The sequence below is a fragment of the Arthrobacter sp. UYCu723 genome (genome assembly GCF_054059215.1).
On record NZ_JBSSBW010000004.1, the window covers coordinates 224,173 to 281,843 of the forward strand.

Annotated in this window: 46 protein-coding genes and 5 pseudogenes (2 of these 51 only partly in view); 18 read left to right on the plus strand and 33 right to left on the minus strand. The window is 61.3% G+C overall.

Annotated elements, in window-relative coordinates:
* Positions 1–1,615: pseudogene (locus ACVWZ8_RS24895) on the minus strand (relaxase/mobilization nuclease domain-containing protein) (it extends 18 nt beyond the left edge of the window).
* Between the two features lie 2 nt (positions 1,616–1,617).
* Entirely contained in the window at positions 1,618–1,923 is a 306-nt protein-coding gene (locus ACVWZ8_RS24900; protein ID WP_456506454.1) for a MobC family plasmid mobilization relaxosome protein, read from the minus strand.
* Between the two features lie 321 nt (positions 1,924–2,244).
* On the opposite strand from ACVWZ8_RS24900, the gene ACVWZ8_RS24905 reads away from it, so the two are divergent.
* The 4 genes from ACVWZ8_RS24905 (at position 2,245) to ACVWZ8_RS24920 (ending at position 4,579) form a co-directional block, all read left to right on the plus strand.
* Entirely contained in the window at positions 2,245–2,931 is a 687-nt protein-coding gene (locus ACVWZ8_RS24905; RefSeq protein ID WP_456506455.1) for a hypothetical protein, read from the plus strand.
* A gap of 27 nt (positions 2,932–2,958) precedes the next feature.
* A complete protein-coding gene (locus ACVWZ8_RS24910) occupies positions 2,959–3,252 on the plus strand; it encodes a transposase (protein WP_456506456.1) in 294 nt (97 codons plus the stop codon).
* Positions 3,207–4,166, plus strand: coding sequence for an IS3 family transposase (locus ACVWZ8_RS24915; RefSeq protein WP_456506509.1), 960 nt, complete (start codon positions 3,207–3,209; stop codon positions 4,164–4,166). Before ACVWZ8_RS24910 ends, ACVWZ8_RS24915 begins: the two co-directional genes overlap by 46 nt.
* A 107-nt stretch (positions 4,167–4,273) precedes the next feature.
* Entirely contained in the window at positions 4,274–4,579 is a 306-nt protein-coding gene (locus tag ACVWZ8_RS24920; RefSeq protein WP_456506457.1) for a hypothetical protein, read from the plus strand.
* Positions 4,580–4,918: 339 nt separating this feature from the next.
* On the opposite strand, the gene ACVWZ8_RS24925 is transcribed toward ACVWZ8_RS24920, so the two are convergent.
* From ACVWZ8_RS24925 to ACVWZ8_RS24945, 5 genes are all read right to left on the minus strand, one after another.
* Entirely contained in the window at positions 4,919–5,143 is a 225-nt protein-coding gene (locus ACVWZ8_RS24925; RefSeq protein WP_456506458.1) for a helix-turn-helix domain-containing protein, read from the minus strand.
* A gap of 78 nt (positions 5,144–5,221) precedes the next feature.
* Positions 5,222–5,386, minus strand: a complete 165-nt coding sequence (locus tag ACVWZ8_RS24930; protein WP_456506459.1) for a ParB family protein — start codon at positions 5,384–5,386, stop codon at positions 5,222–5,224.
* A 146-nt stretch (positions 5,387–5,532) separates the two neighbouring features.
* Positions 5,533–10,434, minus strand: a complete 4,902-nt coding sequence (locus tag ACVWZ8_RS24935) for a helicase (protein ID WP_456506460.1) — start codon at positions 10,432–10,434, stop codon at positions 5,533–5,535.
* A gap of 209 nt (positions 10,435–10,643) precedes the next feature.
* Positions 10,644–10,955 (minus strand): hypothetical protein, encoded by a 312-nt coding sequence (locus tag ACVWZ8_RS24940; RefSeq protein ID WP_456506461.1) that lies wholly within the window; start codon positions 10,953–10,955, stop codon positions 10,644–10,646.
* 145 nt (positions 10,956–11,100) lie between these two features.
* On the minus strand, positions 11,101–11,706 hold the full coding sequence (locus ACVWZ8_RS24945; RefSeq protein ID WP_456506462.1) for a recombinase family protein: 606 nt from the start codon (positions 11,704–11,706) through the stop codon (positions 11,101–11,103).
* Positions 11,707–13,207: 1,501 nt separating this feature from the next.
* On the opposite strand from ACVWZ8_RS24945, the gene ACVWZ8_RS24950 reads away from it, so the two are divergent.
* The 3 genes from ACVWZ8_RS24950 to ACVWZ8_RS24960 all read left to right on the plus strand — a co-directional run bounded on the left by ACVWZ8_RS24950 (position 13,208) and on the right by ACVWZ8_RS24960 (position 16,287).
* Complete coding sequence (locus ACVWZ8_RS24950; protein WP_456506463.1) at positions 13,208–13,789, plus strand: recombinase family protein; 582 nt, start codon at positions 13,208–13,210, stop codon at positions 13,787–13,789.
* 425 nt (positions 13,790–14,214) lie between these two features.
* On the plus strand, positions 14,215–15,081 hold the full coding sequence (locus ACVWZ8_RS24955; protein ID WP_456506464.1) for a hypothetical protein: 867 nt from the start codon (positions 14,215–14,217) through the stop codon (positions 15,079–15,081).
* A gap of 594 nt (positions 15,082–15,675) precedes the next feature.
* On the plus strand, positions 15,676–16,287 hold the full coding sequence (locus ACVWZ8_RS24960; protein WP_456506465.1) for a recombinase family protein: 612 nt from the start codon (positions 15,676–15,678) through the stop codon (positions 16,285–16,287).
* Positions 16,288–16,623: 336 nt separating this feature from the next.
* On the opposite strand, the gene istB is transcribed toward ACVWZ8_RS24960, so the two are convergent.
* The 4 genes and pseudogenes from istB to ACVWZ8_RS24980 all read right to left on the minus strand — a co-directional run.
* Positions 16,624–17,403 carry an IS21-like element helper ATPase IstB gene (gene istB, locus ACVWZ8_RS24965; RefSeq protein WP_456506466.1) on the minus strand — a complete coding sequence of 260 codons (780 nt, stop codon included), beginning with the start codon at positions 17,401–17,403 and terminating at the stop codon, positions 16,624–16,626.
* A pseudogene (istA, locus tag ACVWZ8_RS24970) lies at positions 17,400–18,933 on the minus strand (IS21 family transposase). The gene istB and the pseudogene istA overlap by 4 nt, the downstream one beginning before the upstream one ends.
* Before the next feature lie 7 nt (positions 18,934–18,940).
* Positions 18,941–19,312 (minus strand): annotated as a pseudogene (locus tag ACVWZ8_RS24975) (ISL3 family transposase); the annotation flags it as partial.
* Positions 19,313–19,546 (minus strand): annotated as a pseudogene (locus tag ACVWZ8_RS24980) (IS21 family transposase); the annotation flags it as partial.
* A gap of 1,346 nt (positions 19,547–20,892) precedes the next feature.
* Between ACVWZ8_RS24980 and ACVWZ8_RS24985 the strand changes: the two are divergent.
* A complete protein-coding gene (locus ACVWZ8_RS24985; protein ID WP_456506467.1) occupies positions 20,893–21,516 on the plus strand; it encodes a hypothetical protein in 624 nt (207 codons plus the stop codon).
* Between the two features lie 154 nt (positions 21,517–21,670).
* Here ACVWZ8_RS24985 and ACVWZ8_RS24990 read toward each other — a convergent pair whose 3' ends face one another.
* Positions 21,671–22,342 (minus strand): Abi family protein, encoded by a 672-nt coding sequence (locus ACVWZ8_RS24990; protein WP_456506468.1) that lies wholly within the window; start codon positions 22,340–22,342, stop codon positions 21,671–21,673.
* A gap of 346 nt (positions 22,343–22,688) precedes the next feature.
* On the opposite strand from ACVWZ8_RS24990, the gene ACVWZ8_RS24995 reads away from it, so the two are divergent.
* From ACVWZ8_RS24995 to ACVWZ8_RS25010, 4 genes are all read left to right on the plus strand, one after another.
* The gene (locus tag ACVWZ8_RS24995) at positions 22,689–23,639 is read left to right on the plus strand and encodes a GIY-YIG nuclease family protein (RefSeq protein WP_456506469.1); all 951 of its coding nucleotides are present in this window, start codon (positions 22,689–22,691) and stop codon (positions 23,637–23,639) included.
* 365 nt (positions 23,640–24,004) lie between these two features.
* On the plus strand, positions 24,005–24,529 hold the full coding sequence (locus ACVWZ8_RS25000; RefSeq protein ID WP_456506470.1) for a hypothetical protein: 525 nt from the start codon (positions 24,005–24,007) through the stop codon (positions 24,527–24,529).
* Between the two features lie 44 nt (positions 24,530–24,573).
* On the plus strand, positions 24,574–25,182 hold the full coding sequence (locus tag ACVWZ8_RS25005; RefSeq protein WP_456506471.1) for a hypothetical protein: 609 nt from the start codon (positions 24,574–24,576) through the stop codon (positions 25,180–25,182).
* Between the two features lie 116 nt (positions 25,183–25,298).
* Positions 25,299–26,240 (plus strand): DUF5655 domain-containing protein, encoded by a 942-nt coding sequence (locus tag ACVWZ8_RS25010; RefSeq protein WP_456506472.1) that lies wholly within the window; start codon positions 25,299–25,301, stop codon positions 26,238–26,240.
* A 53-nt stretch (positions 26,241–26,293) separates the two neighbouring features.
* Here ACVWZ8_RS25010 and ACVWZ8_RS25015 read toward each other — a convergent pair whose 3' ends face one another.
* From ACVWZ8_RS25015 to ACVWZ8_RS25030, 4 genes are all read right to left on the minus strand, one after another.
* Complete coding sequence (locus ACVWZ8_RS25015) at positions 26,294–27,721, minus strand: type ISP restriction/modification enzyme (protein WP_456506473.1); 1,428 nt, start codon at positions 27,719–27,721, stop codon at positions 26,294–26,296.
* Positions 27,722–27,847: 126 nt separating this feature from the next.
* A complete protein-coding gene (locus ACVWZ8_RS25020; RefSeq protein WP_456506474.1) occupies positions 27,848–29,092 on the minus strand; it encodes an ISL3 family transposase in 1,245 nt (414 codons plus the stop codon).
* A gap of 48 nt (positions 29,093–29,140) precedes the next feature.
* Positions 29,141–29,611: an Eco57I restriction-modification methylase domain-containing protein gene (locus ACVWZ8_RS25025; protein ID WP_456506475.1), complete on the minus strand. Its 471-nt coding sequence runs from the start codon at positions 29,609–29,611 to the stop codon at positions 29,141–29,143.
* Complete coding sequence (locus ACVWZ8_RS25030; RefSeq protein WP_456506476.1) at positions 29,587–32,667, minus strand: restriction endonuclease; 3,081 nt, start codon at positions 32,665–32,667, stop codon at positions 29,587–29,589. The genes ACVWZ8_RS25025 and ACVWZ8_RS25030 overlap by 25 nt, the downstream gene beginning before the upstream one ends.
* A gap of 143 nt (positions 32,668–32,810) precedes the next feature.
* On the opposite strand from ACVWZ8_RS25030, the gene ACVWZ8_RS25035 reads away from it, so the two are divergent.
* Positions 32,811–33,542 (plus strand): YfbU family protein, encoded by a 732-nt coding sequence (locus tag ACVWZ8_RS25035; protein WP_456506477.1) that lies wholly within the window; start codon positions 32,811–32,813, stop codon positions 33,540–33,542.
* Positions 33,543–33,553: 11 nt separating this feature from the next.
* Here the strand turns inward: ACVWZ8_RS25035 and ACVWZ8_RS25040 are convergent, their stop codons facing one another.
* From ACVWZ8_RS25040 to ACVWZ8_RS25055, 4 genes are all read right to left on the minus strand, one after another.
* Entirely contained in the window at positions 33,554–34,159 is a 606-nt protein-coding gene (locus ACVWZ8_RS25040; RefSeq protein ID WP_456506478.1) for a hypothetical protein, read from the minus strand.
* A 48-nt stretch (positions 34,160–34,207) separates the two neighbouring features.
* Complete coding sequence (locus tag ACVWZ8_RS25045) at positions 34,208–35,503, minus strand: hypothetical protein (protein WP_456506479.1); 1,296 nt, start codon at positions 35,501–35,503, stop codon at positions 34,208–34,210.
* A 779-nt stretch (positions 35,504–36,282) separates the two neighbouring features.
* Positions 36,283–37,626 carry a ParB/RepB/Spo0J family partition protein gene (locus ACVWZ8_RS25050; protein ID WP_456506480.1) on the minus strand — a complete coding sequence of 448 codons (1,344 nt, stop codon included), beginning with the start codon at positions 37,624–37,626 and terminating at the stop codon, positions 36,283–36,285.
* 259 nt (positions 37,627–37,885) lie between these two features.
* Positions 37,886–38,050, minus strand: coding sequence for a hypothetical protein (locus ACVWZ8_RS25055; RefSeq protein WP_456506481.1), 165 nt, complete (start codon positions 38,048–38,050; stop codon positions 37,886–37,888).
* Positions 38,051–38,076: 26 nt separating this feature from the next.
* Between ACVWZ8_RS25055 and ACVWZ8_RS25060 the strand changes: the two genes are divergently transcribed.
* A complete protein-coding gene (locus ACVWZ8_RS25060) occupies positions 38,077–38,907 on the plus strand; it encodes a hypothetical protein (RefSeq protein ID WP_456506482.1) in 831 nt (276 codons plus the stop codon).
* A 320-nt stretch (positions 38,908–39,227) separates the two neighbouring features.
* Here the strand turns inward: ACVWZ8_RS25060 and ACVWZ8_RS25065 are convergent, their stop codons facing one another.
* Positions 39,228–39,656: a hypothetical protein gene (locus ACVWZ8_RS25065; RefSeq protein ID WP_456506483.1), complete on the minus strand. Its 429-nt coding sequence runs from the start codon at positions 39,654–39,656 to the stop codon at positions 39,228–39,230.
* A 427-nt stretch (positions 39,657–40,083) separates the two neighbouring features.
* Here ACVWZ8_RS25065 and ACVWZ8_RS25070 point away from each other — a divergent pair, with 427 nt between their 5' ends.
* Positions 40,084–40,329 (plus strand): hypothetical protein, encoded by a 246-nt coding sequence (locus ACVWZ8_RS25070; protein WP_456506484.1) that lies wholly within the window; start codon positions 40,084–40,086, stop codon positions 40,327–40,329.
* A gap of 87 nt (positions 40,330–40,416) precedes the next feature.
* Here ACVWZ8_RS25070 and ACVWZ8_RS25075 read toward each other — a convergent pair whose 3' ends face one another.
* Together ACVWZ8_RS25075 and ACVWZ8_RS25080 are read right to left on the minus strand one after the other, a co-directional pair.
* Entirely contained in the window at positions 40,417–40,566 is a 150-nt protein-coding gene (locus tag ACVWZ8_RS25075) for a hypothetical protein (RefSeq protein WP_456506485.1), read from the minus strand.
* Positions 40,567–40,757: 191 nt separating this feature from the next.
* Positions 40,758–41,735 (minus strand): DUF4192 domain-containing protein, encoded by a 978-nt coding sequence (locus tag ACVWZ8_RS25080; RefSeq protein WP_456506486.1) that lies wholly within the window; start codon positions 41,733–41,735, stop codon positions 40,758–40,760.
* 558 nt (positions 41,736–42,293) lie between these two features.
* Here ACVWZ8_RS25080 and ACVWZ8_RS25085 point away from each other — a divergent pair.
* Positions 42,294–42,440: pseudogene (locus ACVWZ8_RS25085) on the plus strand (LexA family transcriptional regulator); the annotation flags it as partial.
* Positions 42,441–42,454: 14 nt separating this feature from the next.
* Here ACVWZ8_RS25085 and ACVWZ8_RS25090 read toward each other — a convergent pair.
* From ACVWZ8_RS25090 to ACVWZ8_RS25135, 10 genes are all read right to left on the minus strand, one after another.
* Positions 42,455–42,895 carry a hypothetical protein gene (locus tag ACVWZ8_RS25090; protein ID WP_456506487.1) on the minus strand — a complete coding sequence of 147 codons (441 nt, stop codon included), beginning with the start codon at positions 42,893–42,895 and terminating at the stop codon, positions 42,455–42,457.
* An 80-nt stretch (positions 42,896–42,975) separates the two neighbouring features.
* Positions 42,976–45,156 carry a hypothetical protein gene (locus tag ACVWZ8_RS25095; RefSeq protein WP_456506488.1) on the minus strand — a complete coding sequence of 727 codons (2,181 nt, stop codon included), beginning with the start codon at positions 45,154–45,156 and terminating at the stop codon, positions 42,976–42,978.
* Positions 45,153–46,877 (minus strand): hypothetical protein, encoded by a 1,725-nt coding sequence (locus tag ACVWZ8_RS25100; RefSeq protein ID WP_456506489.1) that lies wholly within the window; start codon positions 46,875–46,877, stop codon positions 45,153–45,155. The genes ACVWZ8_RS25095 and ACVWZ8_RS25100 overlap by 4 nt, the downstream gene beginning before the upstream one ends.
* Positions 46,874–48,364, minus strand: a complete 1,491-nt coding sequence (locus tag ACVWZ8_RS25105; protein ID WP_456506490.1) for a site-specific integrase — start codon at positions 48,362–48,364, stop codon at positions 46,874–46,876. Before ACVWZ8_RS25105 ends, ACVWZ8_RS25100 begins: the two co-directional genes overlap by 4 nt.
* A gap of 505 nt (positions 48,365–48,869) precedes the next feature.
* Complete coding sequence (locus ACVWZ8_RS25110; protein ID WP_456506491.1) at positions 48,870–50,348, minus strand: mannitol dehydrogenase family protein; 1,479 nt, start codon at positions 50,346–50,348, stop codon at positions 48,870–48,872.
* A gap of 184 nt (positions 50,349–50,532) precedes the next feature.
* Positions 50,533–51,189: a nucleoside/nucleotide kinase family protein gene (locus tag ACVWZ8_RS25115; RefSeq protein WP_456506492.1), complete on the minus strand. Its 657-nt coding sequence runs from the start codon at positions 51,187–51,189 to the stop codon at positions 50,533–50,535.
* Positions 51,189–52,250, minus strand: a complete 1,062-nt coding sequence (locus tag ACVWZ8_RS25120; RefSeq protein ID WP_456506493.1) for an NAD(P)-dependent alcohol dehydrogenase — start codon at positions 52,248–52,250, stop codon at positions 51,189–51,191. Before ACVWZ8_RS25120 ends, ACVWZ8_RS25115 begins: the two co-directional genes overlap by 1 nt.
* Positions 52,251–52,288: 38 nt before the next feature.
* Complete coding sequence (locus ACVWZ8_RS25125) at positions 52,289–53,227, minus strand: carbohydrate ABC transporter permease (protein ID WP_456506494.1); 939 nt, start codon at positions 53,225–53,227, stop codon at positions 52,289–52,291.
* Positions 53,224–54,192 carry a carbohydrate ABC transporter permease gene (locus ACVWZ8_RS25130; RefSeq protein WP_456506495.1) on the minus strand — a complete coding sequence of 323 codons (969 nt, stop codon included), beginning with the start codon at positions 54,190–54,192 and terminating at the stop codon, positions 53,224–53,226. Before ACVWZ8_RS25130 ends, ACVWZ8_RS25125 begins: the two co-directional genes overlap by 4 nt.
* A gap of 65 nt (positions 54,193–54,257) precedes the next feature.
* On the minus strand, positions 54,258–55,610 hold the full coding sequence (locus ACVWZ8_RS25135; protein WP_456506496.1) for an ABC transporter substrate-binding protein: 1,353 nt from the start codon (positions 55,608–55,610) through the stop codon (positions 54,258–54,260).
* Between the two features lie 361 nt (positions 55,611–55,971).
* On the opposite strand from ACVWZ8_RS25135, the gene ACVWZ8_RS25140 reads away from it, so the two are divergent.
* Both ACVWZ8_RS25140 and xylB read left to right on the plus strand, forming a co-directional pair.
* Entirely contained in the window at positions 55,972–56,916 is a 945-nt protein-coding gene (locus ACVWZ8_RS25140; protein WP_456506497.1) for a sugar-binding transcriptional regulator, read from the plus strand.
* Positions 56,917–56,918: 2 nt separating this feature from the next.
* On the plus strand, positions 56,919–57,671 hold the 5' portion of the coding sequence (gene xylB, locus ACVWZ8_RS25145) for a xylulokinase (protein ID WP_456506498.1). It continues 648 nt past the right edge of the window; the window shows 753 of its 1,401 coding nt (coding positions 1–753); its start codon is at positions 56,919–56,921; its stop codon lies beyond the right edge, outside the window.

A 57,671-nucleotide genomic window follows, 5' to 3' on the forward strand; every position in this document is an offset into this window, starting at 1 on the left:
CCCGGAGTCGCGTCGGGCAGGCTGGTAGGTCTTCGTCGGCGTCGGCGTGGTGGGCACGGCTGATCCCGGGCGGATGGGCGCCATGCCGCGTCGGGCAATATCGATAGACCTGGGCGGCACTCCTGCCTCCGCAGCCGGCTGGTGCCCGGCACCGACCAGGACGGCTTTCGGCATGGTCCCGGTGAACGGGGCCAGCTGCTCCTCGACGACGGACCGGATGCGCTGGGCCTCACGGGTCCGCCCGGACTGGGCGTGCATTTCATACACGGCGAAGGCGGTGTTGATCAGCTGCACCATGAGCGCCGTCTGGGCAGCAGTCTTGTTCTTGCTCGACGCGGCCATGAACAACATGGCAGTACCGGCAATCGACGGAAGGGGCACGGGCTTGCCGTGTTGCCGGGGTGCGCGGAGCTGGGCGGTGCGGGACAGTTCGGCGGCGGTGGCCGCCAACGGCCCGGGTGTCGGTTCGAGCCGGTAGGACCATGCCGCGAACGCCCCGGATACGTCCCGTGCAGCCTTCGCCCAGGTCGCGTGATCATCCCGCGGGATGCTGCGCAGCTGGTCCGCCAGTGCGGTCGCGTTGCGGGTGTATTCCACCCAGGCATCCGATGGTGGCGTTGCGTTCTCGGGTCCGGTCGTGGAGACCTTGCGTTTGTTGCGTGCCGCTGCGTTCCATTCCGCTGCAGCTTCCGTTGCCAGGTGCGGGGTGTCGAGCCATTCTTCCCGGAGGGCACCGAGTTTCAGGTCCGAGGCGAGGGTCCCCGCCGCCGAACCAGATAGGACGCTCCCCCCGTCCCGGTCGTTCGGCAACGGAGTACCCGACAATGACGTCCGTGGTGTTCTTCGCATACCGGGGACGGACGAACAGGCCGGTGTCCCGGGCGCGGCGAACAAACTCCGCTTCGGTTGCCGAGGCGCTGGCGCTGGCGCGGACTTTCCGTGCGAGGGACGCCCGGTGCATTTCGCGGTCATCCCTGACCGCGGTGGCCTTCTCGGCTCGGTCGTATCCACGGGTGGCATGCACAGATGAGAGTTCTTCCAGGCCGTATTTGGTTTCCAATTCCCGGCAGGTGTTCTGGGCGAGCTTATAGTCGCCATGGGTGGAGGCTTTCGTGCCGTCTTCCCGGACCAGGGACACGGCGATGTGGATGTGGTGGTTGCCGTTCTCACTCGTGCCGTGGTTGATCGCCACCCACCGGCACTGGGCCTTACCGCTGGCCTCGGTGAAACCCATCGCGTCGACGAAGTCGTTCGCGATATCGCCCCACTGCTGGTCCGTCAAAGCCCCTTCCTCGGCGCGGAGGCTCAGCGAGCAATGCCACACATCAGCCTGTTTGTGACCGTTCGGCACCCGTTCCTTCTTCACGGGGTCCCAGCGGAAATCCTTCTGCAGAACCTCAACACCGAAGCCCTTGCGGGGCTGGTCCAAATGCCTGGCAATAGCCATCGCGTCGTCGCGGTCCAGGACCCCGTCGTCATACCACGCCATGATCGCCGCGTCGCCGGCAACCAGGTGCGGGTCGGTGTGCGCGTTCTTCGTCTTATCCGTGTCGGTGGAGGCCAGGTACAGCAGCAGCCCCGACATCCGGGACCCGCGGGTGATGTTCGGAATCATCCCTACATCAGCCCCTCGATCGTACGGTCGATCCGCATCGCGACTTCGCGCACATACGCCAACGCGGCCTTCGCATCCCGGGGGAACTCATCCCCTGCGTTTGCGTGCCGGGCGATCTGGTTCACGTTGTTCGACACCCGCGCCAACAACGTGTGAATCGCCATCAGTTCAGCCATCGCCGCCTTCCGCTGCGTCGGCGTCTCCGATCCCTCGGACAAAGCAGCGGTAAGAAGCAGGTTCGGTACGGTGACCTTCTCCCTGGCAGCCCGGACCACCAGGGCCGCTTCTTCCTCGGCCGTGACCCACACATCCCTGCGCTTCTTCGTCCCCGCTGGAGAGTTCGCACGGCGCCGCCTGCTGATCGGGGAACGCGACTCATTCGACTCCGTCACCACTCCCCCTCCCCTCAAACGGCCCAGCGCAGCGACCCCAAAACCGGGGACCACACAAGCCAGTGTGCCAAGTGAAGCAGCCGGAGGCTGTGAGCGACACGCCCATTTACACCCGTGTAAATGTATAGCTTGCTACGCGTCAACGGGTTTTTCGACCCGCCGACCGGAAGTCCCGGACCGGGAACTGCCCGGGAGGTAGGGTGGCCATGTCTACACGGGCCAAACCTGGGGGTAACCATGCTGGAAGATGACAACGACCATGCGGTGAGTTTCGAAGCCGCCCACTACTTCGCGCCGGCCTACAACCGGCCGGGACGGGTCACCGTGGACTTCCACGTCGACCGAGAACCCAACGCGGGGCAGTATGTCGCGGGCGAGGCAGCAAAGCTCCTCCACGGTGACCTCGACCGGGTGGCCGGCATCGTGGAGTCCCTCGCCACCGATCACCTTCGGGAAGTGACCGGGACCTCCGCCCGGATCCACGACGACGGGTACACCATCAGCATCGAAGCCGACCTCCCGGCTGCCGCCGGCCACGCCACAGAAAGCGTCCACTCTCCCAACGCAGAGACGGAGAGACAGCTGTCCGCCGCGCACACAGGAGACCTCGTCGAACTCGAACTAGCCATCGGCAGCGTCCTGCCCGCCCACGAAAGGCACCACGCCGAAACCCTGGCCCAGCTGATCGCCCGTGAACTCCCCTCACAGGCAGAGGTCGTCCAGGCCTACTACCGACCGACACTGAACGAGGTCCTCACTGACCACGAACGCCGATTCGATCCCTCCCCCGAACCGGACCTTCCGCCATCACTGAAAGCCGCCCGACTTTCCTTTCCCCAGCACCCCTCCGCCGCCCTCATCCATCCCCCGCTCTCCGCCGTCGCAACAGCGACGTCCTACGCGTGCGGCCGTATGGTTTTGTGAGACAGCTTGTTAGGAGCACTTTCTCGCATGACCGAACGTAAGAAGTACACGCAGAAGTACAAGGACGATGCCGTCGAGCTGGTCATCTCCTCCGGCCGGCCGATCGCCCAGGTCTGTACTGATATCGGCGTTAACGAGGGCACGCTGGGGAATTGGGTGCGGCTGTACCGTGCCGATCATCCGGAGCGGTTCGGCGCCGAGGAGAAGGCGCCGGTGCCCTGGGAAGAACACCAGAAACTGGTGGCCGAGAACGCGAAGCTGAAGCAGGACGTCGAATTTCTGGGAAAAGTCAGCGCCTTCTTTGCAGCGAAGCAACGGTAGAAAATTTCTACGAGTTCATCGAAGCGGAGAAGGCGAACCATCCGATTGCCCGACTGTGCCGTGTCCTGAAAGTGTCCCGGGCTTCGTTCTACCGGTGGCGTAACCCCAAGGGCCCGTCCCCGCGCCAGGTGCGGCACGACAAGCTCGTCGGGGAGGTCACCGGCCTGTTCAACAAGGAACAAGGCCGGGCCGGCCGGGACCAGCTGACCCTGATGCTCAATAACAACAGTGTGGACGTCTCCGCACCCACGGTCGGGACCATCATGCGCGAGCACGGCCTGAAGGCCGTGCGGACCCGGGCCTGGAAGAAGACCACGGAGCAGGACCCACAGGCGAAGACCGCCCATATCAAGAACCACATGCTCGATGAGGACGGCAAACGCGACTTCACCTCCACGGTCCCCGGGACCCGGCTGTGCGGGGACATCACGTACCTGCGCACCGGTGAGGGATGGCTGTACTTGGCCACCGTGATCGACCTGTGCACCGGCATGGTCATCGGCTGGTCCATGGCTGATCACATGCGCGCCGAGCTGTGCACCGAGGCCCTGGTGATGGCCCGCGACCACGGCCGTCTTGCCTGCGACGGGGCCATTTTCAATTCCGACCGCGGATCGCAGTACACCTCCGGCGAATTCCAGCAATGGTGCGCCGGCAACAGCATCACCCAGTCCATGGGTAAGGTCGGCGTCTGCTGGGACAATGCCGTCGCGGAAAATTTCTTCTCTCACCTGAAGACGGAGTTCTACCACCACCAGACCTTCGCCAGCAGGCTTGCCGCCAGGACCGCCGTCATGGACTACATCGAAGCCTGGTACAACCGCCGCCGACCCAACCGCAGGGCCGGCGGCATACCCCCGGCAACGGCCTTAGCCAACCACCAATCCCGCGACCGCGAACCCGTGGCCGCGTAACCGAAATCAACTACGAAACTGTCTCAAAAACTTGACGTGCGCAGCGATCTCCCCGGGCACCCGAGTCGAACTCGAACGCTAACCAAAGAAGGACACCCAAGAGACCCATGGCCATCAATATTGAACAGACAAAAGCACAGGCGCGCGCCCTCCTCGACTCACGCATCGAGTCCGTCACGAACCTGGTCAGGACCCGCCAGAAAATCACCGACCTACGCGAACAGCTCGCCGCCGCCGAACGCGATGACAAACGGGCCTACGTCCGCGCCACCAAGGACGGATGGAGCCCCGACGAACTCAAGAAACTAGGGCTCGAGTCCGGCGCCGCGGCACGCCGACGAAAACCGGCAACCACCCGTACTGTCGCGGACGGTTCCCCGTCCTCTGCCGCCGGGGCTTCCGGGGCGGAGTAGCGTTGCCCCTCGCCCACATGGGCACGGCAAAAGCTAAACTCCTACGGGCTTTTCCCGCACACATGTGGACGACGGGATCCACCTGACCGGCTGAACACAATCGCCAGGTCACCATGCGACCGAAACTAACCAGCAGTGGCCGGCGATCATGCACAGCCTGAACACGCTGTTGGTCACCAGCGGCAACCTCTCCCATGGTCCAAGCCTCCACGCACCCGGCCACCGCACTGAGCGGTGGCCGGGTATTTTCAGCCGTGACGACAGCGAGCGACAGGTCGCGGACGCAGCGAAGGCCGGCACCTTTTCGAGGTGCCGGCCTTCGGGATTTCAGCAGGTGGTTCAGTCTTCGGCGGCGGCGTCGTCTTCCGGGATCTGACCCGAAGCAATGCGTTCAGCTGTTCTTGCGAACGCCGCGTCGATGTACGCCATCAGATCACTTTCCCGCACCCGCCAAATGCCGCGGCCACCAAATTGCCCGGCAGGCAGCTCGCCACTGCGGACGAGCGAGTACACGAGCGAACTCTTCACGTTCAGGATCTCCTGGACCTGCTCCAGCGTCAGCATCCTCGGGAACACTGGTCCCGTCGCGGCCGGGGGCAACTTCTTCATGTCCTCTGTCCATTGCGGCATTCTCAATCGCTCTCATTCCGGTGTTGGAGTTCGTTCCTGGTGCGTTGCCCGCGCCGGAGTGAACCCGGCGCGGCCGGTGCCCATATTCTGCCCTAGTTGTGTTTGCGCATGCAGACGTTTCACTTCACGCATGGTCGCACGGACGATGAAGTCCGACACGCTCGCATCGCCTTCCACGTGACCTGCGGCCAGGAACGCCGCGCGGACCTGGCCAGCCTCGTCCTCCGCAAAGTAGGAAGTGAACGCTGGCGATCTTTTTAGATGGCACGCAGGTCTCCCCAGGAGCGCAAACGCGGTGCCACGGACGTCATCGAAGGTTTGGACTATCTCTCGAAGCTGCTGTCGCGTGAATGTCCGGGGGCGGGTCCGCTGTGCCCTTGCGGCGTCGGGTGCGTCTGTGTCGGGCGGGTGTTCCTGGGTACTGCAGGGAAGCTAGCCGCGTGCAGTTTGCGGAACCGCGCCAGCGCCGGATCAACCTCCGCATCCGATGTTGAAGCCTCTTCCGCTGGGGCTGGTTTGGGAGGTTCGATGGATGCCTTTAGCTTTTCGTCCAGTTCCGCACACTTCGCACGGGCGCTGATGAGTTTGTCTTCGTATTTGAACGGTTTGCCGGCCTGGCTTTCGACGTCGGAAAGCACTGCCCGTTTTTCGGCGATGCTCTGACGTAGTTGGGCCTCGTATTCGGGGAGCCCTGACACTTTGTTTTCCAGCCGTGTGATGATGCCGGCGCTTCCTTCCAGCAGCTCCATCCGGGTGAAGACCAGGGGCGGTGCCGGCACGTCCTTGATGGTGAGGGCCAGGTCCTGGTAGGAACCGAGGCGGGAGTCGCCGGCTGCGTTGCGGACTTGCAGCTCGTGGCCGCCGAGGGTGGCCATCGTGCCGTGGTCTTGTTTTTGGCGGTAGTAGTTTCCGTACTCGGGTGTGTGGGTACGGACCCATTCAGAGATGGCGGCCACGGCCTCCGGGCGTTTGGTGTAGCTCTTGCCGTCGATGCTGGCGGTGAAGGCCTCCCCTGCGGTCGGGGTGATGCGCGGGAGTGCCGCCTGCAGCGCGGGCAGCTTGCTTTCGGCGTTGGTGATGCTGGTTTCGGCCGCGGCCCTGGTCCAGGAGAGGGTGCTCTGTCCTTTCTCGTGGGCGCGTTTGAGTCGTTCGAGTTTGGTCCGGGCGGCGTCGGCCTCGATCTTGTCCATCACCAGCGGGTTGCCGCTGGTCGCTGCCTTGATCTGCGCGGCGTTCAGGGCCAGGTCTCCGACGTCTTCGATCTCGCGGATATCGAGGCGGCCGCGGAGAACCTGCTGGATCATGGTGGCCTTGCGCTGGATCCCGTCCCAGGCGGCACTGTCGTAGCTGCCGACGGTGGCGTACTGGAAGTTGTGGACCTCGGCGTTGGCGTTGCCTTGGCGGATGATGCGTCCGTCGCGCTGGGTCAGGTCAGCGGGCCGCCAGGGGCAGGTGACGTGGTGGATCGCTTTGGCGCGGAGCTGGACGTTGGTGCCGGTTCCCATCATGGCGGTGGAGCCGATCAGTACGGCTACTTCCCCGGTGCGGCATTGGGCGAAGAGTTGGGCTTTCTGCTCGGGTTTGGGCGCGTCCTGGATGAACCGGATCTGTTCTGCTTGGATGCCTCCGGCGACGAGCTGGTCCTTGATCTGCTGGTAGGCGGTCCAGACCGGTTTGCCGTCGGGTCCGGTGTTCTTGGAGGGGGTGCTGAGGTCACAGAAGATGATCTGCAGCGCACCCTTGTTCGCCGAGGGGATGCCGGAGCGGAAGCTGGTTTCGTATTCGTTCTCCCGGTTCTCTTCCCAGACCTTCAGGGTCTTGGCGACGACCTGGTCCAGTTTCGTCCCGGATTCGGGTTCGATGCCGACCATGCGCAGGTCCAGTGCGGCTTTGCGGCCGTCGTTGTAGACACTGAGAGCGTTGTCCGCGCCTTTCTCTGCCCAGCCGGAGAGGGAGTCCAGCCGTTCGGCGAGGCCTTTCATGTACTCGGCCAGTTCGGGCGGCTGTGGGATCAGCACCAGTTCCGGCTGCCGTTCCCCGTCGCCGGGGCGGCGGGCAAGATCCGGGGTTTTCAGATTCAGGTCTTCGGAGAGCTTCACGTCCGCGAAGACGTGGAAGGACCGCAGCATCTCGGGGACGTTCTTGAATTTGGCGAAGCGCGGCTTGTTCTTCAGCCGGCCTCCGGCGTCCATCTCGATGGCGGTAACGGTCTCCCCGAACGTGGCCCCCCAGACGTCGAAGTTCTCCACGCCTGCGGCCTGGAGCAGGTCCGGGCGCAGGTAGCGCTGCATGACGTGGGCTTCGGTGATGGAGTTGGCGATCGGTGTGCCGGTCGCCATCGTGACGACGCGTTCCCCATGGGTGCTGCGCAGGTATTCGAGCTTCAGATGCATGTCGGTGGCCCGGATTGACCCCGCAATTTCTGCGCCCTTGATATTGGTGACCGTGCGCAGGTTCTTATAGTCGTGCGCTTCGTCCACGAACAGGTAGTCCACCCCGGTGTCCTCGAAAGTCAGTCCAAGGTCCGGTGCGGTGTCCATGAGCTTCTTCATGCGCTCTTCTTCGGCCTGAAGCTTCGTTTCAAGCTTCTTCACCGTGGTCCGGTCTTCACCTTCGGCCTGGGCGTTGACGATGGTCTGCCGAACGTCCGCGATGATCGACTCCTGGTAGGCCTCAATGGTTTCGGCTTTCACGCCGATGCTCTTGAAGGCCTGCTGGGTCATGATGATGCCGTCCCAGTCGTTCGCCGCGGCGCGGGCGACGAACTGCCGGCGCGCGGCCAGGTCCCCGCTCTTGGTCTTGATGTCATCGGACCCTGCCGAGAGCAGGCGGGCCTGCGGGTACAGTTCCAGCCACTCGCGGGTGAACTGCTCCAGCATGTGGTTCGGGACGACAACCATGGGCTTGGAGGCCATGCCCAGCCGTTTGAGTTCCATTGCGCCCATCACCATTTCGGCGGTCTTGCCGGCCCCGACTTCGTGGAAGAGGCCCACGGCCGGTTCGGAGATGATGCGAGCGACGGCGGTGCGCTGGTGCGGGTGCGGGGTGAAGGTTTTCGCCAGCCCCGGCAGGGTCAGACGGCCGCCTTCCTTGGTGTAGTCGCGCAGGGCCAGTGAGTTGAAGCGGCGGTTGTATTCGTCAATGAGCCGGCTGGCGCGTTCGGGGTCTTCCCAGACCCACTCGGCGAAGCGTTCCTGCAGGGCCTCGGCCTTTTCCTGGGCCGCTTCGGTTTCTTCGAGATTGGCGACGGGTTTTCCGTCCTCGTTCTTGTCCTCGACCTGAATGCTCTTTTGTTCCAGGATGCTTTGCAGCAGGTCCGGGGCGGGCCGGCGGCCCGTCCCCCACTCGTTTGTGGAACGGACTGTCCCCCGGTTGGCTTTGACCCGCCAGATGCCGCTGCCGACGCTGGTCACGCTGGCGTTGGGATCGGCCAGGATGTCCTGGACGAACCGTTGGTGTTCCTCGGGGGAAATCCAGACCGCACCGATGCGCGCCTCGACGTCCTCCATGCCGACCCGGGGCGGCTGGACTTCCTCCAGGGCGGTGACGTTCACGCTCAAGCGTTCATCCTCGGCCGCCGCAGCCCGTGCGGCGTCGAGCTTGGTCCGGACGTTCCCGGACAGGTATTCCGGTGCGGTAACGAGCTTGCCGGTTTCCGGGTCATCGAACACGAGCGTGCCGAGCTGATCGCGGGCTTCCTCTTCCGTGACGCCCAACAGGTCCGCGATCTGTTCCAGCTCGGGGACGCCGTAGGTGTCCAGTGCGATGGCAAGGGCTTCGTCAACGGTGTCCGCGCCCATGAGCGGTTTGCGGGCCACCACCTGCCGGTGCTGAAGCAGAGCCGCGGGTGTCGCGGTCTGCGTCTCCTCGTTGAACCTCTCCAGGGCCGGCGGCAGAGTGCCGAAAGGGTCCGTCTGGCGCAGGATCCGCACGGCGGGTGCTGCACGGCGGGTGATGATGTCTTCGCCCGTTTCTTTGTCCGTGCGGACAGACTCCGTGAAGCGGTTCAGTGGCCCATATTTGGCGGCATATGCCGTGTACTGGTCAGCCAGGGCGGTTCGGTGAGCCGACATCGCAGGGGTGTCTTCGCTGTCGGAAGCTTCCATCTCCAACAGGGCGCGTGCGCCGTCGCGCATCCCCAGCAGGTCGCTTAGCTCCGCTGCATGCGCTTTGGGTACGGGGAACGGAACCTGTTCCCCTGCACGGGCAACGGTGAAGGTTCCGTCTTGTTGGGCGGTGATGGTGCCGTCCCATTCCTGCCCGGGGGACGGCAGGAGTGCCGCCGGGGTTTTTCCCGGGGCCGGCTCGGCAGGGGCGTGGTTCAGGCCGCGGTCCAGCGCTTCCTGCACAACGGCGTCGAGCCGCTGGGCGAGCAGCTGCGGGACGGCGGCGAGGTCCTCGGCTTTCACGCTGACGGTTTCCTCGCCGTACATGCCGTTCCCGACGGTGATCTGCCCGAGGACGTTTTGCGGGTTCAGGTCAAAGTAGTTGTTGATCTTCACGTTGCGGCCGTCGATGATGACGGGGCCGACCTTTTCCCAGTCCGTGTTGGCAGGCTCCCGGCCCGGCTCGCGCTTGCGCAGCAGCAGCAGGTCAGTGAGTGCTTCGGTGCCGGCGGCGCGCCGGTGGACGCCGGTGGGCAGGCGCACGGCTCCCACCAGGTCCGCCATAGCACTCATCTCCCGCCTCGAGGTGGGGTTGGTTGCGTCCATGGTGAAGCTGGAGGTCAGCACGGCGACGTATCCGCCGGGTTTCACGGCGGCCAGGCTCTTGAGGATGAAGTGGTTGTGCATGGAGTGCCGGGAGTCGGCGTTGTGGGTCTTGTCGTAGAGCGTGTTCTTGCTGAACGGGACGTTGCCGACGGCGAGGTCAAAGGAATTGGTCTTGATCGGGGTGTCCGCGAAGGACTCACTGCGGATAGTCGCGTCGGGATATAGTCCCCGGGAAATTGAGGCGGTCAGCGGATCAAGCTCCACGCCGGTCATCCGGGCGCCTTCCGGGGCGAAGCCGATGAATGTTCCGGCGCCGGATCCGGGTTCCAGCACCTCTCCCCCGGTGAAGCCGAGCCGGTCGACGGCGGACCAGATTTCCTTTACCAGGGCGGCGTCGGTGTAATAGGCGTTCGTCGTGGTCCGCGACGCGGCGGCGTACTCGCGCTCGCTCAGGACTTCCTGCAGCTGGGCGCGCTCGGCCGCCCATTCGGTCTTGTCGAACAGCTGGGGCACCGCTCCCCAGCTGGACCACCGCGCCAGGGAACGCTGCTCTACCTCGGTGGCCGGCCTCTGCTGGTCCTCCAGCTCCCGGACGATGCGGATTGCTTCAACGTTTGCTGCGAAGCGGGACTTCTGTCCCGATGGCGCAAGGTCCGTCTGGGATGCTGGGCGGAACCGTCCGGCCGTCGAAACCGCTGCCGGCTCCTGCTGGGGTTCGGCTCCTAGCTCTCCTCGTCCTCCTGGGCCCCGTAGGTCGGCTCCATCTCCTCTGGCTCCGCGGGAAGGCTGGCGTAGATCATCTCCTGGTACACCATCTCGCGTGCCCGGAGCTTGGCCATGTTCGCCAGCCCGATGTACTCCAGCGGCGGTTCCGAGCCCCTGGTTGGTGTCAGCTGTTCGCTGAGGTCCCAGATTGCCTGCTGGATCTCCTCCCCCAAGGTCGAAAAGTGTGTCTCGGGGTCCGCTATCTGCGAGAAGCTCTCCGGGTCGTGACTCTTCATGGTTTCCATGGCGTGTCTGCCGTGCTCGTTCATTGATTACCTCTTCCGGTTCGGCCCACAAGGACTCCAGACTCATCTGGCCCTCAATGTGGTTCTTAGATTTCCTCGGTGCCATGTGCGCCGTCCCCCTCCGTTTGCCTCCACGCTAGCGAAGGCACCGGAGGATTAACAGCCGCACCTACTCTTGCGGTGCCTGCAGGCTCTTCCGCTGCCGTGCGAGCTCACGCACCACGGTGGCTTCACTGACCTCGATGGTCTTGGCAATGTCGCGGATCGTGCGCTTCTGGCCACGCATCCGGTGGGCAGTGTCAGACTTGTCCGGCGTCATTTTGGTCGGGCGCCCGCCCACGCGGCCGCGGGCTTTCGCCGCTGCAAGGCCGGCCATGGTCCGTTCACGCAGCCGGTTCCGCTCGTACTCGGCGATAGCGGAGAAAAAGTGGAACATCAGCAACCCCTGTGAGTTGGTGGTGTCCAGCCAGGTCTCCGTCAGTGACCGGAGGCCAACTTGACGGTCAGCCAGCGTCTTCACGATGCCGGCCAGGTCGGCGGTGTTCCTCCCGAGCCGGGACAAATCGTTGACCACCAAGATGTTCCCCGGCTGGAGATGATCCAAGCAGTCTTGCCAATGCGGCCGTTCCGCCGTCGCACCCGACGCAAAATCTGTCCAGATCCGGAAGCACCCGGCAGCGTTCAAAGCATCCAGCTGCAGGTCCACCGACTGCTCCGTAGTGCTTACTCGGGCGTAACCCATCAACGTAGCCACATCAGTTCCCCTCTCCTTCATTCAAAAACCGTCGTCCTCGGAGTTTTGACTAAGTTTGTCTCCGTAGATTTCGCAGTCGAGTTCTGGCACAGCTTAGCATCGGAGAGGACGATTTCTGAGAGGTGTCATTTTCAGAAGGCGTCTACACGAAATGTCAGAAGTCGTCTGCACAACCACGGCCACTGTCATCCAGTGCGACTGTTCGGGAAGAAGCCGGGCGCCGGCATCATGCCGAGTCCCGGCCCGCCTGAATGCAACAGGAGGGGCCGGAAGACCTGCATGCAGAGGTGGGGCAAAGGTCAACGTAATCGAAGGGGCTACTTCCATAGATCCTTTGCTTCCAGCCAACCTCGCTGAAGCTCACCGCTAAGACGCCTCGTCCAGGTCGTTCCTAAGTCGTCGGTGAACACCAGCCCAAATCTCCGGGGGGAAAAGCCGCGTCCACGGGGAGAAAATACAGGCCGCCATTCGCGAGAAGTACCTTGGGAGATATGCAGCTTTACGTACAGTACCCCTGGAGGAAATTCATGTTTCCGAAACCAAATTTCCCAAGAATTATCCCACTCTCGTCTCCCATATGACGTACTGGGGACGATCCCGTGGGCTAGCACATCGGCAGAAATCAGGCGTCGAAGAAAGATTCTGTCGTCGCTACGATTGGCGATCTCAATCAACAGAACCCTGGTATCGGGCGGCACAACCTTGAGATACTCAAAGTACCGGCCAGGCGGATCCGGGTGATGAGGCTCCATCAGGTAGCCATGGCTTGTACTATCCCTAATTATCCGAATTGTGACCAAGTCAGCCTGTTTTCGGAGCTTCTCCAGCTGGCTTTCCCTAGCTAGGCGAAGTGACAGTCCATACTGCCTTGCAGCGTTTAGCAGCGCCAGCGTGCCCATGAACGCCGCCGTTACGGTCCCAACAGCCCCGAATGAAGCCGGGTTCCATCCCCAATCAGACATGTGACTGACAGTACTCCAGCCTCCGGCAGGAAAAGAGAAGGGACAGCGACTCTTTCGTTCACCGGAGGATCAATGCGTGCGACCAGTTTCAGCCAGGACCAGCACCAGCCGCTTATCGCCTGGCTTGTCGTTGTGTATGCGCTAGCCGCCGGCCTGGAACAGGCCTTGCACTTGAGTCAGCTCCAACTGGGGACCGGGGCGCTAAACATAACCGCCAGCACGAATCAGGCTTGGGGCGAAGTCGGCGCCTCTTTTGCTCGCCCTCACGGCTATGTCCTAAGCCTCTGTTCGACTCGCAATTATGGATCCCTTGTCAGGACGGCACGATCTCGATGGGTGGGGCAGTCTCTCAAAGGTTTATCGGAAACGAAGGATTTCAAGAACAGCTTGAATCGAGAATCCCGGGGCCGGTCGCTCATCGAAGTGGCCTAACGTCCTGCCCCGGAAAATTGGGGCGACGACGAAAAGAGGCAACCCTGGCCCCGGTTCTCACAAATAGTTCTCGAAACGGTACAGTCGAACTAAGACCCCCAACCGAGTTTTGAGAAGAGCACACCCCTATGGCCACGCACCGCATCGGCTACGCCCGGGTTTCGACCCGGGACCAGAACCTGGACCTGCAGATGGAAGCCCTGAAGAAGGCCGGATGCGACAAGATTTACAAAGACACGATCAGCGGCACCAAGTCCCAACGCCCCGGCCTCGACCAGGCTCTGGACAACCTGCGCGACGGTGACACCTTGATGGTGTGGAAGCTGGACCGCCTGGGCCGGAGCGTGAAAGACCTCCTGGACTTCGCCGGCGGACTGAATGACCGCGGCGTAGGATTCGCCAGCCTCACCGATGCGATCGACACCACGACGGTCTCCGGACGCTTCTTCTTCAACGTCATGGCTTCTCTGGCCCAGATGGAACGGGAACTCATGGTCGAACGTACGCAGGCAGGCCTGCAGGCCGCACGCGAACAAGGCCGGGTCGGCGGCCGCAAACGCATCATGACTGATGCCAAGATCCGTTCAGCCCGCAAACTCCTCAAGCAGGGAACGCCGCCCCGAGAGGTCGCCGATACTTTGGGAGTGTCCGTGCCCACCCTCTACCGATGGGTCCCGGCAACATGCGCGACCGAGGATTCAAAGAAGTAGCTCCTGCTGGTTGGTGCAGGCGGCTTCAGAAAAGATGACTGTTGGTGCAGACGACTACTGAGCAGAACGCAGCTTCGTGCAGGCGACTTCTGACATTTCAATATCCATACTCGTCTGCACAACCCCGGAATTCCGCGCGCCCTTGTGCAGCCGACTTCTGAAAATGACATCTTCAATGAGTCGGCTGGTTTGTAGCAGATACGGTCGTTTTAGACCTATCGCATGGCGGACTCAGCAGCCCCACCAGAAGGGGCCCGGCAACGAGGATTGGCAGCATGAAATCCCTGGATACACAAGGCTGCATGGACGCAAGCGTGTTGTAGCGGTGGTCCGGTACGGGTCAAGCTAATGGCGGCCTCGGGCGGTGCTACCCTTACTTCGTCGCGCTGCCGTGACGAATAACTTTTCCGTGGGGGACACACCAGATGAATCAAGACCCGAACATGCCGTTGGACCCAAGACAGCAACCACAGCCGATGCCCTATCCACAGGAATACGGGCATTACCCTCAGCAGTATCCCCCCCAATATGGACAGCAACCCCACCCAGGACCGCACCCGCAGAAGCACTGGGGGCGTGACGGGCTTCCGCCCCTGCCCCGCGCTCCGTTCCAAGCAGGCAAAAGGCCCTTTGGAATTTGGTTCTGGATCATCACCGTCATCCTGAGCGTCCTTGTCCTGGGGAACATGGCAGCCGGTCGTGGTGAAGCGATCCTGATCATTCTAGGGCTCGCTGCTGTGGTAACCGGACTGATCGCGATGGGTTCCGAGAGGCGGACTTGGGCGAACCTGCCCACCCGCAAGGCTGCGATCGCAGTCTGTCTGGCGGGAACCGCATCGTTGCTGATCGGCAGTGTTGCCGCCGGAGTAGGTGCATCTCAAGAAAGGGCTGCCGCCCCGATGACCAGTGCCCAACTCGAAGCCAGTGCGGCCGGCAAACTGAAGGACCGCGAGGACGCCTTGGCGAAGTCCGAAGCTGACTCGGCTACAAAGCTCAAGGCCCGAGAGGATGCCGTGGCCAAACGTGAAGCTGCCGTTGGGACCGCCGAGAAGAATGCGGCGAAAACCTTCAATCAAGGGATCTGGACGGTCGGAACCGACATCGAACCCGGAACGTACCGCACCACCAAGGCCGTGGTGGGGGATTGCTCCTGGAAGATTACCCGGACCGGCAGCAACGGCAAGGACTACATCGCCTACGACTACTTCGTGAAGGGGGGTTTCCCCGAGGTCAACTTGGCTGAAGGCCAGACCTTCGACACCGACGGCTGCGGGGACTGGGCCAAGAAATAGCACTGGCCCCCGTCCAGCTGGTATTGCCCTTCCTGGTCCAGGTGAAGCCTGGTCAATTTCGGCGCGTGTCCTGGCCCAAGTCCGCCTGCCCGTCGCCGCCGGCCGCGGCTGTTGAGCAGCAGGGCTAACTAAAAGAAGTGGGCAGATCTCATGGCCACCGGCCGGCAGTTGTCATGGCCGCTAACACCCTTCTCAGGGTTCACTTCGCCGTCCACGAGTTGCATTCCGGACCAAACACCTTATTACGCACTTCACCGGATGCTGGCAGGCGTGGTTCTGTTCCGGGCGGAAGACCGGCGTCGCACGCCCTGCACACCCCCGCGTACCGAAGCCTCATCTGCTTCACGAGGATGAGGGATGGATCAACGGCACGGACCGATTCAGCTTGTAGAACACGGCGTTCAGACCGCAAATGAGCTTGGCCCTGGCTCAATCCTCACCCACGGCAGGAACCTTTTCAAGCATGCCGCGCGTCGGAACGCCAAAGACCAAGCGAACTGTCCCAGTGAGTCACCGGCCTACGCGACCCCGAAACCGCCAAACCGAACTGGCAAGAAGCCGCCATTCTAAACTAACAGTCACAACAGTGGTCCAATGAATATTGGGTACGCCCGCGTCTCGACCGCGAAACAGGACCTCGACCGGCAGATCGAAGCGCTGCGCGGCGAGGGGATTCCTGCCAAACATATTTATGTGGACAAGAAATCCGGATCCACGACAAATCGGCCCGGACTGCATGAAGCCCTCGATCAGGCCCGCGATGGGGACGTCATCGTGGTGCACACCCTGGACCGGTTGGGCCGTACCGTCCGGGACACTCTGAACCTTATCCACGACCTGGCAGGCCGCGGGGTCGGAGTCCGGAACCTGGCTGACCCGATCCGGGTTGATTCCGCCAATCCAGAGGATCCCATGTCGCAGTTGGCAGTGGTGATGCTCGCGCTCTTCGGCCAAATGGAACGAACCTATGCCATCGAACGCGCAGCCCACGCGCGCGCCGTTGCTGCCGCCAAGGGCAAAAGGATCGGCCGGCCCAGCGTGGTCGATCCGGCGAAACTGACCTACGCCGTCCACCTTCGCGACCAGGAAAATCAGTCCATCTCCGAGATCGTGGAAGCCACCGGTATTACCCGCTCCAGTCTCTACCGTTACCTGCCGCCCCGTCCGCCGGAGACGCTGACCGCCGAGACCCAGCCGAGCGCCTAAAAATCCCGGACGGCGGTGGCGGTTCGTGCAGGCAACTTCGGACAGAATGACGGTTGGTGCGCACGACTTCAGACAAAACGACGGTCGGTGCAGACGACTTCGCACACTTCCGTGTCAGAAGTCGCGTGCACCGGTCCCGTACTTCCGCGGGATCCAGTGCAGACAACTTCTGAAACTGACAAGAGGGGTTCCGGGCTTCCCCTGTCAATGGCCAATAGTTTGTGCCCACGGGCGGCCAGCAGAAATGCCCGCTGGTGGCCATGAAAAGTGCCCACTCATGGCCACGAGATCTGCCCACCGGGTGTTTGGTGGCGTTGGCCATGTTGGGGTGTGGGTTTAGTTCATTGGCGTGACTCCTTTTCCGGCCAAGGCCTGGCTGAGGCGGATTGAATCCCCTGATGTCTGGCAGACGTGGGCGTGGTGCAGCAGCCGGTCCACGGTTGCCGTGGCCAGGGTTTTAGGCATGAGCTCGTCAAAGCCGGCAGGATGCAAATTTGAGGAAACCGCGATGGATCGTTTCTCGTAGGCGGCGTCGACGAGACGGTAGAGCCCCTCCGCCGCGTCGGTGCCCACCGGCAGGAGACCTATGTCATCGACCACCACCAAATCTGCGCGCAGGATCCGGGCGACGACTTTAGTGACGCTGTCATCGGAGCGGTGGGCGCGCATCAGGGCGCCGAGGTCCTCGAGGCGGAACCAGGCGACCCGCAGTCCGGCTTCGACGGCTTGCTGCCCGAGGGCTTCGAGGAAGAACGTTTTGCCCGTGCCGGAGGGGCCGCAGATCACGACGTTCTCCTTGCGCCCGATCCATTCCAGCGTCCGGAGCGCCTGCTGCGTCGGGGCCGGGATCGAGGAGGCGGCAGGGTCCCAAGTGTCGAAGGTCTTCCCGGTCGGGAAGCCCGCGGCCTTGCGTCTGGTGGCGAGCATGGACCGGGACCGGCCGGTGACTTCCTCGGTGAAGAGCGCTTTGATGACCTCGGCCGGTTCCCAGCGCTGGGCTCGGGCGGTCGCGATGAGTTCCGGCGCCAGCGCCCGCGCATGGGGCATCTTCAGCTGCCGCATTAGTGCCTCGAGCTCCGCCGGCAATGCGGGTGCGGTGACAGGGACCGGGCTCATGCGCTTTCCTCCAGAACGGCGGCGGCGCTGGCGGTTGCGGGTGGGCGGCCGATGGCCGCCCACCCGGCGGTGCCTTGGGTCAGGGACCGGGTTTCCCCGGCGGCATGGGTGGTGGTGCGCGTGCTTGCGGCGTTCAGGATCGAGGCGAGGTCCTTGTTCGCGAAGCGGCCATGGATGGCCGCGGTCCCCAACGCGTGATCAACTTCGGCCTGTCCTGCGATCTTGGCCAGGGCGACTGCCTCGGCCATTTTCACGTTCATCCGCCCGGTGCCTGCCGCTGCGGCCTCGAGCAGCCAGGCCCGGGCGCCGTCCCCGATTGCGAGGAACTCCGCTTCCGCGGCCGTCCTGGCTTTCGCTGTGTAGTCGCCCGGGGTCCTGGGCCGGTGGTCCGGGAAGTGGGCGTCGTTGATGGCCGGGCTGCCGGGCCGGGAGCGCGGGTGCCGGGCGACTTCCACCGGTCCCTGGCTGCCGTGGTGGACGACGATGACCTGTTCGTCGCCTCCGGCGCCGTGGGATCTGACGAACACCCGCGCGCCGAGCAGATACGCCGGCACGGAGTACTGGCCGTTTTCGAACGTGACCATAGGCGTGTTCTCCGGGACGGCCCGGGAGAGCCCGAACGCGACCGTGTGCGCGGTATCAGGGATCCGGTGCAGCCGTGGCGCTTCCTCGGCCAGCATCGCGGCGGGTTTGCGGCGGGTGACCCGGTGCTCACGGTGGTTGACCTCGTCCATGAACGCCTGGCAGGCCGCTTCGATCTCGGCGAAGGAGGCGTATTCGGCCCGCAGGTTGGTGTCCTTAGGCACGATGTCGGCCTTGGCGACTTTCACCGAGGACTCCACGCCGCCTTTGGTCGCAGGGTCAGCCGGCTGGCAGGTCAACACCGTCACCCCGTAGTGGCGGGCGAAGTCGACCGTCTGCTGGTTGCGCACCGGGACCCCGGCAACATGGGACACCGTGACCGTTTTCTCGTTATCGGTCAGGACGTAGGTCGGGGCGCCGCCCAAGACCCGGAACGTGCGGTCCAGCGCCGCGAACACACTCGGAGCCGTCCGGTCCCGCAGGGCGATGACGATCCTGAACCGGGACCATGCCAGCCACGCCACGAACAAAACGGTCTTCTTGCCCTCGATCACGGGCCCGTCGCCGAAGTCGTACTGGATCCACTGACCAGGCTCGGTCACCCAGGGGCGGTGCACCCGGACGTGGCCCAGACGCCAGGCGGCGCGGACCTGGGCGACGGCCCGGCGGGTCGAGCGTTCCGAACCCCCGTAGCCGAGGGCCCGGAGTTTTTCGTGGGCTTTGTCGGCGCGGATCTTGCCCTTGGAGGCCTCAATCCATTCCTCAATCTTGGGCAGGAAACGCATCGGTGACCCGGCCCCGGTAGACCGGCTCGGCGATCGGCTGACCCGCGTCCCGGGCAGCAACGTGCCGGGCGACCGTGTGGTGCGAGCAGCCAGTGAGTTCCGCGGCGGCGCGCAAAGATCCGGTCAGATCATACGCAGCAAGTATTTGGCTCTCCTGACTCATCCGTGGGCTAATTTCGGCCGGGAAGCACTGGTTTGGGACCGCCGAGGCTGAGCATGGCCAGGGCGATGAGTGCGTCTGGGGATTTGAAGCCGAAGGCGATTCTGGTGATGAGTCTGATCTTGGTGTTCATGGACTCGATGCGCCCGTTGGAAAGCCTGTGCTCGATGGCGGCCAGGATACTGGCCCGGTGTTTGACGATGGACTGCTGCAGTTTCACGAAGGATGGGATGCGGCACCGCCGCGCCCAGGCCACCCACTTGTCGAGCGCTTCGGCGGCCTCGTCGAAGGGCAGTTTGAAGACCGTGCGAAGTCCTTCCTTCAGGTAGTAGGCACGGCCGAGCCGGGGGTCGGTCTGGACGATCCAGGCGAGCTTGGTTTTGTCGGCGCGGATCTTGCCCTTGGAGGCCTCAATCCATTCCTCAATCTTGGGCAGGAACGCATCGGTGACCCGGCCCCGGTAGACCGGCTCGGCGATCGGCTGACCCGCGTCCCGGGCAGCAACGTGCCGGGCGACCGTGTGGTGCGAGCAGCCAGTGAGTTCCGCGGCGGCGCGCAAAGATCCGGTCAGATCATACGCAGCAAGTATTTCCATGATTTCTCCGTCAAACTTCATTAGGGCCTCTTCCCGGGCGACTTTGGTGCGACTAGACACCGTCATCAAACCCCGGGAAGAGGCTCCCGCCGCTTAAGCAGCAGGGCTAAGTCAAAGAAGTGGGCAGATCTCATGGCCACCAACGGGCACTTTTCATGGCCGCCAGTGGGCAGTTCCGTGGCCGCCTATGGGCAGTTTTTCATGGCCGCTAACATTCCCCGTCAGTACAGGCATAAAGGGTCGTTTTTGCCGGTGCCGCCAACAGAGGGTCGACGGGTTAGGGGAATATTGTCTGAACGGGAGCTGGTTGCACGGTCGGAGCGAACGTTGGAGCAAAGGTAGGGGCGAAGGTCGTGGTTGTATTTGCAGGTACTAGATCAAAAAGAGGTCGCCCCTCATACAAGAAATAGGACCCTAAGAGCAACTGGGCCAATACCACGGAGAGAAGCAGGACGGTGATGCGCCTACCGATAGCGGCTGGCTTGTGTGCATGCTTTCGAACCCGGTCGAGGGAGGCATCATCTATGGAAGATCCCAGGTCTTCAAACTCTTTTGTCAGACGCTTGTATGCGACTCGAGCATAGATTTGAACCAATCCGGGCGTTGAGGGAAACAATTGCTTCTCAGCTACGTAGGCCGAGTACGCCAATGGAATGAGGCTACGGCTAATCATGGCGGGGAGCACAGCTGAGACTCCAGAGACGAGGGCTCCTATAAAAATTGGACCAGCCGAACGAGAAACGAAGCCATAGCCAATAAGCACGCCATTAACACCGACTAAGAACGCCCAAGCCTTGACCATTAGGTCGGTTACGAACCTGAACGTCTCTATTGATGCATTCCACTGATCTCGTAAAGCTGCAGTATCGACAGCTCGACCAAACATATGTTCCGTCCTAAAGTCAGAAATCAGTGATGTGACACTCTAACGTGGTGCGCCACTTGTACTCACGATCGGCCTTCCCAGATCATGCAACAATTCGTGCCATTACTGTCAGTTTCCACTCGTCCACTACCGAGCATAAGGAGACATGTTTCCGAGACATGGCGGGGCTTCCATCCGCAAATCGCTCGGGAAAGGGTCGTTTTTGACACGGGCAGTTCCTCCGGGACTGGCCCATAAGTCTCGGCACCAGGGTCGGATCATCTGGGTTCTAAGAAACGCATTGGCCTACTCAGCGCATAGCAGCCAGAGATCTTAGGGTTATGAACGCGGGGTTGCCCAGCCTGGCGTGCTACATCCCTCACAGCCATCCGGCGGTTGGCCCCACAGATATTTGCGGCATGGGGCAGCTACTCGTACCTCCCACGGCAGTACCTTGAACGGAACTATCACAGTGAATGAGAGAGCGCACCTAGGGGGCGATATGAATCTGGACTGGGGCAATGTCCCTGTGTGGGTAGGAATCGTCTTGACCAGCTTCAGTGTCGTGATTGCCGTTCGTACATATGTGCTGAACTCACGGCGCGCGCTTCGAGAAAAAGCAAGCCAGGTGATGGTGACGATCCACCAAATCCCGGGGACCCCGGACATTGTTCATACTGCAGTGGTCACGAATTACAGCAAAGCACCAATTTGGCGTGTTGTCCTTACTGTCAGCCGCTACACAACTTCGGAAAGTAGTGAACGAGAATTAGTTGTTGCTCCTGATGATTCCTTCAGCTTCACCACCGAGCCCTTCTGGTGGGAGAAGTACGCTCCCGGCGCAGTAAGTGGGGCGATCTCGAAGGCACCCCCGTATAGTGTTGTGAAATTTGTCGATGCCCAGGGGTACGAGTGGCGCCGCTCGAGCACTGGTGTCCTGAGCCCCCCGCCCTACGGTGGCGGGATACCGATGGGGTCAAACTGGCGGGCCCGATGGGGCCGGCGATTTTACCGGTTCCGAAAGGCCGTTATTCCTACACGCTTGCGCCATTGGTTCCGTGACCGGTGGCGGGCATACCTCTCGGCCAAACCGAAGCAGTATCGTGGCAGCGAAAAAGACGTTTAGATGCTCTCGCCCTTTGGGGGTCGGAATACCGACCCCCGCAGCCGACCCATTGGCCCTTAGATACAACCGAGGACCAGCAGCTAAGCTTTCAGCTCAGATGTTCGACAAACCGGATAAGTCAGTCGACTCGCGCTAGTTGGCAGCCGACGGCCACTCACGGCTTAGCTGCAAGCAGGCTGGCAACTTGGCTATGTGCCCGAACGTGCCTTTGGACATCTCGATCCAAGACGCTCAGCAGCCAAAATAGCTCGCGATGGACCTTGTTTACAGTAGTAAGGTTGGGCTCGTGATGAGCGAGCCGGTTTCGCACGTCGTTGAGGGTACGAAGACGGCTGTAAACGTCTTGGCGAGCGATACCTTGGGCAAAGGCATTTCGCAGCGCATTCGTCCATATCGTGGGTTCAAATCGAGAATGTAGAAGCTCCACCCACACACCGAACGTAAGGTCCGCGACGATACGGCCTGCATCCGTAGTGGAGAGTTGTTGGCTCGTATGGCCACATTTGAACTTGACTCGGGCATCATGAAGCCGACCTCGAAGCCAAGCATTGGCGTCATAGCTTATGCCGGCCTTGTTTGTGGTCATCGCGACTGGAAACAAAGTCAAAGCAGCCGGCGCTGCGAGCCAGGTCAATGAAGGCTGGACCAGAGTGCTCAGTTCCCTATGCAGTGCATTTCGGAGCGCTACTTCCACATGCGCAAAGTCGTGGAGAAGCGCGGCATTGACAGCCGTATTCCATTGATACAAATCAAAAGCTCGCTGGGTGTTGTTGCCAGCGGCGCGAAGGTAAGTCTTGAACCTATCGATCGTCAGCCAGTCCTGCACCCAAGGTGCGTAAGTAGACGCATTGGGATGCAATCTGGTCGCCTTTCCGATACGATCAAGGGGCAAGTTCAGGATAGCCTCTGGCGGACACGCTCCGGCACGTTACCTGTAACGCATAACTTGGTCGCCTCGGTATTCCGTCTTTGAGCGGACCCGGGGCGTTCCCATGTGAAGCTCACGTAGCGCCAGCTGAAAGCAAAGCTTGGTATCGAAGCAGCTGTTACCCCCACGGCGAAGCGAAGCACAAGGTTGTCTGACGATGGACAAAGTCACTTCCGTCTGGTGGCTCCGACTCACGCTAGCGAGCCCTGAGTGACCGACAATCGCAGTGGCATAAGGTGTTCCGGTGCCTGATCTGAAATCCCTTGCCCTCTCCGTGCCTTCGAGCACGGTGGCCTCTGAAGAGCCGGCTTTCCGCGCTTCCCTTACCCTGGGTCATGTGCTTAGTGGCATTGGCGCGGACTACGACCCGGCGATTCGACTCGAGGACGTCCACGTCATCCGCCACACTTTTAAGCCAAGTGATCCCAATGCATTGCGCGGGCCAGAGGATTTGACCCAGGAGCGAGTCCTGGCCTACACCAGAGAGCAAGACATTCCGCCCCGTTTTCCCGCGCATCCTCCCCGGTACTGGCTGATCCTCATTGCCGATGGCGGACGCCGCTCCCGTCTTTGGGGTACCTATGAGAACCATGGCGAGATGGAAACAGCATCCTCCAAGAATTACAGATGCTTCGACTTGCGCCCCACAGAGTTCCTTGCGCCCCTTAACGACCGGCTCGTAATCGAGTGGGACAATCCCCGGAGCTGGCACCGAAGCGCCGGCTCAGTCACAGGTGCCCGCATGCCTGTGCTGGAGATCGCCGACCGGGACAAAGTTCCCTTTCCAGGATTTGATGGAGTGCTGCTCCCTTTTCACCAACTGCAGGACATGGTGGATGATCCCCGATACGCCGACTGGCGTATCGCACTGTCAGAGGTCCAGGGAATCTACCTCATTACAGACTCCACTAACGGCAAACAGTACGTTGGCAAAGCTGACGGTGCCGAGCGAATCCTCGGCCGGTGGACAGCATACGCGCGCGATGGCCACGGCGGGAATGTCGCCCTTCGCGAGCTTGCCTACCAAAGCGCAGCGGGGGAATTTACAAGAACGAAGGCGGACCATGCCCGGCACTTCGTTTTCAGCCTCCTGCGCGTATTCGGACCCAGCACCCCTTCCTCAGAGGTGAACTCAGCCGAGGCCCACTACAAGGCGGCGCTCATGACACGCCAGTACGGCCTCAATAGGAACTAATCATTTTGATCACTTCGAAAAGGAGCTTCAGAGGTGGTCAAAAAGTTACTGCCCTCAGCATGCAGCGCGCCCTAGCAGCATTTGAAATGAAGCGGCAGTGCCGGTATCCCAGCGACGATATTGGCAGATTCGAAAACGGTCGTTTTTGACGGTTCAGTTCGCGAGTTGGTTCCTCCGGCTCAGGTTCCGTGGTTCATCCCAAGCCCCCAAAGATGGGGCTAGCTGGCTTCTGCAAAGTCGACGGCGGCGGAATACCGCTTGAGAGGCTGCGCGCAACCAACTAGCCGCTACGCTCATCGGTTTGCTGGCGTAGGTCGCCATTAGGATTTGGGGAGACCCGACAGGACGATGGACGGAACCACGGCATGAAGTACAAGAACGAAGTCAAGATCAAGCAGGCGCTTGGGATCGAGTCATGGAGGAATCTCTCCAAAGACAAGATGATCAGGTTCGCAGCCATGATGCCGGACATGGACACGGAGGTGGCTCTGAAGATTGTTGAGCAGTTCCCCGTCTTCAAAGAGTTCGCCATGGATGCTGTGGATGCGATGGAGAAAGCGCACGAGTCCACGCTCTCAGCCAACAAGCAGAGCCAAGAACATGTCCATCAAGCCTTCCAGGAAATCAGAGAAATCCTAAAGGGGGAACTCAGCAAGGACGATCTGAGCTGGGAGCAGAAGAAGTTTCTCATCGAGCAAATCCAGGAAACTGGAAGGCTGGAGTTCCAAAAGGACAGTGAGAATAAGCAGTTTTTGGATGGGGTGCTCAAGAAGGTGCTAATGGGCGCTGGTGCTGCGCTTGCCCTGGGAGTAATTTTTGTCGGCGGCAAAGTAATGGCCGAAAGCACGGAAGATTCCGAGGACGACCTAGAAGATTCCCTGGAAGCTTGAGCGCTGACAAGACCGGTCTTACGGACTTGTGACATTCTCAAATCATGAACGCGCCGAACCAAGCAGCCCAAACCCTGGAACCCCATGCCTGGGACACTCTTCGCGACTCCCACGCCGCTTACGTGTCAGGTACATCGTCTGTGTACGACGAGGTTCTAAGGGAGGTAGCGGGCCGAATCAGTGCCAAGGGCAGCATTGGCAAGTCCGATATCGGGGCCTTGTTGTTCTGGAAACGCCTCCGCGCGGATACGCCTTGGGTCCGCAAGCTGATGACCATGCCAGACGAAGACGTTCGGGCCGTGACGGCTAAGGCGGTAACCGCCGTGAACGACGAGCTACTGGCTGTCCCTGAAGCCGCTTCTGCTGGCCGGAGCGCACTCGTGACGTTGCCTGGCTTCAATAGAGGAGACGCCATCGCGTCAGCACTTTTGCTCGCTGCGGCACCCGAAAGAATGGCGGTCTACGATGAACGTGCCCGAACCGCATTGAACACTCTGGGACTCCCGCTCTCCGCGGCGCGCGGCAGGTATGGGCGCTACATGGAACTTGTGGAATTTCTGCGGTCGACCGCTGAATTACATGGTCACACCTGGTCCGCGAGGGATGTAGACGTCGCGCTCTACTGGCTCGGCGGCCCGAAGCCACAGTCATAGATTTCACGCCGCAGCGAAACGTGCGCCGCGGCAAGTGACAGCCCTCCCTGTACTGAACTTTTGCATCCATACGTGGCGTGGCACCGCCTAGGACGTGGGGATGGAAGAGTTGGGCCGTGACCGATCTCAAACTGTTCCGCATAGATGGCGGCAGAGCTTCCGAGCTCACATCCCGCAGCTTCGCTCTTGAACGAAATCTCCAGACTCTCATCGAAGAGAACATGGAGACCACCTTCGGAGTGAGGTTCCTCGCCACCGAATACACCACAGGAAAAGTCCACCGCGGCAGGATCGACTCGCTGGGCCTGGACGAGAACGGCTCGCCAGTAATTTTCGAGTACAAGCGGACGTCCAATGAGAACGTCATCAACCAGGGACTCTTCTACTTGGACTGGCTCATGGACCACAAGGGAGAGTTCCAGATCTTGGTGGCATCCCGTCTTGGGACCGCGACAGCGGAGAGTATCGACTGGTCCGCACCCCGCCTGATCTGCGTTGCTAACGACTTCACCCGTTACGACGAATACGCAGTCAGGCAGATCGACCGAAACGTTGAACTTGTCCGGTATCGGGACTTCGGGCCCGATCTTTTGGCCATTGAACTGGTGACGTCGGTCTCGACAGAGACAACGGCAACTATGCGCAAAACCTCCGGGGGCTCAGCCACCGCTTCCCCGGCGCCGGGGAAGAAATCGTCACGATCCAAAACAGTCACCGAACTACTCGCCCAGGCAGATCATGAGTTGGCCGCCCTGTACGAGAAATTTGAGACGTTCGCGCTGTCCCTGGGTGATGACGTCGTCAAGAACGAACGTTCCCTCTACTTCGCCTTCCGCAGGCTCAAGAATTTCGCCTGCGTGGAGGTGCACCCGACCTCAAAAAACCTGCTCGTATATTTGAAGCTCCCCCCGGAGGCCGTAGAGCCAGTGGAGGGTTTCAGCCGGGACGTCAGCAATATCGGACACTTCGGGACAGGCAATCTGGAGCTGAGAATAAGCTCCACCGCCAACTGGCCCCTGGTCGAGGAGCTCACCCGTCAGGCGTACGCGGCCAACTGAACCGGTCTGCCCTCAAACGACGTCCCTGCGCAGCACAGCATTGGTCCAGCCGGTCACTCCATGATCTCCAGAGCTGGGAGCTGTCCCACGATCTTCATCGTTTCCACCGACATTCCAACGATGCGTTTGATGAGATCCAGGATGTAGCGGGGGTTACCGATTTCACGGCAGTACTCATTGGGGTCATTGACGATCTGGGAATCCTTGTGGGTCGTGACCTGATAGCGATCCATGATCCACTCGAGCGCCGACCTGCCGTTGACCTGATATTCGTAGGCCTGATCCGGGATTCCGCTCAGCGTGATCTCCTCGTTGTAGACGATGCTTGAGCGGTCCTTGCGGCCGGCGAAGGACAGCTTCTTCACCCGGTAGTAGTCGTAGGCTTCTCCGCTTGTCATCGAGCTCTTGGACATCGCAGCCCCCCGTACCTGCTCATCCAGCGGGTACGGCTCTACGGCTTCGTAGTTCAGGTGCAAATTGGCGAGGTCGCGTCCTGCCTGACTGAAGCCCCAAAAATCCTTGACCCTGGGGATCCGCGGAAGCATCTTCATCAGATCGGCCTTGTACTGCTCCTTGTAGGCCGGGCTGTGCAGCAGGCCATACACGTAGTAAAAGATGTCTTCCTTGCTGATTTTCGACTCCTCATAGAAGCCCCGGTAGGTGGTGAGCGTTGCGTCGGTGATGTTGTCGTTCCGGCGATACCCGTCAATGACTGTGAATTCAGTCTCCGCAAACAAATCGCTCTGAGCGGTGCTTGCCATCCGCTCGTAGGTGTAGAGACTGAAACATTGGAGGCCCGTTGCAGCCCCGAGTGATGGCAGCATCTGGTACATCAGCGTGAAGAATCCAGCAGCTGCCCCTGGGCCGGGCGCCGTGATGACGAGATTAGCGTGGCCCGGAGTAGGGAACAGTTTCGGCAACTGGTAGACCATGTCGTTCATTTCGCGGTTGAAGTACGCGGTCTGTGTAGTGAAGGGCCTGTAGGCCGACGTGACCACGGCCGATTCATCAAAGGAGTGACTTTTCCGCTTTGCGAAGTCCGCCAAGAGCCCTCGGTTCCAGCTGATCTTCGTTGGGTTGGTATCCGGTTGCAGTCGACCCGACCCGAGTTCCTCTTGGTAGTTGGCGATCATACGGCGCATATTCGATTCCACAGCAAGGCGACTGAAGTTGTAGCACCAGGCGTCGCGATTGGTTTTCAGGCCTGATGAGTACATCTCGAAGATCGCTTGAGTCGTTGACTTGCCCTTTGTCGCCTTGTCGCCAAGGGCTTGGTAGGAGTCATAATTTTCGTCTCGGTGGTTGACCCAGTCACCTGAAACATTGGGGGCGACTGTTTCCCATTCCGTGCCTTCAAGCGACTGCTCAATATGCAGGATGTCGAGTTTCTGCTCACGCGTCAGGTAGTCGCCGATGTCTCGGTACTGGATGTCGGCAGGCCCGGTGGAGGCAGAGTTCTTAATCAGGATGGCAATGGCCACCTGAGTGCGGGAACCGCTGCCGAATATTTTGCCGCCTTCTTTTCGCGATACTTCCCCCGAAGTCCGCTGGTTGCCACGCAGATTATAGACGAAAATTCGGCTCTCCTGACGTGAATGTGGGTTCGGTTATTTCTGGTATGGGAGTTTGATCTCGAGGGGGCCGCAGGCGAGCATGATCAGGGCGAGGGCGGCTTCGGGTGTGTGGAATCCGTAGGATCTGCGGGTCATGGTTCTGATCTTGTTGTTCAGGCCCTCGTGGCGGCCGTTGGAGAGTTTCCTGGTGACGGCTGCGTAGATCCCTTTGGTGTGGGATCGGATCGTGGCCGCAGCCCTGGTGAACTCGCGGATGTTGGATTTGGCGGCGAGGTCGCACCAGGTGGTGATCATCTCCATGACGTCCGCGGGGTTGAGGTCGCCGGCGAAGACTTCACGCAGTGATTCCTTGAGCTGGTAGGCGTCCCAGAGCAGCCCTCCGGTGCGTTCGAGCCCGGCCAGGGTGACTTGTTGCTTCTCGGTGAGGTTCTGTGGGTTTTTCAGCAGCACCCAGCGGGTTCCCTTGAACTTCTTCGCGATGTCCTGATCGGGCAGCTCACGGGTGCGTTGCCAGATGGAACGGCGGAATGATTCCAGAGCGTTCGTGGCCAGCTGGATGACGTGGAACGGGTCGTAGCAGATGACTGCGTCCGGGGCGTTGGCCTTCACGGACTTGGCAAAGGCGGGCCCCATGTCCATGCTGACAGCCTCGATCTCGGCCGTCTTTTCGGGTCCGATCTCTTTGAAGAATCCGTCCAGTGTCGCCGCGTTCTTCCCCGGTGCACCCCAGACGATCTTCGAGGTGGCGTGGTCGGAGACGAGTGTGAGGTAGCGGTGGTGTTTGCGCCAGGAAATCTCATCCACCCCGATATTGACCAGGGACTCGAAGCGGGTTTCATCGAGCTGTTCGGCCACGACGCGTTCACAGATCGCACCGACGGTCCGCCACGCTATCCGGGCGAACAGGGACACCGTGGTCTTGTCCGCCCGGGTGACCAGCCAGGCGATCATGTCCTCAAAGTCCGTGGTGAACCTGGCACCTGGCCGGGCGAATGGCACGCCTTGGACCACGATGCCGTGGCTGGGGCAGACCAGGCGCCGGCGGAGCATCGTCAGCAGCAGGACCCGACCGGAGAAGTCCAGATGCCGCCACGTGGATTCCGCCCAGCGGGTGTCATATCCGGCCATCGTCGAGTAGCTGCAGTGCGGGCAGTCAAGGCGCCTGCGGGCCATCAACGCCACCCGGACCAGCAAGGGACCCCCGGCCCCAGGATCAACATCAACAACCCGGACACCCGTCAGGTTCAAGACGCGGTTGAGTAGAGTAGTAGCACGCATGGGTAGCTCCTAAATTTGGACGGTGTGAGAACTCCCAAATCTACCGGGCTACCCATGCCCCATAACATACAAACCCTGACCCACACTTATGTCAGGAGAGCCGAAAATTCGGCTGAATTCTGTGGCAAACGTCTTCCGGATGCCATCGGCGGTGTTGCCGTCGATGAAGGATCCGTTCGAGACGAACGCGATGACACCGTCGTCTTTGATCCGGTTGGACGCCCACCGGATGCCTCGGATATATGAATCGTAGAGGCTGTTCTTGTTGGTTCCAGTGGACAGCTTCGCGTACGTTTCGGCGATCGAAGAATCCAGCACTGGATAAGCCTGGTTCTGGTTGTTGTCGTTCGCGCTGGTCTGGCCCGTCGAGTACGGCGGGTTCATGACAATGACGCGAATGTCCTGGTTCTTCTGCCGCTTAACTCTTTCGGAGTTCTCAGGGAAGACCACGGAGTCGAAGGCGCCGTCGGATTCGTTGAGCTGGAAGGTGTCCGTTAGGGCGATGCCGTCGAAAGGCACATAGCCATGGTCGAGCCCGTGTTTTGTGGATTCTCTTCGGCGAAGACGGTTTCAATGTTGATTGCGGCGATGTAGTAGCTGAGTAGGACGATCTCGTTGGCGAAGAGTTCCCGGGTGTATTTGCGGTGCAGATCTTCCGGTTTGATGAGCCCGGACTGCAGAAGCCGGGTGACGAAGGTTCCCGTGCCGACGAAGGGTTCGAGGATGGAAACCCCCTCGTCTGAGAGAGACTTGCCGAATTCAAGGCGCAGGGCGGCGTCAGCCGAGCGGAGGATGTAGTCCACGACCGGGACAGGCGTGAACACGATGCCGAGGCGGTCCGCGACGCGGGGGAAGGCGTTGCGGAAGAAGTTGTCGTACAGCTCCAGGATGATCTTCTGTTTCGCCGCAGCGTTATCGATGGACTTCACCCGCGCCCGGACGGAATCGTAGAACTTCTCCAGGCCGGCACGTTCCTTTTCGAACGCGGAGTGGTTATCCAGCTGGTTCAGGATGTTCTGCATTGCCAGCGACACGGGGTTGTGCTCGGTGAAATTGGAGTCCTTGAACATTGCGTCAAAAACGGGCTTGGTGACGAGGTGCTGGGCCAGCATCTCCACGGCCTGCGCCTGGTCGATCTCCGGGTTCAGGTTCTCCTGCAGGCCCTGAATGAAATCGTCGAAGGCTTTCCGGTGTTCCGGGTTCGCTTCGGTCAGCAGGTTATTGATGAGGACGATGTGCTTGTTGGCGATGTCGGCAATGTCCTTGGACCAGTCTTCCCAGTACATCCGGTTGCCGCACTTGTCCACAATCTTCGCGTAGACGGAGTCCTTCCACTCCCCCACCGGGAACTGGAGCGCCGGCTGCACGTAGGTCTGTTCACCCTCTTCGTCGTCGCCATTTCCTCCACCGGTGGCTTCTCCGCCGCCGGCGTTGCCGCCCACGTTCGTCTTTGCTTTCTTCTTCGGAGAGAGGTCGACGGTGTCGACAAGGATGGATTCGGGTGCCTTGTGGTTGAGCTCGATCTGGTTGATCGCGGCGTCCATGCGTTCATCGTGTGCTCGGAGGGCCTGGAGGACCTGCCAGACGACCTTGTAGCGGTTGTTGTCCCGCAGGGCCTCGGAGGTGGACATGCCTTCGGGGATGGCGATGGGCAGGATGATGTAGCCGAATTGCTTGCCCTTGGCGATGCGCATCACCCGGCCGACGGCCTGGATGACGTCGACCATGGAATTGCGTGGGTTCAGGAAGAGGACGGCGTCCAGGGACGGGACGTCCACACCCTCGGTGAGGCAGCGGGCATTGGTGAGGATTCTGCAGACGGGCTGATCCTCGGGGCCATCGATGTCTTCCTTGAGCCAGTCGAGCCGTTCGGCGCGGGTGATGGCGTTGAAGCCGCCGTCCACGTGCTTGACCTCAACCTTTAGGTCATCGGTGGGGTCATCGTTGTCCAGGTTGGTCAGGTGCACCCGGACCAGGTCGGGGAATTCGGATTCCACGAGTTTGGAGGATTTGATGTCCCGGTTGAACGCAACGGCGCGCCTCATAGGAGCCAGGTCGTTGCCGAAGGACGCTTCGTGGGTGCCGGAGCGGCGTTTGGCCAGTCCGTTCCAGCAGCCGATGAGTTTGGCGACGTCGTCGATCTGCAGTTCCATGTCTGAGTCCGCCAGCTGGTCCTGGAAGCTCGCGACAACCTGGCTTTGCTCCACGCCCAGGACGAGGACTTTGTAGTCGGTCAGGAGTTTCTTGGTGACGGCTTCGCCGAAGCCGATCCGGTAGAACACTGGCCCGTACATGGTTTCGTCGTCCATGGAGCACAGGATCGCGTCCCGCTCCAGCGCCTTGTTCTTGGTGTCGTCGTTGAACAGCCGCGGGGTAGCGGTCATGTAAAGGCGCTTGGCGCCGGCGACGACGTCGTTGCGGTGGACCTTCACGAAATGGGAATCTTCGGTGCCGGCCAGGGTGGCGCCGGTCGTGCGGTGAGCCTCATCGCAAATGATCAGGTCAAAGTCCGGCAGACCGGCCTTCTGCGCCTGGGATACCGCGTCGATGGACTGGTAGGTGGAAAACACCACCGTCATACCCTCGTCCAATTCGCGGGTCCCCATGGCCTCCAGCAAGGTGGCTCCGTCCGTTGTGGCCGGGATCTGCAGGTCATGGAGAGCAACGTCGGTGAAGTCGGAATTCTTTTGACGGCCGACTTTGGTGTCAGAGCAGACAGCGTAGGCGTGCATCGTCTGCGTGGTCTCATCCGACCATTCCTTCAGCGACTGCGACATCAGCGCCAGGGAAGGGACCAGGAAGAGGATGCGGACGTGGGATTCTTGCTCCGCGAATCGCTCGGCGATTTTTAGGGCGGTGAAGGTCTTCCCGGTGCCGCAGGCCATGATGAGCTTGCCGCGATTGTTGGTTTCGAAGCCCTTCATGGCGGCGTTGACTGCTTCATGCTGATGGGTTCGCAGCTGCTTCTTGTCATGGAGCTTGGGGGCATTAGAGGGGTCGGTCAGCTCGTATGTGGCCCAGTCGATGTTGGAATTACGGAAGTCCGTGAGCCCGATGCGCTGGATGGGCAGGTGCTGGTTGTCCAGCATCTCCTCCGCGTTCGGAGACCAGTCCCGCCCGGTCGTGTCCACGATGAGCCGATGCGTGAACGGAGGCTTTCCTGACGCGGAAATGAACGAGTCAATATCCTGCTTCTGGATCCCGTGGCCCTCGGCATAGAACTTGCACTGGATGGCAGTGAAGCCGCCATCCTGGCGCTCGGCCACGAGGTCGATGCCGTTGTCCTTCTTGCCGTCTCGGTCCGGCCAATCCCTCCACAACCACACGTTCCGGTATTGCGGGGCCTGAACCCCGTCCGTCTCCAGGTACCGGCCAACTAGCTGCTCGAAGTAGTTGCCCTTCATCCGCTCCGAGTCCGCAAGGTCGCGGTACGAATCAAGCAGTACATCGAACGTCGTTGCCACGAAGGGACCCCCGGAGAAGAGAAACAGGTGAAATCGGCTAAAACCGACGCCTCTGATCATATGGTCCAGCCGCGGGATCCGGGCGAAGCGTGCGCGGGGGCGATCGCACATGACCCCAGATTCGGAGGTCCTAAAGGGTCGTTTTGGACCTCCTGCCCGGATGAAAGATGACGAGCCCGGCCCTCGGAAACTCACACCTCTTGATTCAGCGTGTTACCGTATTACATATCGCTACTATGATAACGGGAGTTTAGATGGCACAGATTAATATCCGAATCGACGACGACAGCCGCGATGCAGTTGATTCTCTTGCTCGAGCCAGGGGAGTCAGCACCAGCGACCTCCTTCGCGAACTTATTGGCCAGGCACTCGGCAGGGATGACGATCGCCCGCGCGCGGACGCGACTCCAAAGTCACTCTCTGCCTATGAGCGCCGACAGCTGGCACTTCAGCACGAGATTCTGGCGAACCTCATAACCGACCCTGAATGGGAAGTTGAGTACCACCGACAGATGGTCGAGGTCTTGAATGCCGGCTACACGTCGGAGTACTACAAGACGTTTGAGATGATCCAACCTGAGCTGACTGCTCGGGAAAGCACCCTCGTATTCGACATCCTGGAGATGTTTACAACCATCGAGCGTAGCGTTTCGCGCCTGGATGAACAGCAGAGAGCATCCCTTGGCGAACACGCGGACTACGCGCTGAGTTTTAGAGGGTTCGACTTCAACAACGCGCACGAAGGCAAACTCTCATCCTTCGCCGAGTACCTCATCAAGAACGGGCGCTGGACGGACCTTGCCGACCGCTTCAGTGATGAAAATGAGCGCGGCAATTCCCATTCGCCGATGCTCGCCACCTACCAGCGAATGCTCTCCGTATGGAGGCCGCTCTGGGACAAGAAACTCCACTCTTACGGCAACTACCAGTTCACAGTCGAGGAGCTGCAGCAGATCCTCTCAGCATGGCCCTATCCGAAGAGTTAAGCCGTATCTGCCTACTCGATCGACTTCTGGTACTCGAGTACGTCCTCGGGGCTCAAATTAGGGTGAAGCGACTGCACGGTCTGCACAGCTCGATGGTTGATCTCATCAATGTCAGCCTCATACCCGAGCGATCGCAAGTGGGCTGGCGTGACACCGAAATGTTGCTGCACTTTGTTGGGCAGCGCGTATCCACTGGAGTCATACAGCGGCGAGCCATCGTCCCAAGTTTCATATCCGCGGGCCGCCCCCGTCTCTGCAGTCTCAGCGGTCATAGCATCCGGCTCAACGGCCATCACGAGGGCGCTCAGGCAACGGTAGGAGACATCGCGCGGATAGTCGGGGTCATGCTCAACATGCCCTAGAGGCCTGACGCGATACAACGAGGCGGGGCCGAACTTTGCAAACGAAACCGCGTAGTCGAAGGCAAGGTTTCGGTCCTTGGTTATGTGGACGAAATCCGGACGTTGTTGGTCGAATTCTTCGCGAGACATGCCCTCCACGACATGGCTGTATCCCGGCGCTTCCGTTCCTGGAACGAGTTTCTCTCCGACTCCTCGCCCCGCAGCGCCGCCGTGCCAATACTCGATGACCGGCTGTTTCGGTTTCTTCCTGCCCATTTCTACCTTTCACACCAGCGGATAGATCCGCCGCTTTGTTGATCACTTCTAGTTGCCACCAAGGGCAACCTGAGACTTGCCCGATTCGGTGAGAGGCATAGATATGCCCGGGAGTTCCCAGGCGACGGTTTCAGGAGGAACTAGACGCCCGTTGTCGTACCCTCCCGGCATGATCCAGATCGGCTTCCCCTCGTTGGGAGTGAAAACTGCCTTCCGACCTGCGGCTGTTCCTTCCTCGAAAGCCTTCCTGAGCTGGTCTGCGTCTCGAACGGTCGTGTGGGGGTGGTAGAAGACCACGGGGCCCATCCGGAACCGGCTGCCTTGGATTTCTATGGGGAAAGCGGGCATCGACATCGTGACGGCGCAGGCGCCTGACAGTAGAGTTTCCATCCCTTCGTCGGACTCTCCAGTAAGGGTGCCTGTGAGGGACGTCTCAGGGGGCATCCAGGTCGCCTTTCCATCAGCCAGTAGACGAGCAACTCGGAGCATAACGCGGTCGCGATTGCTTAGCTCGGCGGGGACTCGGAAGGTAGCGTGAAGTTTGCGCTGAAGCACTGCGAGATCCTCAATAAGAAGTTCTGCAGCTTCATCGACTATTTGGGCGTTCCCCTTCGCAAGGCCCTTCATGAACTTCTTTCCATCGAAAAGCACCTGCAGGACGGCATCAGAATCGAAATCGCTGAGAAGACGCAGTGCGCCCTCGGCTTCACTGATCCGCGCATTGGCGAAACCCATGCTGAGGTCAAAATTCCCCGCCGTAGCCTGTTCGTATGGAATCTCAACGTCAATTTCCAGAAGGCCATAGAAACGGGCGAGGAAAGCAACTCCAGCCTTCCCGTCACTGCGGGCGAGCATCAGTCCCTGGTGGCTTGCACGGGTAAAGCCGTCCTCGTCTAGGAACTCCAGCGTCACGGTTGTCCGTTGATCCGGAGGCAGAGGTACGGCTGGCTCTATCTCGATCCTTTCGATTTCGCCCTGTTGCTGAAACCAATCCGGCCCAAGCGATCGGAATCCTTCGACTGCTGTACCCGGGATTGTCACTCGGCGCCGAGCCCCATAGTCGACTAGCCGTTGAACACCGTCACCGAATGCACCCTTGCTCACAGAGAATTGGAAGCCGAGGGGCTCAAGTTCCTGAGCCCTAGGATGCTTGGCCCTGAAGATTTCGGTGACGCCCTCCTTAGATACGTGGAAATCTGCGTCCCAATACAGGCTTCGCCCGGAAGTAACCCCGCGGAGGTCGGACGCCCTCTTAGCAAGGTCACCCGGGCTGGCGAGGGCTGCCTGTTCCTGCCCTATGATTTTGAGCGCGGAGAGAAGGGGGCTTCGGGTCGCGTTATCCACAATGTCCCGGTTCTCGGGTTTAGCGAGCTCTATGTCCAGATGCCTACAACCCCACGTGCTTACGGATGTCTTTTTGCCGCGAGCTAAGCCACTGACATATTTGCTCTCGGCATCCGTAGGCTTGCACGGGACGACCAATGTCCATACGGGTGGCTGATGCTTCGTCCATGCTGTGTCGAAGGATTCTTTGATCTGTCGACGCCGAGTATCTCGGAAGCCGCCGGAAAACCCCTCGGGGAAAGTGTTTGAGTTGAAAGATTTGGCGTATGGCCCCGTTTTGGTCATAGACCCCAACGTCGATCCCTCCGTCTCCACCTCTGCCGTCGAGCGCTACAGCGGTTGTGACCGGCGGACGGTGGTAGATGCGCAACAGCAGCGTTTCCACTAAACGATCGAAGTCTTCTCTACCGATATGCGACCAGTCGATACTGCCGTCGTGCATCCCCAAGTACTCTCCTGCAGCTAGGCATCGGGGTAAAGAGTCAGGGCCAGCATTCGCTGGCCCTGACTCGATTTTCCCTCTGCAAAGGAAATCTATGGTTCAGCCTAGCTGAAGTGTTTGTGGTGCTGCCGCATACCGGTACCTCGTTGTTCCTGGTCCCGCGGCTGAGTGGTGCGCCGGGTGCATGGTCGCGGTTGATGGCGGTCCGTCGCTGGTGAGTGGCTGCTGTGGTTCGCCCTGGGTGGCGGACCGCCCGACGTCGGGAGGTTCCCGGCCCTGCTGGGGTGAGTGGTCGGGCGGCTGCCTCTGGGGTACAGCCGCCCGGTTCCCCGTCCGGTTACTCGGTGTCGGTGGTGTGCTTGTCGATGATGATTTTCTCCACAGCACTTGCGGTGTAACCCCAGATGGTGAGCTGGTTCAGGTAGTGGAAGTGCCGCTTCTCGGCGGTCCGCCATGAGTCTTTCTGGATGGTCTTCTCATAACCGGCGCAGATCAGGGCGATCAGGGAGAACTCGGGCCGCGCGGTGGTCTTGGCCGTGTGGTCCCGCAACGGGTTCCAGCCCCACCGGTCGGTGTCTTCCCCAGTCTTGGCCCCGATCATCTCGGTGGCGACCTTGCCGTCGTAGCCGCTGGCGGTTTCGGGGTCGCGGGTGATGGCGTGGACGGCGAAGTACTGCCAGCCCTTCGGCGCGGTCTTGCGCGACAGCAGGGTCTTCACGAAATCGCGCCTGACCTTGGTTGCACTTTCCATCTCGCGATTATTGGCTATCAGGGTCTTCCGTTCGGCTTTCTGTTCCTCGGTCATCGGGCCTTTCCGGGCCTGCGTGCCGCCGTCGTAGCGTTCGTACTTCGGGGTGAAGCCCAGGTCCTTCCAGCCGGTGATGACCGCGTTGGCGTTGTGATGGCCCCGGTAGTCGGTGCTGATCAGGTAGGCGTTGGCGTCCTCGTCGGTGGCCGGTTCCCCGTCTGCCCGCTTCGCGGCCGAGACGTACAGGTTCTCTTCGTTGGCGTAGTGCCCGGCGACCTCCACGATGGTCTTGCCCTGCGCCTCGAGCGCGGCGATGAGTGCGGCGAGGGCGGCGGCGCGGTCGCGGCGGTCCCGGAGCATCTGCGCGACGTGCAGGAGCTGATCGGGTTCGTCCGCGATCACGGACTCTAACTCCTCCGTGGCGTCCTGGTTCCCTTCAAATTCGGCCATGATGAGCGCTTCATCGATGGTGTACCCCTTGCCCAGGGCGGCGGATCCGGCGGTCGAGGACTTGGCTTTCAGCGCACCTTCCACGGTGGTCTTGGTGCGCCCGGTCTTCTTGGCGATCGCGGCGGCTGAAACGCCGATCAGGGACAGCTGGTGGTAGGCGTCGGCCTCGTCTGCTTCGGTCAGTTCGGCGCGCTGGATGTTCTCCACGACCTGGGTCACGATCCGTTCGGCTTCCTCGGGGGACTCGATGATCATGACCGGGATGCTGGCGCGTCCGACTTCAACGGCGGCGCGGGTGCGGCGCTGTCCCATCAGGACGTGCACCACGCCGTCGTCCTTGCGGTGGGCGATGACGGGTTCCATCACGCCGTGTTCCTTGATGCTGGCAATGAAATCCGGGGTCAGGGCGGCGTCTTTGCGGACGTTGATGTCCACGGTCAGGGTGGCCGGGTCGAGCATTTCGAGGGTGGGTGTGGTGTTCATGGTGTTGCTCCTTTTGCAGAGGATTCCGGTGGGTGGGGCGGTTCAGGTGACCGGCCAGCTTCCCCTCTCCCCCCGTTGTTTTTTGGTTGCTGGCAAGCTCGCTTGCTCGGCGGCCGACGGAGCCCTGTCTACCCGCAGGGCAAGGGGCAGGAAATTCCTGGAGGAAATCAGCGACGCAGGAGCGCCGGAGGGACATTTCCTGCACCGCAGGCCCCGGTGGAGCTTGCGGAACCGGGGCTATACGGGGTGGAGCGGACGCCTAGAATCCGGAGGACAGCAACCAAAAAACGTCGAAGACGTAGACAAACAGGGCAAGGGCGGGCCGGAGCCCTGCGACGGACAGCACTGGACCCCACAGCCGGCCGCACCAGCGGACGCCCAATGGGTGCGAGCCCTGCGAGCATGTACCGATTGGTTCGCTCATGAGGATCGTGGGGTTAAGGTCTACAAGTGCCTAATTCATCACATGAGATTCGAGACGTTTCCACAGTTAGCTGGGGAGGTAGCATTTTCGGCATTCTCAGCGGCTTGGCCCTTTTCCTGCCGGGAGCTCCCCAAACATTCATGATGGAGAATCCGCTGGTTGGCTGGCTAGGCTTTGCTCTAGTTCTTGCCGCCCATGGCCCACTTGCCCAGTGGTATCTGAAACGTGCACAAGCCGGCCAGTCCCGACTCTGGGGAAAAAAGGTAACGGAACTCTCGAACCACTGGATCAGAGAGGAGGCCAGACTTGCTGCTCAGTTCATGAAGAAGGAGTCCGAGCTCTTCAGGATCAACAGTGAGAAGGACATGTTCCTGCTGAACGAGCGGTTGGAGAACATGAATATGAACGGCAAGTTCCACACCTACCTAGCCGAGGGCGTGGACCATAAGAACCTCGACTTCTCATTCATCTCCCAGCTCGAAGAGCACACCACCAAGTGGCACCGGGATTGGAGAGAATTTTTCGATCCCGAGATTACGAAGGTTTGGCAGAATTTCACGGCGGCCGCCGAGGCCTACGGATACAAGGTCCTCGAGTACACGTGGACAAAAGAAGAGAGCGATCGTCTGCACGTACCACCGGAGTGGAAAGACACAGACCATAAGCGGTATCAAATAGCCTTCAAGGAGCTAGACGCCTCCAGAACTGCCCTGTATGTCGCCCTGAATGAGCTCCATAGGGTTCAACACGCCAGGGGAATCACTGCTCCGCCACAAGCCTCCAAAGCGCTGGCAGTACCGGCAGGAATGGCTCGAAATAATCTCGTTGACCCGCCTCCCGTGCCCAAACAGATCTAAATTCCGACGCGAACAGAGGCAGTGTCCTGCTGCGGGTGAGTTAGAAGTTGTGGGCACCGGGGTATCCGAAGCCCTGCGAGCATACCCTGCCCCTCGTCTCCCCTGGATCCGCCCGTGCCAGCCCCGCTCTCAGTCTGGTCGGCACGCTGGCTGTTCCACCTGCGGTCCTTGCCGGGAATGGCGGTCCGCCGCCGGTGACCAGCGACGGCAGCCAACCACCGGCGGCGGACCGCCCGAACCTTTCGGCCGGCCCTGGTCCTTTGGTGAGGAGCGCGGCACCTTGCTGGGCGGTGGTTCCGCCCGGCAAGGTTTCAGCAGGTTTAGGCGACGTTGGCCATGTAGGGCATCCGGTAGCGGGACGGGAGTTCGGCGGCGGCTTCGGGCAGGTCGTCCGGGCCGTGGGCCTGTCCGTTCTTCCAGTGGAAGAATGCCTGTTCGGTGATCGCGTCCCATTGGCGGGCCTTGGTCCGGTAGAACGTGCAGCTCACGTCGCCCTCGCAGTAGGTGGCGACGCCGAAAAGGTTCCCGATGCTGTCAGCGGTGCGGGTAGCGGCGACCATGACGTAGGGCCAGTTGCCAAGGTCCCAGCCGTCACTGCCCCAGCTGGGGATGACGGCCCAGCCGTGTTCGCCGATGAGTTCCATCCAGTCGTAGCCGCCGTTGACGTGGTAATCGCCCAGCACGGTCACGCCATCGATGGTTTCCCCGGTGTCCTGGGTGGTCACCGTTTTCGTGGTGATTGCGTTCATGGTGTTGCTCCTTTTGCAGAGGATTCCGGTGGGTGGGGCGGTTCAGGTGACCGGCCAGTTTCCCCTCTCCCCCCGTTGTTTTTTGGTTGCTGGCAAGCTCGCTTGCTCGGCGGCCGACGGAGCCCTGTCTACCCGCAGGGCAAGGGGGAGGAAATTCCTGGAGGAAATCAGCGACGCAGGAGCGCCGGAGGGAACTTCCTGCACCGCAGGCCCCGGTGTAGCTTGCGGAACCGGGGCTATACGGGGTGGAGCGGACGCCTAGAATCCGGAGGACAGCAACCAAAAAACGTCGAAGACGTAGACAAACAGGGCAAGGGCGGGCCGGAGCCCTGCGACGGACGGCACTGGACCCCACAGCCGGCCGCACCAGCGGACGCCCAATGGGTGCGAGCCCTGCGAGCATGCCCTTACTGAGTAGGGTGAGGGCATGACTGAGCCGGCTCCGCGTGATAACCGCCCGGGCCTCGCGGGGCGCGGTGCCGGGCTGGATTCTCCGCGGGTCCTCCGGGTCCTGGCCGTGGTGTTCACACTTGCCGCAGCGGGTGCGCTGGCGCTGGTAGTCCTCGATCTCTTCATCGCCCGGCCTGCTGCGGGCGATGCGTTCATCACCGTCCTGAATGCCTTGGCGGCGTTCGTGTTGTGGCGGCGGGTGTTGGAACAATCCCGGGCATGAGGAAAGGCCGGCACCGAAGTGCCGGCCTTTCCGGGTTTTCCCTCTGCAAAGGAAATTTGGGTGGGCAGCGTCTCGCTGCCTGGTGGGTTAGAGGTTGTGGTGTTCCTGGGCCCAGCCGATATTCGCGGGCCCTGTTGGTTCGCCGGCAGTGAGCAGACGAATTTCGATGACGTCTTCAGTCAGGCTCGGCTCGGCCGCCGGTTTGTCGTCGTCGGTCAGGATGTATTCGGTTCCCATGCTCACGCTTCCCTGGTCGGTGCAGTGTTCCTGGGGTTCACTGTAGCCGTGGTTTCTACACGCTTGCTGGGTCCGTGCTGCGCCCGCGCGAGCGTTAGGCGGCCGGCGGAGCGAAGCGGGGGAGGCCGCCCCGCCACCGGCAAAAGGGCCGGGCCGGGATCTCTTGGTGATCCCGGCCCGGCCCTGTCCGTTTAGTTGTTGTGGCGCTGGTAGGAGGTTTCCGGGTCGCGGGCGACGTCTGCGACTGAGCCGCGGTTGATCAGTTCCTGCAGCAGCCCTGCCAGCCGGAACCCGGGTGCATCCGTGTCCGCGTGCTTGAGGTATCGGCCCGCTTGGGTGCCGTTGCCTTTGAGCCATTCCAGCCACCCCATCAGGGTCAGCATCGGTGCGCGCTGGCCTGCCGGGACTGCTTTCATCAGCTCGAACGCGATGGCCTGGGCCCGGTCCACCCGGTTCCAGTCCGGGGCTCCGGTGAAGTTCCCGAGGATGACGTCGGCGAAGTTGCCGTTGTGGGTGGTGATGGTCTCGCGGAACAGGAAGTCCCGCACCATTTTGTGCTGGAACGCTCCCGCGATGCTCCGGGCCGTTTCGCTGTCGGGGGTCCCTGTGCTGTCCAGCAGCGCAGCCCACGCTGTGCATGAGTCCTGAATGTCCTCTTCGCTGCCCTCGGGTGCTTGTACCGGCATTGCCCAGGTGCCCAGAAGGGAGGGGTTGTAGACGTCGATGTCCGTGGCGCTGCCGAAGAAGGTCAGGGTCGCGTTGGCGTGACTGTCGGTGATCTGCTCCAGCGGGTGCTCCTCGTCCGTGCCGAACTCCGTCCAGTAGCTGGAGGTCACGAGCCAGACGTTCCGCACGGGCATCCGGGCTGCGGCCAGCTCGCTGACCAGCGCGGCGACGTGCGCGGCGTAGGGGTAGCTGTCCTGGTTCTCGTCGGTGTAGACGACGAGGTAGGACGCCGTGGCCTTCTCATCGTTGGCGGCGTGACTGGTCAGCGTCTGCGCGTAGTTGACCGGCTCGACGTGTTCGGGGGCGTCCACCCGCAGCGTCGCGCCGAGGGCACCGGCATGGGCGGTGAGGACCACGAACGATTCCGAGGGCGTGATCCCCAGCAGATGCGGGATGGTCGCCAGCAGATCAGCGGGACCGGTGAGGTTGATCTTTTCAATCATGGTGTTGCTCCTTTTGCAGAGGATTTCGGTGGGTGGGGCGGCATTGGTGACCGGCCAGCTTCCCCGCTCCTCCCGTTGTTTTTTGGTTGCTGGCAAGCTTGCTTGCTCGGCGGCCGACGGAGCCCTGTCTACCCGCAGGGCAAGGGGCAGGAAATTCCTGGAGGAAATCAGCGACGCAGGAGCGCCGGAGGGACATTTCCTGCACCGCAGGCCCCGGTGGAGCTTGCGGAACCGGGGCTATACGGGGTGGAGCGGACGCCTAGAATCCGGAGGACAGCAACCAAAAGACGTCGTAGACAAGACAGGGCCAGGGCGGGCCGGAGCTCTGCGACGGACGGCACTGGACCCCACAGCCGGCCGCACCAGCGGACGCCCAAATAGGTGGAGCGCAGCGGAAACCATGGCCCTGGGAACGGGTTGTGCCCACTGGGGGCAGGTGGAGCCTCCGCACAGCTCAAAGCTGTCCCCCTTGGGTTCAACGTGGTCCTGCCGGTGTCCGTTGTCGCCCCTTGCGCGTATGCTTATCTAATCGAACATATATTCGAATAAAGGTGTGTTGTGGGCGTTATTGTCGGTCCCCGCGTGATAGATGCGGGTACGTCTTTGTTGTCGGTGCTGATCTCCCCGATGCCGGTGGCGGCGGGGTTCCCGTCGCCGGCGCAGGACTATTTTGATGGCCGGATCGATCTGAACGTGCACCTGATCATTCTTTAGAGGGTTCAGGGGTGTTGTGGACTTGGGCGAGGGCGCAACGGAATGACGGGGGCAGATCCAGATCCTGAGTCTGGATTCAGGTCGTTTAGTCTGCGGGCGAGCCTTTCAGACCTGATCTGCTCCTGTCTGATTTCCTCCTGGAGTACGTTTATCGCGCGCTCGAGTGTTGTGCAGAGTGCCTTCCAGCTTTCCGCGCGGTCATGGGTACGTGACTGCAGTTGCCGCAGGCTGGTCACCTGCGACTTGAGCTTTGCCATTTGCTCGTGGAGCTGGAGTTCAGATGCCGTCGGCTGGTGCGCCTTATCGCGGAAGTACGCGAAGCGATCTTTGAGGTCGAGGGATCGGTAGAGCACGTGGCGGCCGACCTGCGCTTCCCGGGCAAGATCACTGATGCTCGTCGCGCCGACGGCCACCCGCTTGGGTTGACCGAGGAGGATTCGCTGCATTGCGGCCAGGATTGCCCGTCGGCACGAGTCACTCTCATTCTCAATTTCTGCATTATCGGGGATTGCCGCGGGCCTATTCATCACTGACGCTTTCCCGAGGGTGCACTGTTGTTGCGGCAGATTCGATTGGACCGGTGCTGGCTGACAATGAGCAGATTGCGTTCCGATCGCGCAAGGAAGGCTTGGGCAAGGGGCAATGGAGATAGCGTCGCATTGGTCTGAAAGGCAGCAGCCTCGGACTCCAATTCTTGGAGCTGGCCGTCCGTACGTGCACAGTTCAGGCAGCCCTCCACGCATTCGAGGAGACTGGGCTGGCCGTCTTTACCTGCGAGCTTGATCTTGTGGCACAAGGCCCGCCGTTCGTCGTAAACACAGAGTGCCACGGCGGCTGGGTTGTCATAGATCAGCAGCGTCCCGTCCTTGCGCAGGCGGCGCTCATCAGCGGGCGTCAGATGCCGCGGAAGCTTCTCGGTGGCCGCGAATGCTCGGTCGGCGGCGGGTCCGCTGAGGCCTTCCCCGCCATCGAGCAGGTTTCGAAGGTGATCCACGGTTCGGCGGCGATGGGACCAGTCTTCTTCGAGCAGGAGATCGTTCATCCCGGACTCCTTGGTCCCCGCGTAGCCTCCTCCGATGACGGTACCGAGATGCTGGTATTGGATGGCTGTGGTTGTTTCACCGTTGGGACGGTTGTGAATAAACCAGGCAAGGGTACGTCGAAATCTTCTCAAGGTGATCGCTCCGTCAGGGTCTTCAGGAATCTGAAGGGCTTGAGCGTTGACGCATTGGGGGACGAGGCGTTCGTTGATGAAGCAGACGAAGTCTCTTATCCAGGTTGCCACTGTCGATGGCGCAGTCTGCCGACCGGTATCGGAGAAGAGCAGGCCATCATCGTTGCCGAAGAGTTGGCGTATCTGTTCGGCAACGTGGATGGCTTTCGTTGCTATTGGAATTGTTGCCCAGACTGCCTCTTGCCCGTTTCCCAGAGTCCCGGATTCAGTGGCCCGGCTGCCCTTCCACACGCGTCCATGTATGAGGTGCAGCCGTGATCCGCCAGGGCGTTCAACGGGTGCCGGTGCTGCGCCGTGTTTCCACCCGCAGATCTCTTCCGGTCGGGCGCCGGTCAGGTAGCCGGCGACGATAATGGCAGCAGTGCGCAAGTGTCCCAGCAACGGACCCGGCAATGTGTTGCGGCCGATTAAGCGGGGCTTGATGTCGTACACACCGATGGATGGCGTCCATGGCCGGCCGTGGAACAGGCCATCTACTTTGAAGTCCGGGGCAGTGAGGGCGGCGTTGTCCGATACAGGTGGACGGACAAGCATTCTTGCCAAGGACCTGCTCATATAGAGTGTGTCGATCCGATGGCGGTAGGAAAGAACGCTCCAGCCAACTTCCCCTGCTCGTTTGGTGCCCGACCAAGCTGGGGCTGCAGGCAGCGGCTTCTCGGTGCGAACATACTCCTGCAAGATGGTGCGGGCCGCATGGTACTGATCCTCGCCTGTCGGCAAGTTGCCTGTCCGGCCGTGGTAGTTCGCGTGTGCAGAGAATATGTCGTCAGAGAATGTGGTTACGAAGGCTATCGACCATTCCAAGAGCGGCCCCATGGTGGCTTGGGATATGCGCTTGGTGGCATTTTCGTGAACCGCTGACCGGGGCTTCCAAGCCTCGCGATGCCATGTGGGCTCGGGCCATTGCAGATCCTCGGGCAGCCAAGGATTGAGGTGCCAGACACGTATCAAGCATTCGAGTCTTTTGCGTTTTGAATCCACCGATGAGCTGGAATCATCGACCCTGCGTCGGCAATCGTTGAAGTGCTCCGAATCCAGATCCCGGGGAGTGAGGACTGGCGTGTCTGGATGCCTGTCGGACCATTCGCCAAGCAACCAATCCACATGGTCCTTCAATTGGCCAAGGAGGTTCTCGATGGTCCCTGCCTGTGGCCACTTGACGTAGTTTCCGTGGGCCTCGGCTGTGAGGATCTCGGGATTTCCGTAGTTGATCAGGGCGTAGGCCAGGTGCTTCGCGGAGTCGCGGAACGGCGCCGGCCAGCTTTCGAATCTAAGCCGGGGCAATGACCGTGAGGGATCGTTGGCCAAGGCGTTCATGGGCCACACATCCGCACCGAACGGTGCGATGACGGCGTCTTGGTGGATGCGATTCTGGGAAATGCTTGATGTAGTGGGGGAAGGATAATCGAGCAGAGGTGTCTCAACGAGTTCGGTACCAACCAGACGGTTCGCCTGGCCGTGGGACTGATTCATCTTGGTCCTTCCTGCCGCAAGGCAGCAATGATTGAGGGGCGATGAGCTTCTACCTGATCCGCGACGGCCAGCCGTTCCGCGGCGGAATAGCGCTCAACTATCGCCCTGAGCATGTAATAGCGACGAGCAAACTTTCTCTCCCACGTATCGCCCAAGGCGTCCCTGAGTTCTTCCAGCACATTCAGTGCCGCCAGTTGTCGGGGCAGAAGGCGGCCGACTGTGGCTGCGTTGTCACAGTCGAGGCAATCGAGAAAGGAAAAGTAGCCCGTCGTGCAGGGCATTCCTGTCGTTGGTTTATGTTCCGGGTCTCGGCAATTGGCGATGAGCGCGTCCAGCGACTCGCCGGAGTCTTGCCCTTCGCGCATCCGATGGTGCACTTCAAGTCGTGCCCGGTCCATGGCTGCTTGTATGCCCTGGGTGGCTTCCAGTTGTTGTTCTGCAAGTGCGAGGGCATCTGTCCGGACGTAGTGAAGGTACGTGGCTGGATTGTGATTGGTGGGCTCCTTGGCAACGCCTCGATGGGGGACGCTCCGGCGTAATCGTTGAAAATCGATGCGTATTCCGTCCGGCACCCATGTCGAGCCGTTGCCGCTTCGGGATCCCACGCCCGTCAGATGTGTTGCTGACGGGACACCGAAGTGGGGCTTGTTCGCCGCGAAGGGCCAGCGAATGAGCAGCCGCTTGGTGGGCTGATGATTGTGCGCCAGCCACGCACGTGCCGGCTCAGTCGCTTCGGCGATCATCCGGATATCCGTGGCTGCCCCACCATTTTGGTCGGTGTTGTCCGCAATGATCTCAGGCCAGTACCGTTGCCCTGGTCCTCGGCGTGGTTTGTCCAGGTCAAGCTGCACGATATCGGCATCAATCTCAACGGGAGTTCCCGACATGACAATGGGAGAGAGGTTCAATCCGCGATGGCAGGCCATCAGGACCGCGGCGGCGAGCACCTCATCACCGTCCAGGAAAAGGTGTCGACGGGCTACGTCCAGTTGACGATAGTTATGAGGTCCCAAGGCCGCCAGGGACTTGAACCCGGCCTTGCTTTGGGGCTTCCCAAGGGTCATCACCTCATACAATGCCTGTCCTTTCGCAGCGCCCATGGCATTCCCCGCGCCATGTTCCAGCGCTTCCAAATGCGCTGCATGAATCCGGGCATGCGCCGCTTCCACCGCGTTCCGGGCCGCGTTGCGGATCTTGACAAAGTCACGTTTTGAATACCGTTCAATCTGTGTTTCAGGCTTGGACCACCCCTGCCGCTTGTTGATCTCCCTGCGAGTCGCATCGGACGTACTCCTTGCAAAGCGCAAGAGCGTGCGCGTCCTGCAGAAGTAATCGTCCACAGTTGTCCGGGCTTTTAGTCGGAGCAGTTCGGCATGGTAGCCGCGCAAATGAAATGGAGTAATCTCAGCGATGAATTTCACACGGGAAGCGGATCCATCGGCACTGAGATCCTCCAAGTACCTAAGGAAGCACGACACTGCTCTCTTGATTCCCAGGACATTGGACGTTCGCCGCCCGCCTTTTTCACTGGCGCTCCAGGCGAGAACGGCTTCAGCGAATTCCCGGCGCAGTGTCTCCGCGCCCAGCATTTTCGAGAGGTCCAAATTATAGGACGGGGCGTCTTCAAGGTGCAGGGTGACGACCAGGCCTGCGCCTGCGTCGTCGTATGGGCCGTAAGCCTGCAGATCCGGCGGAGGCTGCGCGGCTCGTTGTCCGCTCACGAGGCGTGAAAACCGATCAGCGGATTATTGGCCGACACGTGGTCCCACATCTGTTCAACGCTTGCGCCCCGAAGCAAGCTTGATCGTCGCAACCCCTTAACGGGCTCCAGATACACACGTTTGGTTGTCTCGACAGATGAGTGGCCGAGCAGGTCCCGCACCTCGTCGAAGGCGTGGGCATAGTTCAGAATTCTGAATGGCGATGCGTCGTCATATCCGAGATGTTCATCAATGGCCCGTATACCGGCCAAGAGCACAAAGAGGGCAAACGTGAACCTCAACGAATGCGGTGTCAGCTTTACGGTTGGCGAATCAGCCCCCAGCAGCGTGCGGGCCGCTGTCACGCGGTCGTTTGCCGTATCAAACACTTTGTCCCACGAGGCCGTTTCCAGGGGACTTCCGTCCTCCTTCAGCCACAGCCAGGCCGGCTCAAGGCGCTGGTCCTTGATCAGATACAGGCTCGCCCGGACCCTCGCCGTCATCGTTTCCACGGAGAATACACGGCCATCCGTCAATCGAACGCGGTGACCAGAACGGCTTTGGAGTACCTCAACGACGTCGAGCCGGCCCTTCAAATCTTCGTAACGACCTGCGGTCTGTGCACGCCGGATTGCATCGCACCGTTCCCCGACCTTGTATTGGTGAAGGCTGGCAAGGCCCAGATCATGCATCACCCTGTAATGCCGTCGCACGCGACCCTTGCCGACGATCGGGACTTCTTCTTGAATAGTGGTCCCGGGCTCAAATACCAACAGTGTCCCTGCTTCACCCAGCCTGAGGCCGGTTGTCACAAGGTAGTCAGCAAAGGCAAGGTTGCGTGCGGTGTTGCGGGATCTTGCAGCCACATTCGGAAGGCCGGCCGAGACCCGCCCCGAGCCGTCTCGGTGGGCGTCGTAGCCCCGTAGACCAACGTCCCTCCACATCGCATACTCACCGGGAGTGATCCACCGGTCCCGGGAAGCCCGCGCGTTTTTCTCGCGGTACCCTCCCACAGTGCCAGGATCCAGGAGGCGATCAGCATTTCCTGCCGGGTTGTGCTCTATCCAGCCTTCTTTCGTCGCCCACTCGTAAAAGTGCCGCAGTGCAGCCCACCCCTTATTCCATGTTGCCGGGCTGACAGGTTTCGGGTTACGGCCGTCGTAGACCCGCCAAATTTGGAAGGCACGAACGTGCGAATGCTTAGCTTCAAACCACTCGACATCTTGGGTGGCAAGAAAGGTGAACCAGGTCCTCAACTCCTTGGCATAGGTCTGCGCTGTTGATGTGCGGTCGGATGGGTAGGCGTCCTTGAAGTAGTCGCCCAGCCTGTAGTCCACAAGTCCGGGCGAGATCAGGATGGGCTGGCCGGGAACGATTCCCACCTCGGCCTCACGGTCGGCGACGTTGTGCCACTCCTCCGCCAAAGGATGAAATCCACGAGGAACCTGGGAGTGCCCGCCCGAAACCGCAAGCAACCATGAGAGCTTCCCGCTATCCGCCGCGTCCATAAGGCACAGCCTAGACACCAAAAGATGGGATCAATCGGCGGCTCGCACGGACAGCCATGGCCTGTCGGCAGATCACCACCGTCAGGAACCTTAATGCACACGAATCCGGAAATTCGCGCAAGTTCAGCAGCTCCAGACTATTTGAGGCAACGGGTGTTGCAATGATCGCTCGAAATCGCCACATCAACCGTGGGAATGGTGTCCCGTATAGGGCCCCATCACCGGACAACTCACCGGATAGGTCTTCCGGAGCGGTGTTTTGGCCTGTGACTGTTCGTTCAGAATGGCGGTTAAATCGCAGCTCAAAATGGCGGTTCTGCGGCCGCCGTTCGAGGAACCGCCCCGGGTGGGCCGGTCAGGGGACGGCGCCTGCCAACAGGCCCTGTCCAGGGCCTGTTGGCAGGCGCGGGCAAGGTGGTCCCGGTGACCTGTGCTGCGGTACAGGTCGCGGGCCCATTCAAACTCTGCCGCCGCGTCACGCATCTGGAGAGACGTCTGGTGCAGTTTAGAGCCCTGGCTTTAAGGATCGAAGTGTGTCTGTGGCACCGTGTTCATGGAGGCTGGCCAGGGCGTCAGAGTAGGCCATCACAAACCTTTCATCATCGATCAGGTCGCCGAAGACTTCACGGTTCGCGATAAAGGAAAGCGGGTCCTGGTGCTGCCGTGCGGCGGCAGCCATGAGGGAGTCTCTGAGCCGGTCTACGACCTCAATAGTGTTGCCCTGCTCGTCGGTACCTTCGTCGTACCGCGCCCAGCTGGCAACGATGGCTGCAGAGCGGTGAATCTCTCCGCCATTTGCCAGGTTTATACGGATTACCGGCAGGAGCCACTTTGGAATACGGTCCGAGCTCTCGGCGCACAAGCGGGCCAGGGTGTCGCGGACATACTCGTTTGAGAAACGCTCGATGAGAGTGTTCTTGTAGCTGTCGAGGTCGATGCCGGGCACCGCCTGCAGGGTCGGGGTTGCTTCCTTGTCCATGTAGTCGAGCAGGAACTTTGCGAACAGCGGGTCCTGGCAGACTTCATGCGCGTAGCGGTAGCCGGCGAGGTAGCCGAAATAGCACATGCCCTGGTGGCTCGCATTGAGAAGGCGAAGTTTCATGAGCTCATACGGTTCCACATCATGTACCAGCTGGACTCCGACGTCCTCGAAGGGCGGGCGGCCCATGCTGAAGTGGTCCTCCAGAACCCATTGTTCGAAAGGCTCGCATACCACCGGCCAGCCATCGTCCACGCCGAAGTGTTCGACGATGGCTCTGCGGTCCTCATCGGTGGTCACCGGGGTGATCCGGTCGACCATGCTGTTGGGGAACGGGACGTTCTCTTCGACCCATGTCCCCAACTCCGCATTCCTGAGCGCCGCATATGCGGTGAACATCTTGCGGGCGACGTCCCCGTTTCCCTGGATGTTGTCGCAGGACATCACGGTGAAAGGCTCCAGACCTCGCTCGCGACGCCGGGCGAGGGCCTCGGTGACCAGCCCGAAGGTTGTCCGCGGTACGGCTCCGGGCTGGAGATCGTGGATGACGTCCGGGTTCTCTGCATTGAAATCCCCGGTGACGTGGTGGAAGTTGTATCCGCCCTCCGTCACCGTGAGTGAGACAACCCGGACGGCCTCGGAGGCCATCTTTTCGATGACAGCCTCGGGGTCATCGGGGGCGAAAAGGTATTCGATGATCGAGCCGATCACGCGGCCTTCCCGTGTGCCGTCCGGGTTCTTCACCACTAGCGTATAGAGGCAGTCCTGGCTGTCCATTACCTGCTTCATGCGGGCGTCGCCGGGAAGGACACCGACGCCGCAAATCGCCCAGTCTAGTGCGCGGCCGGCGTTCATCAGACGGTCCAAATACATGGCCTGGTGTGCGCGGTGGAAGCCTCCGACGCCGAAATGGACGATTCCCGCCGTCAACGTGGAGCGGTCATAAGACGGTTTGCCCAAGGCAGCTGGAAGCTCGGGGAGAGTTGAGCTGGTGAGTGGGAGCATGTGTTTAACCTTTCAGAGTTTTTGGGAGATCGATTCGGCGCTGGACAGCCGCGGTCCTGTTCGCATAGGCAGCCAGCGTGTTGAGGGCGTCCGCGTTGAAGCCGCGCATACCGTGTTCGGCTGAATGCCCTGCTGAGGGGCTTCTCGCCTGGACGCATCCGCTGCCTCCTTGCCTGTACTGCGGTTAGAACCAGGGGATGATTCGGTCTGCTGCGTGGCGGGTTGCGTCGATCAGCCGGGCGTTGGCTTCGTCGGATCCAGCCACCCATGATTCTGCTGAGGGACGGCTCTTACCGAAGACGACGTGCCGGTCCACCAGCCGGGACAGGCGCAGTTCCCTGGGAGTTTCCAGGAACCACACCTCGTCCAGCTGCGCCCGGACCTCCTGCCACCGGGGCAGCTCCGCGAGGAGGTAGTTACCCTCGGTGATGACGAGCGGCACGGCTGCAGGAACCTCAATTGACGCTGACACAGGTTCGTCGATGGAGCGGCGGAAATCGGGAGCATAGACCACGTCCTCATCCCGTCGCGCAAGCCGTTGCAACAGCGAGAGGTAACCGCCGACATCGAATGTTTCTATGGCGCCTTTGCGCTGCTTGAGTGGTGTGCCGTCAATGATCGCGTTGCCCAGATGGAATCCGTCCATCGGCACCACCACGGCGGAACCGGCTCCGAGATGATCCCGGAGGCACGCGGAGAATGTCGACTTGCCCGATCCGGGGGCTCCCACGATTCCGAGCAGCATTCTGTTCCCGTCGCCGAGGCGAAGTCGAAGATCCGCCACGGCCCGGTCCACTTCCTGTGACTGAGTCCGCAGCAGACTGATGTCAGGGAAGTCCATCAGCGGCCCGGGTAGACGACGGCTTTGAGCTGCCCGGGCTGTTTTCCGGCTTTGAGCGCGTCTTCGGACTCGGCGAGGGTGAACTTGCCGGTGACGAGGATGTCCAGGTCCACCTTTCCGTCGGCGATCAGTTGGATCGCCAGCGGCCAGGTGTTGGTGTAGCGGAAGACGCCGGAGAGCCAGATTTCCCGGTTCTGGATGAAAGAGACGGGGAGTTCGACGTCGTCCGCCCCCAAACCGACGAGGATGACCCTCCCAGCCGGGCCGACGGCTTTGATTCCTGAACGGACAGCCTGGGGTGCGCCGGAAGCGTCAATGAACGCATCGACGTCGAGCCCTTCCACACTGTCGGTCTTGGCGTTGAGCGCGTGGGTGGCGCCGTGTTCCAGTGCGAAGGCGAGCCGGTCCTCGGCAATGTCCGTGATGTGGATTTCGGTGGCGCCGAACGCCCGGGCGGCCTGGGCAGCGATGATGCCGATCGGTCCGGCACCGGCGATCAGGACCCGGCTGCCGGGCTTGATCTCTGCACGCTCGCAGGCCCACAGTCCAACGGACAGCGGTTCGATCAGCGCCGCTGCCTCGTCGCTGACGCTGTCCGGAATGTCGTAGGCGAAGTCGCCCTGGATGCTGACGTATTCGGCGAACGCGCCGTCGATCGGAGGGGTGGCGTAGAACTCGATGACGGGGCACAGGTTGTAGCGGCCGGCCTTGCACTGCCTGCATTTGCGGCACGGGCGCTGGGGTTCGACGGCGACGCGCTTGCCGATGCGGGCAGGGTCAACGGCGCTTCCGACGGCGGCGATCCGGCCGGAGAGTTCATGGCCAAGAATCAGCGGGTGGTCCACCACGTAGTCGCCGATCCGGCCGTGTTCGTAGTAGTGGACGTCGCTGCCGCAGACGCCTACGGCGGCGACCTGCACCAGGACCTGGTCGGCCTCCAGTTGCGGGACGGCCAAGGTTTCCATGGCCATGTCGCCCTGGCGCTTCAGCACGGAGGCGCGCATGGTGGCCGGCAGCTCCGGCTGCCCGAGCGTGCGGGACTGTGCGGTTGATGTTGTCATCGAAGTAATCCTCTAAGAATCGAAGGGGAAATGACCGGTTACTTGACGGCGCCGAGTGAGAGGCCCTGGACGAGCTTGTCCTGGGCCGCAAATCCCGCAGCAAGCACCGGGAGGGAGATGATGACGGCGGCGGCGCAGACCTTGGCCAGGAACAGGCCCTGGCTGGAGACGAACCCGGTCAGGAAGACCGGGGCCGTTCCGGCCATGACGCCGGTGAGGACCCGGGCCAGGAGCAGTTCGTTCCAGCTGAAGATGAAGCAGATCAGGGCGGTGGCGGCGATGCCGGGCATTGCGACGGGGGCGACTACTGCGCGGAGTGTCAGGAGGAGGCCGGCTCCGTCGATTTGGGAGGCTTCAAGCATTTCCACCGGCACTTCGGCGAGGAAGGACCGCATCATCCACACCGCGATGGGCAGGTTCATTGAGGTGTACATCAGGATCAGGAACCAGATGTTGTCCAGCGCGCCCACCGTCTTGGCGAAGAGGAACAGCGGGAGGATCGCAGCGACTACGGGCATCATCTTCGTCGAGAGGAAGAAGAACATCACGTCGGTCCACTTCTTCACCGGCCGGATCGACAGCGCGTAGGCGGCCGGGATGGCCAGGAGCAGCACCAGGACCGTGGACAGGACTGAGGCGGTGGCGGAGTTGATCAGCGGCGGCCAGGGGCTCACCCCGGAGCTGGCGCCGAAGAACTCCTGGTAGGCGTCCAGGGTCAGGTTCGCGGCGATGGAGGGCGGGTTGGTGGCGGCGTCGGTTTCGGAGTGGAAGGAGGTCAGGATCATCCACAGGACCGGTGTTGCGAAGAGCACGGCCAGCAGCCAGGCTGCGATGCCGGCGGCAGTGTTGTTCCGGGTGGGGTCCATCCGGGACTTGCCGCGGCCGGACCTGCCAAACCCGCGCCGGCCGGATCCGGTGTTCAGGGCGGTGGGGCCTGGGGGTGTATTGCGGGGTGCGGCAGGAGTGAGGGTGCTCATCGTGCTGCCTCCTTCTTGAAGAGCGAGAAAACGGTGCGGAGCGCGAAGGTGGCCACGATGATCGTTCCGATGACCACTATGACGCCGGTGGCCGATGCCAGGCCGTATTCGTTGGCGAAGTAGAAGGTCTGGTAGATGGCGTAGGGCAGGTTGGCCGTGCCCAGGCCGCCGGAGGTGAGGGTGAAGACGGCGTCGAAGTTCTGCACGATGTAGATCGCTCCGAGCAGCCCGCCGAGTTCCAGGTATTGGCGCAGGTGCGGCAGGGTCAGGTGCCGGAAGATAGCCCACGGGCTGGCTCCGTCCATCTGGGCAGCTTCCACGGTGTCCATCGGCCGGGACTGCAGGCCGGCGAGGAGGATGAGCATCATGAATGGGGTCCACTGCCAGACCAGGGAGACGATCACGGCCATCAGCGGTGCCTGCGACAGGAGGTCCGGCTGCGGCGCGGTGTCGCTGCCGAACAGGGACCAGAGCCAGGTCAGGGTGCCGTTGATCAGGCCGTACGTCGGGTTCAGCAGGGCGTGCTTCCAGATCAGCGCAGCGGCCACGGGCACCACCAGGAACGGGGCGATCAGCAGGGTCCGGGCCAGCCCGCGGCCGATGAACTTCTTATCCAGCAGCAGTGCCAGGCCCAGTCCGATGAGCAGGCTGGCCAGGACCACCGAAACCGTCAAAACGATGGTGGTGAAGATCGCCTGGCGCAGGTCTGCGTTGGTCAAGACCTCGATGTAGTTGCTGAACCCGGCGAAGCCGGTCTCATCCGGGCGGAGGCTGTTCCAGTTCAGGAACGAGATCATCAGGGTCACCACGAACGGAAGCTGGGTGACGATGATGAGGAAGATCAGGGCCGGCAGCAGCGGTGCACGCCGTGCCCAGGCCAGGGCGCGTTCACGCGCCCTGGCCTCTTTGGAAGGTTTGGGGGCGCCATGTCCCGGACTGGCGACGCGCGCTGTTGCGGTAGTCATGATGTTCTCCTGCGGTTCTGTGGCCCGCCCTCAGGCGGGCCACAGAACCAGTGGTGGATTGGTGGCTATTTCTTGTACTTGTCGCCGATTTTCTGGGCCGCTTCCTGGCCCTTGGCCAGTGCGTCCTCCACAGAGCCCTGCCCGGCGATGGCCGAGCTCACGCCCTGCGAGACAGTGGTGCCCAGGTCCGCGAACTCTGGAATACCCACGAACTGAACACCGATCGCAGGCCGTTCCTGCACTCCCGGGTTCTTCGGGTCCGCGTTCTCGATCGCGGACCGTTCTGCCTTGAAGAACGGCGCAGACTTCTGGAACTCGGCGTTCTCGTAGGTGGAAATGCGCTTCCCGGACGGAACCTTCGCCCAGCCGAACTTGGAAGCCACCAGTTCCTCGTATTTCTGCGAACTGGCCCAGGCAATGAACTTGCCCGCCGCATCCTGCTTCTTCGAGGCCGCCTGCACACCCCAGGACCAGGTCCACAGCCAACCCGAGGAGTCCGTCTCCTTCACCGGCGCCTGGGCGTAACCGATCTTGCCCTTTACCGGGGACGCGTCCGCTTCCAACGAGCCGGCTGCCGACGTCGCGTCGTACCACATGGCCACCTTGCTCTGGCTCATGTTGTTCAGGCACTCGGTGAACCCGGCCTGGGCAGCACCGGCTTCACCGTGCTTGCGGACCAGGTCCACGTAGAACTTGGTGGCTTCAACGAATTCCGGGGAGTTGACCTGGGCGTTCCAGTCCTTGTCGAACCAGGTCCCGCCGAAGGTGTTCACCACGGTGGTCAGCGGCGCGAAGAGCTGGCCCCAGCCCGGCTGGCCGCGCAGGCAGATGCCCTTCATCCCAGGCTCCGCACCATCGGCCTGGGCTGCAATATCGGCCACCTGGTCCCAGGTCGGCTTCTCCGGCATGGTCACGCCCTTGGCCTCCAGGATGTCCTTGCGGTACATCAGGAAGGAAGACTCACCATAGAACGGCTCGCCGTAGAGCTTGCCGTCCTTGCCCGTCAACGAGGCCGTGTAAGCGGGAAGGATGTCATCCTGGTTGAACTCCGGGTCCTTGGCAACCGTGTCGTCAAGCGGAGCGAGCCAGCCGTTCGCCGAGTAGAACGGAATCTCGTAGTTGGACAACGACGCAACATCGTACTGGCCCGCCTGGCTGGAAAACTCCTGGCTGATCTTCGCCCGGACATCATTCTCCGGCAGCACGGTGTAGTTCACCTTGATGCCGGTGTCCTTCGTGAAGTTATCCGCAGTGAGCCTCTGTAGATCCTCCATCTGAGGGTTGTTCACCATCAGGACATTGATGCTGTCCTGACCACCGGCAGTGCTTCCACCACCGGCACCGGAGCATGCGGACAGGGCCAGGGCAAAAGTAATCGTGCCAGCCGCGACTGCGGCTAAACGGGACTTGGGTCGCATTAGGACTCCTTTGTTCTTATCAGGTTAGGGATACCGCTGTGCGTCTGCGGCTTCAGGCGTTTCGGCGCAGGCATTGGTGCCGACCCGAGCGACTTCAACTGGGCAAAGAAGACCCCGAAGTTCATACCGGGCTCGTCCATCGCACACACGCACTCACCACCCGCTAACGCTTTCTTAATCGTCTGCAGGCTTCTGTATGGACTCTTGGACCCAGATGTGTTGGGGGCATCCCTGCCCGAGTTGAAAAGACAGCTTGCACATCTGAGCAATCGGTGTCGCTCATGTGTTAAGTGACTCTAGTCATATATACTCATTTGAGCAAGAGCTGAGCTCAAAAGTTAACGGTGGAAAAGAGAATGATGTGACCGCACAATCTCATGAGGAGCTTCTGGCGCGCATCGGCACGGAGTACTACCTGGAAAACCGGCCCAAGGTTGAAATTGCTGCGCGCTACGACATCACGCGGTTCCAAGTCGCACGGCTGCTGACTGAGGCCCGCGAGAGCGGGATCGTTGAAATCAAGGTTCACTTTCCGTCGCGCCTCTCCAGCGCGGAAGTGGGAGGGATCGAGGCCTCCCTGAACATTGGCCGCATCATCGTCGTAGACACAGCACATGAAGAAATCCAGGCCCGCGCGCTCTTGGGAAAGGCAGCGGCGGAAGAAATTTCCCGCCAGGCACCGTCCGGAGGAACCCTGGGTATCTCCTGGTCCCGCACCTTGGACGTTGCCTCCCGGCTTGTCCGAGAGCTTCCCCACTGTGACATAGTCCAGCTGGCAGGAGCTCTGCCGGCCGCAGCGGACAGCAATCCGCTGGAACTCATCCAGCGCCTGGGACATTTGAGCGGCGGGCTGACCTGGCCGCTGTGGTCGCCTCTGGTGGTTGAGGATCCGTCGACGGCATCGGGTCTGCTGCGTCAGCCGGAGATTGCCGGCGCACTGGCCAAGGCGGATTCCCTGGACCTAGCTGTGGTGGCAATCGGTGCCTGGAAGCCCGGTTGCTCCACTGTCTGGGAACGGGCTGATCCTGAGACGCGCAAGGACGGGGTGCTGGCCGGTGCTGTTGCGGAATGTTCAGGTCGGCTGCTGAACTCGGTTGGGACTCCGGTCGATTCCGGGCTGGACGAGCGGATCATAGCTGTCACCATCAAGCAGCTTCAGCGGACCCCGCGGGTGATTGCGATTGCCCAGGGGGAAGCGCGCGTAGAAGCCGTGCGCGCCGTGGCCAGGGCCGGTTTCGTCACTACCTTGATAGTTGATGAGCCTCTGGCCAAAGCCCTGAATGACCTGAACTATAAGGAGAAGTAGCCATGAGTATTGTCATCGGAGTGGATTCCTCCACGCAGTCCTGCAAAGTTCTCACTGTGGACGCGCAAAGCGGAGAGGTCATTTCTTCGGCAACGGCAGCCCACCCCGACCGTACATCGGTGAACCCGGAGGTCTGGACATCAGCACTGCGCGACGCGTGGCAGGCAGCCGGCGCAGACCGCCTGGGAGGTTCTGTCTCCGCCGTAAGTATCGCCGCACAGCAGCATGGAATGGTCGCACTCGACAGCTCCCGAACACCCGTGTACGACGCCCTGCTGTGGAACGACACCCGCAGTGCAGCGGACGCAGCGCGCCTCCGGGATGAACTCGGCCCCGAGGGATGGGTCGAAGCCGTCAACCTTGTCCCGGTTGCTTCATTCACCATCACCAAACTGGCATGGCTGGCCCGCAACGAACCGGAAGCGGCGAACTGTGTCGCTCAAGTTGTGCTTCCTCATGACTGGCTGAACGGTGCTCTTGCCGGTGAATTCACTACCGACCGAAGCGATGCCTCGGGCACCGGCTACTTTTCCGCCGTAACCAACAGCTACCGCACCGACTTGCTGGAACGCTTCTTCGGACGCGCTCCTCAGCTTCCTCGCGTCGTACCCTCGGACGAGCCTGCCGGAAACGTGAAAAACGGGTGGGGCATTGACGGCGCCGCGCTCGGGGCCGGGGCCGGGGACAACGCCGCAGCAGCACTGGGGCTGGGCGTTCAGGCCGGTGAAATCGTAGTATCGATCGGCACATCCGGG

What these genes read in the sequence shown, in the direction of transcription:
- ACVWZ8_RS24905 (WP_456506455.1), top strand. Translation starts at nt 2,245, where the DNA reads ATGCTGGAAGATGACAACGACCATGCGGTGAGTTTCGAAGCCGCCCAC.
- istB (WP_456506466.1), bottom strand. Translation starts at nt 17,403, where the DNA reads ATGAGCCCGGTCCCTGTCACCGCACCCGCATTGCCGGCGGAGCTCGAG.
- ACVWZ8_RS25120 (WP_456506493.1), bottom strand. Translation starts at nt 52,250, where the DNA reads ATGACAACATCAACCGCACAGTCCCGCACGCTCGGGCAGCCGGAGCTG.
- ACVWZ8_RS24910 (WP_456506456.1), top strand. Translation starts at nt 2,959, where the DNA reads ATGACCGAACGTAAGAAGTACACGCAGAAGTACAAGGACGATGCCGTC.
- ACVWZ8_RS24960 (WP_456506465.1), top strand. Translation starts at nt 15,676, where the DNA reads ATGAATATTGGGTACGCCCGCGTCTCGACCGCGAAACAGGACCTCGAC.
- ACVWZ8_RS25050 (WP_456506480.1), bottom strand. Translation starts at nt 37,626, where the DNA reads ATGAACACCACACCCACCCTCGAAATGCTCGACCCGGCCACCCTGACC.
- ACVWZ8_RS25130 (WP_456506495.1), bottom strand. Translation starts at nt 54,192, where the DNA reads ATGACTACCGCAACAGCGCGCGTCGCCAGTCCGGGACATGGCGCCCCC.
- ACVWZ8_RS25075 (WP_456506485.1), bottom strand. Translation starts at nt 40,566, where the DNA reads ATGGGAACCGAATACATCCTGACCGACGACGACAAACCGGCGGCCGAG.
- ACVWZ8_RS24950 (WP_456506463.1), top strand. Translation starts at nt 13,208, where the DNA reads ATGGCCACGCACCGCATCGGCTACGCCCGGGTTTCGACCCGGGACCAG.
- ACVWZ8_RS24925 (WP_456506458.1), bottom strand. Translation starts at nt 5,143, where the DNA reads ATGCTGACGCTGGAGCAGGTCCAGGAGATCCTGAACGTGAAGAGTTCG.
- ACVWZ8_RS25055 (WP_456506481.1), bottom strand. Translation starts at nt 38,050, where the DNA reads ATGAGCGAACCAATCGGTACATGCTCGCAGGGCTCGCACCCATTGGGC.
- ACVWZ8_RS25040 (WP_456506478.1), bottom strand. Translation starts at nt 34,159, where the DNA reads ATGGGCAGGAAGAAACCGAAACAGCCGGTCATCGAGTATTGGCACGGC.
- ACVWZ8_RS25080 (WP_456506486.1), bottom strand. Translation starts at nt 41,735, where the DNA reads ATGATTGAAAAGATCAACCTCACCGGTCCCGCTGATCTGCTGGCGACC.
- ACVWZ8_RS24945 (WP_456506462.1), bottom strand. Translation starts at nt 11,706, where the DNA reads ATGAAGGAGAGGGGAACTGATGTGGCTACGTTGATGGGTTACGCCCGA.
- ACVWZ8_RS25005 (WP_456506471.1), top strand. Translation starts at nt 24,574, where the DNA reads ATGAACGCGCCGAACCAAGCAGCCCAAACCCTGGAACCCCATGCCTGG.
- ACVWZ8_RS24920 (WP_456506457.1), top strand. Translation starts at nt 4,274, where the DNA reads ATGGCCATCAATATTGAACAGACAAAAGCACAGGCGCGCGCCCTCCTC.
- ACVWZ8_RS25090 (WP_456506487.1), bottom strand. Translation starts at nt 42,895, where the DNA reads ATGCAGCGAATCCTCCTCGGTCAACCCAAGCGGGTGGCCGTCGGCGCG.
- ACVWZ8_RS25095 (WP_456506488.1), bottom strand. Translation starts at nt 45,156, where the DNA reads ATGAATCAGTCCCACGGCCAGGCGAACCGTCTGGTTGGTACCGAACTC.
- ACVWZ8_RS25000 (WP_456506470.1), top strand. Translation starts at nt 24,005, where the DNA reads ATGAAGTACAAGAACGAAGTCAAGATCAAGCAGGCGCTTGGGATCGAG.
- ACVWZ8_RS24955 (WP_456506464.1), top strand. Translation starts at nt 14,215, where the DNA reads ATGAATCAAGACCCGAACATGCCGTTGGACCCAAGACAGCAACCACAG.
- ACVWZ8_RS25115 (WP_456506492.1), bottom strand. Translation starts at nt 51,189, where the DNA reads ATGGACTTCCCTGACATCAGTCTGCTGCGGACTCAGTCACAGGAAGTG.
- ACVWZ8_RS25105 (WP_456506490.1), bottom strand. Translation starts at nt 48,364, where the DNA reads ATGGACGCGGCGGATAGCGGGAAGCTCTCATGGTTGCTTGCGGTTTCG.
- ACVWZ8_RS25065 (WP_456506483.1), bottom strand. Translation starts at nt 39,656, where the DNA reads ATGAACGCAATCACCACGAAAACGGTGACCACCCAGGACACCGGGGAA.
- ACVWZ8_RS25030 (WP_456506476.1), bottom strand. Translation starts at nt 32,667, where the DNA reads ATGTGCGATCGCCCCCGCGCACGCTTCGCCCGGATCCCGCGGCTGGAC.
- ACVWZ8_RS24940 (WP_456506461.1), bottom strand. Translation starts at nt 10,955, where the DNA reads ATGAACGAGCACGGCAGACACGCCATGGAAACCATGAAGAGTCACGAC.
- ACVWZ8_RS25035 (WP_456506477.1), top strand. Translation starts at nt 32,811, where the DNA reads ATGGCACAGATTAATATCCGAATCGACGACGACAGCCGCGATGCAGTT.
- ACVWZ8_RS25070 (WP_456506484.1), top strand. Translation starts at nt 40,084, where the DNA reads ATGACTGAGCCGGCTCCGCGTGATAACCGCCCGGGCCTCGCGGGGCGC.
- ACVWZ8_RS25125 (WP_456506494.1), bottom strand. Translation starts at nt 53,227, where the DNA reads ATGAGCACCCTCACTCCTGCCGCACCCCGCAATACACCCCCAGGCCCC.
- ACVWZ8_RS24985 (WP_456506467.1), top strand. Translation starts at nt 20,893, where the DNA reads ATGAATCTGGACTGGGGCAATGTCCCTGTGTGGGTAGGAATCGTCTTG.
- ACVWZ8_RS25110 (WP_456506491.1), bottom strand. Translation starts at nt 50,348, where the DNA reads ATGCTCCCACTCACCAGCTCAACTCTCCCCGAGCTTCCAGCTGCCTTG.
- ACVWZ8_RS25135 (WP_456506496.1), bottom strand. Translation starts at nt 55,610, where the DNA reads ATGCGACCCAAGTCCCGTTTAGCCGCAGTCGCGGCTGGCACGATTACT.
- ACVWZ8_RS25020 (WP_456506474.1), bottom strand. Translation starts at nt 29,092, where the DNA reads ATGCGTGCTACTACTCTACTCAACCGCGTCTTGAACCTGACGGGTGTC.